The 56,455-nt window shown below is 68.0% G+C and carries 52 protein-coding genes and 4 pseudogenes (1 of these 56 cut by a window edge); 19 read left to right on the forward strand and 37 right to left on the reverse strand.

Features of this window, described 5'->3' with window-relative positions; all coding sequences use genetic code 11:
* The 4 genes and pseudogenes from STSP_RS23900 to infA all read left to right on the forward strand — a co-directional run.
* A pseudogene (locus STSP_RS23900) lies at positions 1-329 on the forward strand (hypothetical protein); the annotation flags it as partial.
* The gene (locus tag STSP_RS23905; protein ID WP_067281862.1) at positions 326-589 is read left to right on the forward strand and encodes a hypothetical protein; all 264 of its coding nucleotides are present in this window, start codon (positions 326-328) and stop codon (positions 587-589) included. The pseudogene STSP_RS23900 and the gene STSP_RS23905, both read left to right, overlap by 4 nt.
* Before the next feature lie 430 nt (positions 590-1,019).
* On the forward strand, positions 1,020-1,811 hold the full coding sequence (locus tag STSP_RS23910; RefSeq protein ID WP_067281865.1) for a GNAT family N-acetyltransferase: 792 nt from the start codon (positions 1,020-1,022) through the stop codon (positions 1,809-1,811).
* Positions 1,808-2,032, forward strand: a complete 225-nt coding sequence (infA, locus tag STSP_RS23915; protein WP_067281867.1) for a translation initiation factor IF-1 — start codon at positions 1,808-1,810, stop codon at positions 2,030-2,032. Before STSP_RS23910 ends, infA begins: the two co-directional genes overlap by 4 nt.
* Before the next feature lie 286 nt (positions 2,033-2,318).
* On the opposite strand, the gene STSP_RS23920 is transcribed toward infA, so the two are convergent.
* Positions 2,319-3,209, reverse strand: coding sequence for a hypothetical protein (locus STSP_RS23920; RefSeq protein WP_067281870.1), 891 nt, complete (start codon positions 3,207-3,209; stop codon positions 2,319-2,321).
* Between the two features lie 241 nt (positions 3,210-3,450).
* Here STSP_RS23920 and tap point away from each other — a divergent pair, with 241 nt between their 5' ends.
* Both tap and tpg read left to right on the forward strand, forming a co-directional pair.
* Complete coding sequence (tap, locus tag STSP_RS23925; protein WP_067281873.1) at positions 3,451-5,625, forward strand: telomere-associated protein Tap; 2,175 nt, start codon at positions 3,451-3,453, stop codon at positions 5,623-5,625.
* Positions 5,626-5,634: 9 nt separating this feature from the next.
* On the forward strand, positions 5,635-6,189 hold the full coding sequence (gene tpg / locus STSP_RS23930; protein WP_067281876.1) for a telomere-protecting terminal protein Tpg: 555 nt from the start codon (positions 5,635-5,637) through the stop codon (positions 6,187-6,189).
* A gap of 87 nt (positions 6,190-6,276) precedes the next feature.
* On the opposite strand, the gene STSP_RS39740 is transcribed toward tpg, so the two are convergent.
* Positions 6,277-6,423 (reverse strand): hypothetical protein, encoded by a 147-nt coding sequence (locus STSP_RS39740; RefSeq protein ID WP_198547426.1) that lies wholly within the window; start codon positions 6,421-6,423, stop codon positions 6,277-6,279.
* Between the two features lie 192 nt (positions 6,424-6,615).
* Between STSP_RS39740 and STSP_RS23935 the strand changes: the two genes are divergently transcribed.
* Together STSP_RS23935 and STSP_RS23940 are read left to right on the forward strand one after the other, a co-directional pair.
* Positions 6,616-7,635, forward strand: coding sequence for an immune inhibitor A (locus STSP_RS23935; protein ID WP_232789765.1), 1,020 nt, complete (start codon positions 6,616-6,618; stop codon positions 7,633-7,635).
* Between the two features lie 185 nt (positions 7,636-7,820).
* A complete protein-coding gene (locus STSP_RS23940; RefSeq protein WP_067281879.1) occupies positions 7,821-8,294 on the forward strand; it encodes a hypothetical protein in 474 nt (157 codons plus the stop codon).
* Between the two features lie 51 nt (positions 8,295-8,345).
* Here the strand turns inward: STSP_RS23940 and STSP_RS23945 are convergent.
* Both STSP_RS23945 and STSP_RS23950 read right to left on the reverse strand, forming a co-directional pair.
* Positions 8,346-8,857 (reverse strand): annotated as a pseudogene (locus STSP_RS23945) (hypothetical protein).
* Positions 8,858-9,068: 211 nt separating this feature from the next.
* The gene (locus STSP_RS23950) at positions 9,069-10,103 is read right to left on the reverse strand and encodes a hypothetical protein (RefSeq protein ID WP_232789766.1); all 1,035 of its coding nucleotides are present in this window, start codon (positions 10,101-10,103) and stop codon (positions 9,069-9,071) included.
* A gap of 180 nt (positions 10,104-10,283) precedes the next feature.
* Here STSP_RS23950 and STSP_RS23955 point away from each other — a divergent pair, with 180 nt between their 5' ends.
* The 4 genes and pseudogenes from STSP_RS23955 to STSP_RS23970 all read left to right on the forward strand — a co-directional run.
* Positions 10,284-10,547 (forward strand): helix-turn-helix transcriptional regulator, encoded by a 264-nt coding sequence (locus STSP_RS23955; RefSeq protein ID WP_067281883.1) that lies wholly within the window; start codon positions 10,284-10,286, stop codon positions 10,545-10,547.
* Between the two features lie 168 nt (positions 10,548-10,715).
* Positions 10,716-11,582 carry a DUF6083 domain-containing protein gene (locus tag STSP_RS23960; RefSeq protein ID WP_067281885.1) on the forward strand — a complete coding sequence of 289 codons (867 nt, stop codon included), beginning with the start codon at positions 10,716-10,718 and terminating at the stop codon, positions 11,580-11,582.
* On the forward strand, positions 11,579-12,061 hold the full coding sequence (locus STSP_RS23965; RefSeq protein WP_067281888.1) for a hypothetical protein: 483 nt from the start codon (positions 11,579-11,581) through the stop codon (positions 12,059-12,061). The genes STSP_RS23960 and STSP_RS23965 overlap by 4 nt, the downstream gene beginning before the upstream one ends.
* A pseudogene (locus tag STSP_RS23970) lies at positions 12,058-13,101 on the forward strand (UvrD-helicase domain-containing protein); the annotation flags it as partial. The gene STSP_RS23965 and the pseudogene STSP_RS23970, both read left to right, overlap by 4 nt.
* A gap of 113 nt (positions 13,102-13,214) precedes the next feature.
* Here STSP_RS23970 and STSP_RS23975 read toward each other — a convergent pair.
* The 6 genes from STSP_RS23975 to STSP_RS24000 all read right to left on the reverse strand — a co-directional run bounded on the left by STSP_RS23975 (position 13,215) and on the right by STSP_RS24000 (position 19,431).
* Positions 13,215-14,075, reverse strand: a complete 861-nt coding sequence (locus tag STSP_RS23975; RefSeq protein WP_067281890.1) for an alpha/beta fold hydrolase — start codon at positions 14,073-14,075, stop codon at positions 13,215-13,217.
* Between the two features lie 61 nt (positions 14,076-14,136).
* On the reverse strand, positions 14,137-15,309 hold the full coding sequence (locus STSP_RS23980; RefSeq protein ID WP_067281893.1) for a DUF5624 domain-containing protein: 1,173 nt from the start codon (positions 15,307-15,309) through the stop codon (positions 14,137-14,139).
* 48 nt (positions 15,310-15,357) lie between these two features.
* A complete protein-coding gene (locus STSP_RS23985; RefSeq protein ID WP_067281895.1) occupies positions 15,358-16,452 on the reverse strand; it encodes a hypothetical protein in 1,095 nt (364 codons plus the stop codon).
* Positions 16,453-16,548: 96 nt separating this feature from the next.
* Positions 16,549-17,901 (reverse strand): FAD-binding oxidoreductase, encoded by a 1,353-nt coding sequence (locus STSP_RS23990; protein WP_067281898.1) that lies wholly within the window; start codon positions 17,899-17,901, stop codon positions 16,549-16,551.
* A 48-nt stretch (positions 17,902-17,949) separates the two neighbouring features.
* Positions 17,950-18,702 (reverse strand): SDR family NAD(P)-dependent oxidoreductase, encoded by a 753-nt coding sequence (locus tag STSP_RS23995; RefSeq protein ID WP_067281901.1) that lies wholly within the window; start codon positions 18,700-18,702, stop codon positions 17,950-17,952.
* Between the two features lie 90 nt (positions 18,703-18,792).
* Positions 18,793-19,431, reverse strand: a complete 639-nt coding sequence (locus STSP_RS24000; protein WP_067281903.1) for an isochorismatase family protein — start codon at positions 19,429-19,431, stop codon at positions 18,793-18,795.
* A gap of 254 nt (positions 19,432-19,685) precedes the next feature.
* Here STSP_RS24000 and STSP_RS24005 point away from each other — a divergent pair, with 254 nt between their 5' ends.
* Complete coding sequence (locus tag STSP_RS24005) at positions 19,686-20,291, forward strand: TetR/AcrR family transcriptional regulator (protein ID WP_067281905.1); 606 nt, start codon at positions 19,686-19,688, stop codon at positions 20,289-20,291.
* Between the two features lie 118 nt (positions 20,292-20,409).
* Here STSP_RS24005 and STSP_RS37410 read toward each other — a convergent pair whose 3' ends face one another.
* Together STSP_RS37410 and STSP_RS24015 are read right to left on the reverse strand one after the other, a co-directional pair.
* Positions 20,410-20,865 carry an SsgA family sporulation/cell division regulator gene (locus tag STSP_RS37410; RefSeq protein ID WP_157902886.1) on the reverse strand — a complete coding sequence of 152 codons (456 nt, stop codon included), beginning with the start codon at positions 20,863-20,865 and terminating at the stop codon, positions 20,410-20,412.
* Between the two features lie 556 nt (positions 20,866-21,421).
* Positions 21,422-21,898, reverse strand: coding sequence for a MarR family winged helix-turn-helix transcriptional regulator (locus STSP_RS24015; RefSeq protein WP_067281908.1), 477 nt, complete (start codon positions 21,896-21,898; stop codon positions 21,422-21,424).
* 118 nt (positions 21,899-22,016) lie between these two features.
* On the opposite strand from STSP_RS24015, the gene STSP_RS24020 reads away from it, so the two are divergent.
* Positions 22,017-22,985, forward strand: a complete 969-nt coding sequence (locus STSP_RS24020; protein WP_067281909.1) for a hypothetical protein — start codon at positions 22,017-22,019, stop codon at positions 22,983-22,985.
* 26 nt (positions 22,986-23,011) lie between these two features.
* Here STSP_RS24020 and STSP_RS40380 read toward each other — a convergent pair.
* Positions 23,012-23,364 (reverse strand): annotated as a pseudogene (locus STSP_RS40380) (transposase); the annotation flags it as partial.
* Positions 23,365-23,482: 118 nt separating this feature from the next.
* Between STSP_RS40380 and STSP_RS24030 the strand changes: the two are divergent.
* Positions 23,483-24,118, forward strand: coding sequence for a GntR family transcriptional regulator (locus STSP_RS24030; protein ID WP_198547420.1), 636 nt, complete (start codon positions 23,483-23,485; stop codon positions 24,116-24,118).
* Positions 24,119-24,648: 530 nt separating this feature from the next.
* Here STSP_RS24030 and STSP_RS24035 read toward each other — a convergent pair.
* From STSP_RS24035 to pdhA, 21 genes are all read right to left on the reverse strand, one after another.
* Positions 24,649-26,283: a dipeptide ABC transporter ATP-binding protein gene (locus tag STSP_RS24035; protein ID WP_067281917.1), complete on the reverse strand. Its 1,635-nt coding sequence runs from the start codon at positions 26,281-26,283 to the stop codon at positions 24,649-24,651.
* The gene (locus STSP_RS24040; protein WP_067281919.1) at positions 26,280-27,170 is read right to left on the reverse strand and encodes an ABC transporter permease; all 891 of its coding nucleotides are present in this window, start codon (positions 27,168-27,170) and stop codon (positions 26,280-26,282) included. Before STSP_RS24040 ends, STSP_RS24035 begins: the two co-directional genes overlap by 4 nt.
* A 10-nt stretch (positions 27,171-27,180) precedes the next feature.
* Positions 27,181-28,134: an ABC transporter permease gene (locus STSP_RS24045; RefSeq protein WP_067281921.1), complete on the reverse strand. Its 954-nt coding sequence runs from the start codon at positions 28,132-28,134 to the stop codon at positions 27,181-27,183.
* A gap of 43 nt (positions 28,135-28,177) precedes the next feature.
* A complete protein-coding gene (locus STSP_RS24050) occupies positions 28,178-29,767 on the reverse strand; it encodes an ABC transporter substrate-binding protein (protein WP_067282038.1) in 1,590 nt (529 codons plus the stop codon).
* A 32-nt stretch (positions 29,768-29,799) separates the two neighbouring features.
* On the reverse strand, positions 29,800-31,551 hold the full coding sequence (locus tag STSP_RS24055; protein WP_067281924.1) for an FAD-dependent oxidoreductase: 1,752 nt from the start codon (positions 31,549-31,551) through the stop codon (positions 29,800-29,802).
* A 19-nt stretch (positions 31,552-31,570) separates the two neighbouring features.
* Positions 31,571-32,911, reverse strand: coding sequence for a RidA family protein (locus tag STSP_RS24060; protein ID WP_198547421.1), 1,341 nt, complete (start codon positions 32,909-32,911; stop codon positions 31,571-31,573).
* 59 nt (positions 32,912-32,970) lie between these two features.
* On the reverse strand, positions 32,971-33,594 hold the full coding sequence (locus STSP_RS24065) for an NADPH-dependent FMN reductase (RefSeq protein WP_067281934.1): 624 nt from the start codon (positions 33,592-33,594) through the stop codon (positions 32,971-32,973).
* A gap of 276 nt (positions 33,595-33,870) precedes the next feature.
* Positions 33,871-35,121, reverse strand: a complete 1,251-nt coding sequence (locus STSP_RS24070; protein ID WP_067281937.1) for an RICIN domain-containing protein — start codon at positions 35,119-35,121, stop codon at positions 33,871-33,873.
* 639 nt (positions 35,122-35,760) lie between these two features.
* On the reverse strand, positions 35,761-36,549 hold the full coding sequence (locus STSP_RS24075) for a TIM barrel protein (protein ID WP_157902887.1): 789 nt from the start codon (positions 36,547-36,549) through the stop codon (positions 35,761-35,763).
* 56 nt (positions 36,550-36,605) lie between these two features.
* Positions 36,606-38,213 (reverse strand): FAD-dependent monooxygenase, encoded by a 1,608-nt coding sequence (locus tag STSP_RS24080; protein WP_067281941.1) that lies wholly within the window; start codon positions 38,211-38,213, stop codon positions 36,606-36,608.
* Positions 38,210-39,118: a fumarylacetoacetate hydrolase family protein gene (locus STSP_RS24085; protein ID WP_067281944.1), complete on the reverse strand. Its 909-nt coding sequence runs from the start codon at positions 39,116-39,118 to the stop codon at positions 38,210-38,212. Before STSP_RS24085 ends, STSP_RS24080 begins: the two co-directional genes overlap by 4 nt.
* Entirely contained in the window at positions 39,115-40,851 is a 1,737-nt protein-coding gene (locus STSP_RS24090) for a dihydroxy-acid dehydratase (RefSeq protein ID WP_067281946.1), read from the reverse strand. Before STSP_RS24090 ends, STSP_RS24085 begins: the two co-directional genes overlap by 4 nt.
* Positions 40,851-41,801 carry an NAD(P)-dependent oxidoreductase gene (locus STSP_RS24095; RefSeq protein ID WP_067281948.1) on the reverse strand — a complete coding sequence of 317 codons (951 nt, stop codon included), beginning with the start codon at positions 41,799-41,801 and terminating at the stop codon, positions 40,851-40,853. The genes STSP_RS24090 and STSP_RS24095 overlap by 1 nt, the downstream gene beginning before the upstream one ends.
* Positions 41,798-42,529, reverse strand: a complete 732-nt coding sequence (locus STSP_RS24100) for an ABC transporter ATP-binding protein (protein ID WP_067281950.1) — start codon at positions 42,527-42,529, stop codon at positions 41,798-41,800. Before STSP_RS24100 ends, STSP_RS24095 begins: the two co-directional genes overlap by 4 nt.
* Positions 42,526-44,355, reverse strand: coding sequence for a branched-chain amino acid ABC transporter ATP-binding protein/permease (locus tag STSP_RS24105; RefSeq protein ID WP_067281953.1), 1,830 nt, complete (start codon positions 44,353-44,355; stop codon positions 42,526-42,528). Before STSP_RS24105 ends, STSP_RS24100 begins: the two co-directional genes overlap by 4 nt.
* The gene (locus tag STSP_RS24110; RefSeq protein WP_067281955.1) at positions 44,352-45,236 is read right to left on the reverse strand and encodes a branched-chain amino acid ABC transporter permease; all 885 of its coding nucleotides are present in this window, start codon (positions 45,234-45,236) and stop codon (positions 44,352-44,354) included. The genes STSP_RS24105 and STSP_RS24110 overlap by 4 nt, the downstream gene beginning before the upstream one ends.
* Before the next feature lie 48 nt (positions 45,237-45,284).
* Positions 45,285-46,505, reverse strand: a complete 1,221-nt coding sequence (locus STSP_RS24115; protein ID WP_078067453.1) for an amino acid ABC transporter substrate-binding protein — start codon at positions 46,503-46,505, stop codon at positions 45,285-45,287.
* A gap of 302 nt (positions 46,506-46,807) precedes the next feature.
* Positions 46,808-47,494, reverse strand: a complete 687-nt coding sequence (locus STSP_RS24120) for a GntR family transcriptional regulator (protein ID WP_078067454.1) — start codon at positions 47,492-47,494, stop codon at positions 46,808-46,810.
* Between the two features lie 471 nt (positions 47,495-47,965).
* Complete coding sequence (locus tag STSP_RS24125; RefSeq protein WP_067281961.1) at positions 47,966-49,327, reverse strand: dihydrolipoamide acetyltransferase family protein; 1,362 nt, start codon at positions 49,325-49,327, stop codon at positions 47,966-47,968.
* Positions 49,324-50,340 (reverse strand): alpha-ketoacid dehydrogenase subunit beta, encoded by a 1,017-nt coding sequence (locus STSP_RS24130; RefSeq protein ID WP_067281964.1) that lies wholly within the window; start codon positions 50,338-50,340, stop codon positions 49,324-49,326. The genes STSP_RS24125 and STSP_RS24130 overlap by 4 nt, the downstream gene beginning before the upstream one ends.
* 1 nt (position 50,341) lies before the next feature.
* Complete coding sequence (pdhA, locus tag STSP_RS24135; RefSeq protein WP_067281966.1) at positions 50,342-51,448, reverse strand: pyruvate dehydrogenase (acetyl-transferring) E1 component subunit alpha; 1,107 nt, start codon at positions 51,446-51,448, stop codon at positions 50,342-50,344.
* Positions 51,449-51,567: 119 nt separating this feature from the next.
* Between pdhA and STSP_RS24140 the strand changes: the two genes are divergently transcribed.
* Positions 51,568-52,065, forward strand: coding sequence for an Lrp/AsnC family transcriptional regulator (locus STSP_RS24140; RefSeq protein WP_067281969.1), 498 nt, complete (start codon positions 51,568-51,570; stop codon positions 52,063-52,065).
* Between the two features lie 718 nt (positions 52,066-52,783).
* On the opposite strand, the gene STSP_RS24145 is transcribed toward STSP_RS24140, so the two are convergent.
* Complete coding sequence (locus STSP_RS24145) at positions 52,784-53,374, reverse strand: VanZ family protein (RefSeq protein ID WP_157902888.1); 591 nt, start codon at positions 53,372-53,374, stop codon at positions 52,784-52,786.
* Here STSP_RS24145 and STSP_RS24150 point away from each other — a divergent pair.
* Positions 53,355-54,725, forward strand: coding sequence for a sensor histidine kinase (locus STSP_RS24150; protein WP_107441380.1), 1,371 nt, complete (start codon positions 53,355-53,357; stop codon positions 54,723-54,725). The genes STSP_RS24145 and STSP_RS24150 overlap by 20 nt on opposite strands.
* Positions 54,722-55,369, forward strand: a complete 648-nt coding sequence (locus STSP_RS24155; protein ID WP_067281976.1) for a response regulator — start codon at positions 54,722-54,724, stop codon at positions 55,367-55,369. The genes STSP_RS24150 and STSP_RS24155 overlap by 4 nt, the downstream gene beginning before the upstream one ends.
* Before the next feature lie 148 nt (positions 55,370-55,517).
* On the opposite strand, the gene STSP_RS39265 is transcribed toward STSP_RS24155, so the two are convergent.
* Both STSP_RS39265 and STSP_RS39270 read right to left on the reverse strand, forming a co-directional pair.
* Complete coding sequence (locus STSP_RS39265) at positions 55,518-55,724, reverse strand: hypothetical protein (protein ID WP_157902889.1); 207 nt, start codon at positions 55,722-55,724, stop codon at positions 55,518-55,520.
* Positions 55,715-55,927: a hypothetical protein gene (locus STSP_RS39270; protein WP_157902890.1), complete on the reverse strand. Its 213-nt coding sequence runs from the start codon at positions 55,925-55,927 to the stop codon at positions 55,715-55,717. Before STSP_RS39270 ends, STSP_RS39265 begins: the two co-directional genes overlap by 10 nt.
* Positions 55,928-56,362: 435 nt before the next feature.
* On the opposite strand from STSP_RS39270, the gene STSP_RS24160 reads away from it, so the two are divergent.
* Positions 56,363-56,455, forward strand: the start of a protein-coding gene (locus tag STSP_RS24160) for a helix-turn-helix transcriptional regulator (protein ID WP_232789767.1). 594 nt of this gene lie beyond the right edge of the window; 93 of the gene's 687 nt are visible here — the first part of the coding sequence; it begins with the start codon at positions 56,363-56,365; its stop codon lies beyond the right edge, outside the window.

Here is a 56,455-nt window from a genome sequence, read left to right on the forward strand (position 1 = left end):
AACGAGGTCACGCCACCCCGCTGACCAGCCACTTCAAGATGGCGGAGCTTCACTGTGTGCGGGGCATCCTGTATGTCGTGCACCGGGACATCGGCTGGCAACTCGTCCCGCTGGAGCTGGAGCTGGAGCTGGAGCTGGAGCTGGAGCTGGAGCTGGGGTTGGGGTCCGGGCAGAGCTGCTGGCGGCGCCTGGATCGCTGGCAGCGGGTCGGGGTCTTGGGGTGGTTGCGGCGGATTCTGCTCGCCGGGGTCAACGTGGCTGGCGAGTTCGAGTGGACCTGCGGGTGTGTGGATGGCTGCCACGTGCGCGCGAAGAGGGGGGTGCCGTGACCGGTCTGTCGCCGGTGGGCCGGCGGGAGACGGGCAGCATGCACCATCTGGTCTGCGACGGCTGGGGCACCCTGGGGCGGGTCGTCTCGACCGCCGCCGACGTCGACGACATCGCCCAGACCCTCGAGAACGACATCGCCCGGACCCTCGAGTTCGTCGACGGTGTCCCGCTCGTTGCCGGGCGGCCCGGCCGGTCCCCGGTGGCGGCCGGAGTGGCTCCTGGGCGGCATGGCGTACGACTCGAAGGCTGTGCGTGGTGAGCTGCGCCGCCGCATTCAGGCGGTGATCTCCCGCAAGGGGCTCCTGGAACATCCAGGGCCTGGGCAGGCTGCGCTGTCTGGTGGAGCGGAGCTTCGCTCTGCTCCACCCGTTGCAACGTCTTGCGGTCCGGTGGGAACGGCGTGTCGGACTCCGCGGCGTTTTCCTCTGGTTGGCTGGCGGCCTCATCTGTTGGAGACGTCTGAAGAAGACCGGATCGTGATCGCGTTACATGCTTGTGGGAATAAGGTTTTGAGTGAGGCGGCGCCGCGCTGCTAGTTTCGTGGTGGACCGTGAAGTCGTCGTTGGGAGGTGAGCCCCGTGAACGCAGTTACCCGTGGGTGCTCCCTCAACCCGTCACGGTCCGGCGGCTGACGTTTCGGTGTCGCCAGGAGCGCCTAAAGATCGAGGCGCTCCTGGAAGGAGACTCCGATGAACACGAAGCCTTTCACTTCTGGCCTGAGTGAGCACGCGGTGATGGTCACGCGTGTCGCGGACAGGCAATGGCATGCATGGGATGACGACCTGGTGGTCGGCCGCGGGTATGCGGAGCACCGGCCGGACGGGCGCTTGTTCGTCAGCATCGACGCCTGGCACGACGCCACCTTCGACCGGCTGGCCGAGGCGATGCTGGCGCAGCTGCCAGGGCCGCTGTACACGGTGGTCGACGAGGCCGACGTCGAGCTGACGGCCGGCTGGCGGCGGGCCGGTTTCACGATCCGGCGCCGCGAGTGGGAGTACGTCGTGCCGACCGACGCGCGGGTCACAGGGCTGGAAGGAGTCCTGCCGCCTTCGGGTGTGACGATCGTGCCCGCCGGTCAGGCGGACGAGGGTCTGCTGCGGGCGGTGGACCGCGCGATCCGTGACGAAGTCGAGGGATGTGTCGGGTGGCAGTCGATGCCCGCGGAGGTGATGTGCCGCGCCGAAGGCGACACCATCGTCGACCCGTCGAGGTACGCGGTGGCCGCGGCGCCGGAGGGCTACCTGGGTCTGATGAGGGTGGTGACGGTGAACCGGCCGCGTATCGGGCTGGTCGCGGTCCGCGCCGGCGAGCAGCGCCGCGGCATCGGGCGGGCGCTGCTGGCCCACGCGCTGGGGACGCTGCACCGCTGCGGGTTCGCCGCGGCCTGGACGGAAGTCCACGAGTCCGACCAGGCAGCCTCGGCGTTGTTCGAGGGCATCGGCGCCCGGCCGATGAGCAGCAATCTGGAGCTGGTGCGATGACGAAGAACAAGAACGTCATCGAAGTCGAGGGCAGGGTCGTCGAGTGCCTGCGCAGCGCCATGTTCACCGTGGAGCTCGACAACGGCCACCAGGTGCTCGCGCACGTCAGCGGGAAGATCCGCAAGAACTACATCAAGATCATGCTGGAAGACCGGGTGTTGGTGGAGCTTCCGCCGTATGACCTGACGCGTGGCCGGATCGTGTTCCGGTACCGGAACTAGCGGCGGTTGGCATCTTCCGCGGTAGCTGATCCTGGGGGCCCCGGTCACGGCGTTTGCGTGACCGGGGCCCCGATGATGGCTCAATGATGGCTCGCACGGCCGCGGCGGCCTCCCGCTCCGGCCGCCGCCGGCAGGTCTGGCCCGAGCCGAACCCCGGCTCCAGGGCAGTAGTTGGCAGGCGATGTGGTGGTGCAGCATGGACAGGATGCCCTCCCCGGCACAGCCGGTCCGGCACCGGCCGCGGGCAAAGGAGCCTTCTCGGGCCACGGCGGCAGCAGCGGCGCGATCAGCGGCCACAGGTCATCGTCCACCGCCTGCGGCCGGATGGTCGCACCATCCCGAACGGTCGCATTGTCACACCGGAAGACGGCGGAACAGGGCCGTTCAGCAAGATCGTGTTACGGGCTCGTAGCGCCAGCCGGGCGACAAGCGTCCGGTACAGATCCTTGACCTCCGCTTGTTTACGAGGCTGTGGCACAACCTCCGGCGGTGCAGAAGCCTTGTACCGGTACTGCGCCACAATAGGCACCACGCTCTGGCCGGGAAGATCAATCTCCAGCATCAGCTCCCGCGTCTCAGGGGCGAACGCGGACCGCCACACCCCTGTCCGCAAGCCCTCTGGATAGGCGATGTTCGCCAGCGCCCCGTCCACGCTCTCGACCATCGAGTCCACCCCGTCACGAGACAACGCTTCCTCCACCCGCAGCCGCGAAGCATGCAGCCCAGAGGAGCGAGAGGCGAGCACCGTCTGCAGCCGCTCCACCTGCGCAGCGACCTCAGCTGTCCGGTCGGCCGCTTGCTGACGCAACTGCTCACTCGCCTGCTGTTTGGCCAACCGGGCGGCCTCAGCCGCCCGCCGCGCCTGCAACCGCTTCTGCTGCTCCGCCTCCCGTTCCCTGGCCGCCTGTCGCTTCTCCAGATCCCGCACCACCTGTTCCGCCTGGCGGGCCTGCTCCTCCTGCAGCCGTCGGGCCTCTCGCTGCGCCCGCTCCCACTCCTGCGTCCGCTCCCTCTCCTGCTTGGCCTTCTCAAGATCACGCCGGCGCCGCTCCTGCTCGGCGGCACGCTCCAACCGGGCCTGCTCCTGCTCCTGCCGCTTGAGCTCAGCCGCCTTCGCCTTCTGCCCATCGCGGTACGCCTGCACCAACTGCGCCGTGAGTGACTTCTTCCGCGCCATGGCTCCCCCGGAGTTCGACCTGCCAGAACTGCCCAGCGCGGAATTGGAGCAATCAACGGGAGACGTTGTCATCAGCAAGCAGACTAAAAATCGAGCCCTGTGACTGGTTTCCCACCAGCGCCTGGCCGTGCCATTTCCCATCGGGGCGAAGGCATATTCGACCTCGATGAGACAGATGTCGACGCCGCAGGCTGTAAGAAATGGCGTGCGTTTAGAGTGCGATCCACTGTGCGTTTCGGCTATGGTGTGCCGTGAGGTGATCTTTGTGACTGATGGGCAAGAGCAGCTCTTCGCGGCGGTCGACGCCCTCTTGCAGGAAGCAGCCGCGCCGGATGCACTGCCCGCCCCGGATGAGCGCAAGCGACTGCGAGAGGCAGCCAGCCTGAGCCAGGACCAGGTAGCCAAAGCGCTGTCCGTGCGGCGGGAGACGGTGGCTGGCTGGGAGGCTGGCCGCACCGAACCACGGCCACCCAAACGCGCCGCCTATATCCGGCTCCTGGAAGGCCTCGCCGCCCTCCACCCCACGCCCACACAGTCCCCCTTTTCTACGCCAGTTGAGCCACAGGCGCCGACCCGCGTGGGCGCCGCGCCGCAGACGGCCGTGCCCGCGCCAGCGCCGACGCTCGCCGAGTCCGTCGCTCCACCTGCCCCCACTTCCAGCCGGCCTGCGCCACGCATACTGCTGACATCGCGCCGCCCGGCCGCACAGAAGGCAGCCAAGAAGCAGACTGCCGCGCCGCTCGCAGTCGACCCGCGGTTCATCAACGGTCCGCTCGCCGTTCTCGACGGCGACGGGAACGCATACTGCATCGGCGGCCTGGTGCTGGAGTGTCCGGCCAAGGACATTGCCGCACTCGTCACCTGGACCCTGGGCGAAGCGAAGCTGGGCGCGCCCCGGCTCAATCGCAACGGCAAGGACGCGGACCCGCTGATCGTCCTCACCGACACGGCTGCCGAACGGTTCGGTGTGCCCGCAGTGCTGGAGGACCGCCGGACTCTTCGGCTGCCCGAGGACCACAAGGTCGTACGGCAGATCATCAAGGCGAAATGGCAGCTCACGCGCCGTGGCTTCGGCCCATGGACGCGCATCTACCGCCCAGCACAGGGCGGACAGCGACACTGCGTCCAGCTCGCAACCCTGCCCTGGGGCGCGCTCGATACCCGCGCCTGGGGGAGTGCCGACCAACTGCCACCAGCCGAACTGGCCCAGCTTCTCGGAAACTACGCCACCCGCGTCATCACTCCACGCGGTTCAACAGCCGTCACGGGCCTGGAGCTGATGACGGCGCTGCGCCCGCCCACCCGCGCGGTGAAGGACCCAGCGACCGGCACCTGGGCATCAGGACCCAACCCCGGCTCGCTCACCACCGCGGTGGACCCCGCCCCGCCCGAAGCTCCTGACGAGCATCCCGTGGTCGCCGCCCTGCATCCGCGCGGACACCAGCGCACGCCGGCCGAAGTCCTCGACGAAGAAGCCTACGAGTGGATCCGCGACCCGGAACTGCTCACCGACGACGAATGCGCCAAGGCATACGCGGTGGGCATCGACGTCAACATGGCGTTCGCCGCAGCCGCGAACCGACTGACCGTCGGCCTCGGAGCGCCGGTCCACCGGAAGGCCCCCGCCTTCGACAAAGGCCTTCCTGGTAGTTGGCTGGTCGACCTGTCCCACATCGACTTCGACGCGCGCTTGCCCAACCCGTTCACCCCACACGGCGCCCGCCCCCAGGGCCCGGCCTGGTATGCGACCCCCACGGTCGCCTACGCCGTCGAACTCGGCCACACCGTCACGCCGATCGAGGCGTATGTACGTCCCGAGTCCGGCCCGTACCTGGACGGCTGGTACACCCGGCTGCGAGACGCCTACATGACCACCATGGAGGAGCTCGGCGTCACTGCCGGCATGCCGGAGGCAGAATTCCTAGCCGCGATGGAACGCCACAAGCAGGCCGACCCCACCCAGAACGCCGTGCTCTCAGCGATCAAGGCCACCGTCAAAGGCGGGATCGGCAAGCTGCGAGAGCGCCCCCAGGGCGCCGGATACCGGCCCGGCCAGCGCTGGCCCGCCCTAGAACGGCCGACCTGGCGGCCGGACATTCGTGCCGCCGTCATCTCCGCCGCCCGCATCAACATGCACCGCAAGATGCTCAAACTTGCAGAGCAGGCCGGGCTGTTCCCGATCGCGGTCCTGTCCGACTGCGCCGTCTACCTGTCCGACGGCCCCAGCCCGCTCGACTTTCTGCCCCGCACCCCCGACGGCAAGCCGCTGCCCGGCGCCTTCCGCCTCGGCGTCAGCCCCGGCATGGTCAAACACGAGGGCACCCAGTCCCTGATGTGGGCTGTGCAGATGCTCGATCAAGGACACAACCCCGCCCGGCACATCAAGGGCACTGACACCACCGCGGCCGAAGAATAGGAGACTGGCATGGGCGTCTTCGGTGACAGCCTCGACAAAGCCACCGCCAGCACCTTCACCCGCCCGCTACCCAAATCTGCCCGGTCTCAGATGAGGTTCCTCGTCAAGGCAGCCAAGGGCACCAAGGCCGCTGCCGAGCGGCTCGGCATCTCTCAACGCACCGTCGAGCGCTACCTCAAGGGCCAGATCAAGCAGCCCCGCAAAGAGCTCGCCGCCCGCCTTGCTACGGAAGTCCGCAAGGACTGGCAGCCCCGAGTGCGTGAGCGGGCCAAAAGGAGGGCCGCCACGACCGGCGGCATCGTCATCGAAACCCGCGCACGCTTCGGCTTCACCGCAGCCCCCGGCACCACCGACGACGCCCGCATCCGCCTGATTACCCAGCACCTGCCGCCCGCCTACGCGGCCCGCCTCTTCGAAGCCCAAGCCGCAGGCGCGTCCGATCGGCAACTCCAGGACATCGCCGCGGAAGGCCTCCAGGAGATCTACTTCAAAGACCATGGCCGCCGCGCCGAAGGCCTGACAGTGGAATTCACGGACATCGACTACGTCGAGCTCGACTTCTAGGAAGTCAGTCTTCAAAGATCACCGGCTGGTGGATGTGACTGAGCGCCTCAGTTGGCGAGTGAGCGCTTGAGTTGGCGGGGCAGGCGCTCACGTCTGCGCCGCGCGGAAGCGCATGCCGGTGAGGGCCTCGCCGCGCAGGCCGGCGAGAACTACGGTGCTGGGGTGACTGATCTTGAAGTAGTGGCACGTGGGCTGGCTGGCGGCGAACGCTCTTTTGAACAGCTGAGCTGCCATCCGCGGCTTCCGCTGGTGGCCTGCTCGGACTCCGAGCGTCCGGCAGTTCACATCTGGGACAGCGGCGCGGGGCAGCTACGCGAACTCGGCTCCGTGGGCCTCACGTCGAACGCCTATGGAGACGCCTTTGGGTGGGAGCGGGCAGAGCGGACGCCCGCTGTGGCGTGGCATCCGCACCAGCCACTGCTTGTCGTGGCAGGGGAAGACGGACTACGGCAATGGACTCCTGCTGGGGTCTCCGAACCGGAAGGCGCTCCGGCCACGGCCTCCTACCGCAGTCTGGCTTTCAGCCCGGACGGGCAGACCCTGTGGGGTTCACCGTCGTTTCGCGACGAAGGCGGCGGGTGGGAGAGCTCGGACGTCCTTGACCTTGCCTCCGGAACCATCGGTGCCGGACCCCCGTGGGACACAGGAGTCGCGGAGCATCCCGGTGGCGGACTTGTCGCCACGCTCACCAGCGACCAGGGGGCAACGCACTGCCTTTTCGCGCGCGTCGATCAGGGGACCGCGCCTGCCGTGATGCGGCCGCTCCGCCGGGCGCTGATCCTGGACTGTGACGGCTACGAGACTCCGCTCTTCAGCGCAGACGGACGTCATATGGCGATCCGTGGCAACGCGTACGACAACTCGGTGGAGGTTTTCGAGTTTCCTTCGTTGCACCGGGTTCTGGCCACAACCCTCTGCGACCCCAGCCCTGGTTATCCGTACCCGCAGGAGTGGCTTGACCAGATGGAAGCCTGGTCGCGTCACAACATCGCCTTCGGACCGCGACCGGGCGTGCTGTGGATCGCAACGCCCGCGGGGGCGCTGGTCGAGGTGGACCTCGAAACCCGGCAAGCGGTCGAGCACGATGTGCTGACCGGGTCCCGCTTGTCCGCGCTGGCCGCCACGGCGACCGGCGAGCTTCTCGTTGCCGGCAGTGGGGGAGAGCTGGTGCTCTTGTCCGTGCTGACCGGCTCCACGCTCTCCGGCTCCACGCAGACCCGCACCACAAGCAGGGACGTCTCGAGGGCTGCAGCCATAGCGTTCTTGGAGGCCACCGCCGAGATTCCGGACGACGGCGACGACCTGGAGACGCACCTTGTCCTGACCGACGGAACCCGCACATGGGAAGCAGACGATCTGGCAACGGTGACCGCGGCCAGCGCAACAGATCCAACCTGGCTTCAACTTCAAGCCGCCATCAACAAGGCACAGGTCCAGAGCGAATAAGCCGTGGAACGCGATGCACTGGCTGCGTAGGTGAGACCGGAGAGCGCTTGTAGGCGGTTTCGGAGAGCGGTCTGGTTCTCTAACCCTGTGGAATGTTGCTGAGAACTGGCAGCAGGCAGTTGCGTCGGAACCTGAGTGACGTCAAGCAAATGTTGACCGTAGGCTCTCGGCGAAAGGCAGGTGCAGTGGACATCACGGTGCAGTGGATCAAGACGTCCTGGACGAAGCAGTCTCGGGGCGGGGAGGCCGCTGCCCGCAGGAACGCGGCGCCGGTCGGCTTCTCGTTGCCTCAGGTGCCCTCTGGGTTTGCCCACTTCGTCCAGATGTCCGAGCGTGACGGCTTCGAGCCACGTTCGAGCCAGAAAGACCTTCGCGAGATCGGTGTCAGCCTGCGGGACGAAGGTGATCGGCTCCGAGTGCTCGCTCGTGTGGAGCCGCTCTTCGGGTTGCCGCCTCGGCCGCGCAGGCCGCCGGCAGTTCGACTGCTTCCCGGGCAGTGGGTCCGCTGGCAGTTGAACTACCGGTTCACCAGCGCCCTGGGAATCCGCGGTTGGTCGTACTGGCTCGACACGTTCAACATCGCTTATGGCCCCGTCGACCGGGAGGTCTTCCTGTCAGAGCCGACCGTGATCGTCGATGAGTGCGGGCCAGTTCGATAGAGCAGGCGGACTGCGCTCGGACGGCTGCTCCTCCTTGGCCTGTGCGGCCGTCTACTCGGCCGCGTTGGGGGCGGTGTAGTAGACGGATGCGCCCTGCTTGGTGCGCTGGGCCTGGTTCTTTGCCACGAGTCCCTCGAGCGTGGTGCGCACGACGGTGGGCTTGATGCCACGCTGCGGGTGGGCCGTGGCGAGTGTGGTGGCGACTTCGGCTGCGGAGCGCGGTTCGCTCTGTTCGGTGAGGTGGCGGCGGATGAGCTCCACTAGCGTGGGCTGGGACGCCTTCGCGTCCGCCGCCTTGTTCGCGGGCTTCTTGGCGGCCGACTTCTTGGTTGCCGTGCGGCCCTGTGTGTCGGCGGCGTTCTTGGCTCGTGTCTGCTTGCTGGTGTCGGGCTCACGAGAGGTCTTCTTGCGGGGAGCGGGCACAGAGCGGCCAGCTGCTCCTGCAGTGCGGCGATATCCGCACTGATGCGTTCCCGCTCCTTGATGTTGCGTTCGAGGTCGCTGGTTACCTGGGTGGCGTACTGCGACGTCAATCCGGTGGTGGCCGTCGTGCTCTCCGACATGGTGTTGGCCTTTCTCGTTTCCTGGCCTGGTGTGCCAGATCTCTTGGCGCATTCGCAGGCGCCGAGCGCCATGCGCATGTGTTCTCGGGCTGGCTTTTGGGCAGCGGCGGTAACTGCTGTAAGTGGCCCGGCATAGAGATAGTACGGATGAGTGGTGTCTGTTGTTTCTCTCGGGTGATGCCTTTCGCTCACCCCGAGCTTCAGAACGCCTTTACGTTAGTGCTGCCCGTGGGCCTACTGCAGCGTGGGTTGGAGTGTCCTCGTGGGGGAGCTGCCACAGGATTTCGTCGGTGTCTCGACGGTGCTGCCAAGCGGCCAGGACGCGGGTGGTCGTGAGCCGGTCGAGCAACTCTGCGGTCTGGTGGGGGGAGTGCCCGCACAAACGGGCGAGGTCCTCCATGTCGGCGTGGTGGTGGACCTCGGCGGAGGCGTATGCGGCCAGCACCAGTGCGGTCAGTTGCACTGCGGGTGGTGCGGTGTGCGGCAGGAGCAGCGGCGCGGGGCGCAAAGCCCAATGGGCGGCGCGGCGGCGTGCACTGCGACCGGGAGACTGGTCCAGGACCGCCTCATCCAGCAGTTGCACCTCTACGGGCGCCGACCTGAGGTCGGGCAGCGTAAGCCAGTTGGTGTGGGCCAGTTCCTGCCACAGTTCTTGGCGTCCGTACAGGCGCATGCCGCGCAGCAGACCCGAGGGCAGCCAGACACACCCGCGGGCGTTGACGCGTAGGGCGCATTGCAAGGCGAGCAGCCAGGCAGCGGGGGAGGTGAAGCGGGGGAGTGCGGCGGCGAGGTAGGTGAGCATTTCCCGCACGCGGGTGCGCTCGCGTGGCCCGTGCGGTGGCTCCCCGGCTTTGCGGGGGGAGTGATGCGCACGGGTGGTGCCAAGCGGCGTGTCGGGCACGACGGCGGTGTGGCTGGTGGCGGCGGCGCAGGCGGCGCAAGCATCGGCCAGGCGCCACATGCGGCCGTTGCGGTCACGGGTCAGGGCCAGGAGGACTGGGCCGGAGCAGCCGCGGTGACGCGGATGCCAGTGGCACTCCCGGACCCGGCACTGGCAGATGCGCAGGTGCCGGGGCAGCGCGTCCGCGCGGGCATGCCCGGCCAAATGCGTCAGGGCGGCCGAGCGCGCCGACGCGGCTTCCAGGGGCCGGGCCTGCGGCGGGCAATGGGGACAGGCCAGCAGCGGGCCGCCCGATTGCGGGCGCAGTTCCACGGTCCACACGCGCCGCACCGTGGTATGCGTCATAGGCAGCCTCATTGGGCTCGTCGTCCTCCCAACTGGGGTGCGTCGCCTCCGTTGCTGACCACTGCACGGGCGGGACGCACGGTCGTGCAGAGCTCTGCACACTAAATGTCACTCCTCCCTTAGCAAATAGTGCAGAGGTCTGCACTGACAGGGCAGGGTCCTGCACCGTGCGATGGTCGGGTGACGATCTTCCCGCCCGACCCCAATCTCACCGCGCTGCGTGTCGAGCTCGCGCGGCTGAGGGTCGAGCGCGGATGGACCTTCGATGAACTCGCCAGCCGCAGCGGTCTGGCCCGGCGCACCCTCATCGACCTCGAACACGGCCGCACCACCGGCAGCATCACGACTTGGCACGCCCTTGCCCATGCCCTCGGCGTCCCGATCGAGCACCCACTCGCCACCCTCTGCGACGGCCACACCCCGCCCCAATCGAAAGGCGCCTGACCCGCGGCCGCACCCGCCGTGCGCTGAACGCAAATCACCCGAACGGCGAGTCGCTATAGAACGTACAATCGTTGATCCGTCCATGCGTTCGCTGCTGTTGCGTCGTTAGCGGGACACCAACCTCGCGAACCCTGCTTCTGTGACGTGCCACCTGGCACGGTCCCCGCCATGAGCCCCCAAACGCCATCCGCTGCCTGCCGCTGGGACGGCGCCCCACGCACCACGCATCCCCGCCGGCCACTGCGGGTGGCTGCCACCAGTCCCAGCCGCCTGCTGCGCGCAGGTCAGAGCAGCCGCTGCCGTCGATGCGGCAACCGCATCGACTGGTATCAGCGCGCCGACCAGCGGCCCATCGCCCTTCACCCGACGGAACTGCCCGCCGTCCAGGTCCCTGCCTCCTGCCGCTGGCACCTGAGCTGCGGCATCGCCCACCCTCACGGCGACGGCAGCGCCTGGTGCCGTATCCCGCACACGGTGCTTTGCCCCGGCCGCACCCCAACCGCCCGGATCAGTTTGTGCATTGAGGCGGCACGCCGACAGCTCGCCGTCCACTCTCGCCGCCTGATCGACACCGGCGCCTTCACCCCCGCCACGCCCCCTCCTGTTAGCGAACCGGCCGCCGGCAGCGGCCGCCTCACACGTCCGGTCGTGCAGATGCTGCTGGGCCGCTACATCGCCGAACAACCCATCGAGGACATCCGCTGCGTGACTCAGACCCGCCACCGCCACCGCTGCCCCAAGCCCGTCCATGCGCCTGACAGGCCAGGCGGGCGGTGGATGCTGCTACCGGCCTGCCGCCCACAGCGCGGCCAACTAACCCTGCCGGACGGGCTTATGGCCGTCTACGACCTCGGTCACCAGCCGTACGCGGAACAGCTGCGCTGGCGCACCCAGCGCTGTCCCGCCCACGCCGCTGTCCCTGGAGCCCCTGACCTCGCCCTGGCCGGATGGCAGGTCTTCGACCCCCTCCTGCACTCCGAATACATCAAAACCGACCTCCCGGTCACCCCGTCAGGCCGCCGCACGGAGGCATGACGATGCCCCACCACGCCCTCGAGATCACTTTGACAAGGCCCCCTCACCCCCGACGACCCCGTCACGCCACCAACCGGCAGCCCCTGGCGCCCAACCACGACGCCACCCGCCTCATGGCCCTCCTGCCCGCCAAAACGCCCGGCCGGGCCGCACATCGTCTGCGCCAGCGTCTCGACACCCGGCTGCCCATCGACGTGATCACCACCCACTACCCGGACGCCAGCGGTCAGATCCTGCTCAACGTCGCCTTCTCGCCCACCACGCACGCCACCCTTCGCCACGCCGCCGACAGCGCGGGGCAATCCCTGGAACTCTTCGTGAAACTGGCACTGCACCGGGCCCTGGCCCAGCACGCCAGCGACGAGGCCGACCGCCTCGACCAAGCCGTGCACCACCTGCTCACGGGTACGACACCCGCACACCTCCTGGCGGCCGTCGGACACGCACTGACCCGCACCCCCGGAGCTGCGCCGTGCTGACCCCGACCGACGAACAGAGCGCCGCAGCCGACGCCTTCCGCACCGGTGACCACCTGGCGCTGCAGGCCGGCGCGGGAACTGGCAAGACCACCACCCTCGCCCTGCTCGCCCGCACCACGAAACGCCGCGGCCGTTACCTCGCCTACAACCGGGCCATCGCCCAGGACGCCACCGCCCGCTTCCCCGCGAATGTCCTGTGCAAGACCGCCCACGCCCTCGCCTACGCCGCCGTCGGCCACCAATACACCCGCCGCCTGAACGCACCCCGCCGACCCGCCTGGCAAACCGGCCAGGCCCTCGGCATCACCAAAGCCCTCCGCATCGGCGAACGCGACCTATCGCAAAGGACCCTCTCCAACGCCATGCTGCGCACGGTGACCCGCTTCTGCCACACCGCCGACCCGGCCATCACCCGCCACCACGTGCCCCGCCTGCGCGGCCTCGAGGACAAAAAGCTGTACGCCGAACTCGCCGCCCACATCGTGCCCTTCGCCCGCAAAGCCTGGACGGACCTGCAAAACCCTGAGGACGGCGCAGTCCGCTTCGACCACGACCACTACCTGAAAATCTGGGCCCTTACCCAACCGAAGATCGACGCCGACTTCCTCCTCCTGGACGAGGCCCAGGACACCAACCCCGTCGTCGAACAGATCTTCCTCGCCCAGCGCAGCCATGCCCAACTGGTCATGGTCGGCGACTCCGCCCAGGCCATCTACCACTGGCGCGGCGCCAAAGACGTCATGACCGGCTTCGACGGCACCCAGCTCGCCCTCTCGCAGTCCTTCCGCTTTGGCCCCCACCTCGCCGACGAGGCCAACCGCTGGCTTTGCATCGCCCACGCCCCCATCCGCCTCACTGGCAGTACCACAGTGCCCACCGAACTCGGCCCCGTAAGCCGGCCCGACGCGGTGCTGTGCCGCACCAATGTCGGCGCCATGGCCCAGGCCATGGACCTGCTGGCCGCCGGACACCAGGTGGGGCTCGTCGGGGGAGGAGACAGCCTGCGCGCTCTAGCCCTGGCCGCCCGCGACCTGAAAGACGCCGGGTTGGCATCGGTGCACAGCTGCGCCGCTGTGTGGCCACTTCCGCTCGTGGCAGGAGTCCTCGGCCCGACCGGCCCGGTCGGCCTGTGGTCTGGGGGATGGTTGCGTGATCAGTGATCGGGGGTGGGTCGGTCGTTGATGAAGGAGTGCAGCAGGGTGTTGACGAGGTCGGGACGGGTGGCGAAGGCGAAGTGGTCGGTGCCGGGGAGTTCGGCCAGACGGGCCTGGGGGATGGTCTGGCGGAGGTGCAGGGAGACGCTCGAGGGGACTTCCTGGCCGATCGTGCTGCTCATCACCAGGGTGGGGACGGTGATGGCGGGCAGCAGGTGGCGGTCGTCGTCGAGTGAGATGTTGTCGAAGAAGCCGAGCAGGGTCTCCACGCCCGCGTTGTAGCTCATCTCGCTGAACCAGGAGCCGAGCTCCGTGGCGCGGGCGGTGTCGACGTCGGCGAAGACCAGGTCTGGGTCGAGGACCGCGTCGGTGATTCCTTCGATGCCGCCCTCGCGGGCGGCGTCGGTGAAGTGGGCGATGCCGGCGTCGTCGAAACCGTGTGGCCAGTCGTCGCTGCGGCGGAACTTGGGGGAGCCGTTGAGGACGGCGAGCTTGCCTAGCAGCTGAGGGTGCTGAGCGGCGAACCGTAGTGCGACGTGCCCTGCGGACGCGAAGCCGACCACTGTGGGGCTGTCCAGGCGGAGGTGGGTGATGAGGGCAGCGAGGTCGGCGGTGTACAGCGCGGTGACGCTGCCCACGTTCGGAGGCAGTTTGTCGGAGGCGCCGTAGCCGCGCAGGTCGAGGAAGACGTTGCGGGCGTGGGGGTCGAAGAACTCCTTCTGGGCGGCCCAGGAGCGGGAGTCCAGGGGCAGGCCGTGCACCCATACGATGGGCCGGCTGCCCGTGCCTGTCTCGTAGTAGGCGATCCGGCCGCCGTCCACGTCGAGGTGGCGGGCCTGGTCGAAGGTCAGCGGAGGCATGCGTCGTGCTCCTGGCATCGGGCGGAAGGTGCCGCGGCGCGGCACCTTCGGCTGGTGGTGATTACAGACCGGTCGGGTAGGTGACGTTGTCCAGGCCGGGCACGGTCACCTTGGCCGGGTCGTTGTCGGCGGCGACGAGCTGGCTGACGGCGAAGTCGGTGACGGAGCCGGACAGCAGCTGCCTGGGGTCCTCCAGCACCATGCGCAGGCGGGTGGTCATGGCGCGCCAGTCGTCGGGGCCGTGGATGACGGGCATCTCGCTGATCTCGGTGACGGACGGGTCGGTGATGTCGGGGACGGCGAGGCGGCCTGGGGCGTAGCGAGGCAGGTGGGGGAACATCAGATCGCCCAGTTCGACGGTGGCGCGGGTGTTGGACCAGATCTGGCGCAGTGGCTGCTCCAGGGCTGCCACCTTCGACAGGTCTGCGTCGAGCGGGGTGGTGAAGGTGGGGGCGTGGGGCGCCATGTAGAGGCGTTCGAGAGGGAGCTGGTAGCCGGAGGCGCCCAGGAGCATCGTGGCGACGCTGGAGGTGTTCCAGGTGACACCGGCGGTGGGACGCCCCTGCTTGCCGGCGATGACCACCATGGCCCGGCTCCAGTCGATCTCCTGCTCACCAAACCAGTGGATGATCCGGCGGGAGATGTCCAGCCCGGTGAGGAAGAACGTGGCGATCATCATGTGGTTGACGGTTCCGTGGCCTTCGGCGCTGCCCTTGTCCAGGTACTCGGTGCGCAGGGCGGCGGCGTTGAAACGGCTTTCGTCCTTGAGGGCCGCGCTGAGGAAGCGGTCGGTGACGGCGAAGGTGTAGTCGGCCATGTCGGCGATGGCCTGCTCGCGGCCGCGGTAGGTCTCGACGGCGATGGTGTCGCGCCACAGCTCGGCGCTGTTGGCCTCCCGGCTGCGCCGCACCTGGGTCAGCAGCCGTTCGGCGTCGGCGCGCCAGCCGGGGGCGGCGTACTTCTCCCGCAGCTGCACCAGGGTGGCGAGGGCGGGGCCGAGGTGGGACACGCCGGCGAGTTCCTTGAAGCCCTGGGTGGAGAAGCGGAAGCCCTCGACCGTGGGCGGTTTGCCACCGCCGGGGTAGAGCGCGAAGTCGGTGCCGGTGGCGACGATCAGCGGTGCGTCGGCCGTGTCGGCGGCGGCGGTACGGGTGAGGTGGGCGCCGATGCTGGTGGGGCCGGCCGTGTAGGTGGTGAACAGGTCGACGAGCTCGGGGCTTTCGTTGGCGGCCATGGGTGTTCCTTGTCGTGGAGCAAAAGGAGCGGAGGGGGGGCGGGGGTTTTAGAGGGCGAAGCGGTAGAGGATGGTGCGGGCGGCGAAGCGCACGTCGGCGGTGAGGCTGTGGGAAACCGCGATGAGCAGGCCCTCCTCGTCGTCGTCGATGACGGCGACGTCGGTGGCGCCCGTGGTGGGGAAGGTCTCTGTCTGCACCAGCTGCCCGTCGCGCCACTGGTAGATCTCCGAGTCGAGGTCGGTGGTCGGGTCGGCCGGAGTGCCCAGGACGAAGTTCACGCGCACGACGTACACGGTCCCGTCCGCAGCCGGTACGACGGCGAACTCGCGCGCTCCCAGCCCGGGCAGCGTCTGATGGACGACGAAGCGGGAGCCGTCCCAGCGCAGCAGCTGCGACTCGCTCTGCAGCCGGGCCACCAGCAGGAAGAAGTCGCCGCCTGCGGTGAAGTGCACGAACGCGCGGCCGTGCCGGTCGGCTAGCTCCTGGTGCGGCTGGAACCTCTCTCCGTCGAAGCGGTAGAGCACCGACGGACCGACGTGCTCCGCGTGCGCCAGGAAGTGCTGGCCGTCGACGGTGAAGGCATGCCAGTTGTATGCCCACTTCGAGTCGATGTCCTGGAAGTGGACGAAGCGTTCACCGTCCCAGACGAATATCCGGGAGGGCAGGTTGTCGTCCTCCTGCCCGGGGATGACCACCCCCTGGGCCAGGGCCAGGAAGTGACGGTTCTCGATCGTGAAGTGCTTCCACTGTTTGGCGGCGAAGCTGTCGAAGGACTGGAACTCGACGAAGGAGCTGCCGTCCCATTCCAGGACACGCGAGGTGGCGGCGAACTGATAAGGGCCCTTACCGGTGCGGATGCTGGCCACGGCGAGGAAGGCGCGGTCGCCGATGCGGAAGAACTCCGCGTCCTCGCCGCCCGGCAACGACACGCGCTGGAACGGCTCGTACCCCTGCTTGCCGCGCTTGAGCAGCAGCAGGTCGGTGTCGCTGTCTCCCCCGTTCATGTCCACTGGGGTGTCTGGCACGTCGTAGGCGAGCTGGGGAATGGCGAGCAGATGCAGGCCGTCCAGGTCGAAGGGCTCCACGCCCCGGGCGCCCGAGGTGGGGATGGACTGGAACTCGGTGAGGTGTGTGCTGGGCATGGTTGTCGGGCCTCTCCGCAGGAAGTACGGGTGGTGGGTGCGTTGACCGGGCGGGGTCCGTGTCGACGTGTCGCCCCGGGGCTGCCGTGATGCGGGTCAGCCGGGAAGGTCCGCCGAGGGCAGGGCGAAGTTGTTGTCGAAGACGTGGTCGGGGTCGTAGCGCGACTTGAGGACCATGAGCCGGTCGAGCACCGCTCCGGGGAAGGCGTCCTGCAGCTGTCGTGGTCCGGTGCCCGTTTCGAAGCTCAGGTAGAGCCCCTTGAGGTGTGGGTGAAGCTGTTCCCAGTGCCGGTCGAGGTTCTTGCGTCCCGCCGGCAGGGTGGCGGCCATCAGCGAGAAGTTCTGCGTGCGGTGCGCGTAGGCCGTCGAGGTCGAGGGCGTGTCGTTGACCGCTCCGCCGACGGACCGCAGCTGCACCATGGGCGCCCTTGCGGCCACCAGCAGCGATGCGATGGCCGCGGCGGCGGGCTCGGTGAGGTGTTCCAGCAGCCCGGACCGCGACACCGCAAGCGGCTGCTGCGCGTGCTGCGCCGCGTGCGTGGCCGGCAGCAGTTGGTGGTACGGAGTGACGAAGGCCTGGTTTTGCAGCACGGGCCCGGAGGCCACAACGGGTGCGAGCGCCTCGCGCGCCGCCTCCCGGTCCGCCCCCGCGTGCACGGTCATCGCCTGGGCGACGGGCTTTCCACCGGGGCCCGCCATGAGCGTCAGGAAGCTGGTGACCGTTCGGGGCGCCGCCTCCACGGCAGCCCCCCACCGGGTCAGGAACGCCGCTGTGTCCCCGGCGTCGAAAACGGTGACTGCGGCGATCACGTCGCCCACCGGCTTCGCCTGGAACTCGAACGCCGTCGCGACCCCGAAGTTGGCTCCCGCGCCGCGCACCGCCCAGAACAGATCCGGGTCGTGATCGGCGTCGGTCCGCACGGGGGAGCCGTCCGCTAGGACCAGTTCGGCGGCGCGCATGTGATCGATGGTGAGGCCGTGCAGCCGGGACATGAGGCCGATACCGCCGGTGGTGGCCAGCCCGCCGACTCCGACGTCTCCGGTGTCTCCGGAGGACAGGGCCAGACCGTGGGGCGCGAGCTGGGCGGCGACGTCTCCCCAGCGTGCTCCCGCTTCCACACGTACCAGCCCGGATCGGGCGTCGAGCACTTTCACGGCGTTGAGTGCGGAGAGGTCGACGACGATGCCGCCGTCGTTGGTGGAGCGGCCGCTGATGCCGTGGCCGCCGCTGCGCACGGTGAGGGGAAGCTGTGCGGTGCGGGCGTGGGCCAGGGCGGCTGCGATGTCCTCGTGATCGCGGACGCGTATCACGGCGGCCGGTGATCCGGTGCGGGTGTAGGTGTGCCGCACGTTGTCGTAGTCGCCATCGCCCGGCCGGATCGCGGCTGCGGCGAGACTGTCGGGCAGGGGAAGCCGAGAGGCCGGCGGTGAGCTGTCGATGGTGCGCATGGATGCCTCCGCGGTCTCCGTAGGGGGACGGGGATCCGCACATGTCCTTTACTGGGGCGGGGTGGTCCGGACGCCGTGGGCGCGGGTGATCAGGTACTGCAGCGGGGCGTCGGCGTACGGGCCGCTGTGGGCGACGAGCCGGCCCGCGTGCCTGCCGAGGTCCTCGGCGCTGAACCAACCGGGGTTGTCCGCGCCGATCGCGGCCCGCGGGCGGGTACGGATGGGGCCGATGATGAGCTCGTACACACGCGGGCCCCTACCGCCCAGTTCCGCCTCCAGTGAGCGCACCAGCGACTTCTTCGCCGCGTTCGTGGCTCCCACGAGGGCAGCGAACGGATAAGGGATGTCCGCGCTGAAACCGCTCAGATGCACCAGCGCCCCGTCTGGGGACAGCAGGGGGGTGAGCGCGCGCAGCGCGTGGAAATGGCTCGTCAGGTTCGACGCGATCATTTCCTCCCACTCACGGTCGGAGATGTCGAGGATGCCGGTGCGCTCCGGGCTGCCCCAGTCGCCGATCGAGACGACGGCGCCGTCCAGCGCGCCGTAGGGCGACAACTGTGCGCGCACCTTCTCGCTGTCGGCGTCGCCGACGTTGACCGTCCGGGTGATCAGGGTGCCGGGCCCGGCTTCCTTGACGTGGTCGGCGAGGCCGGCCAGTCGTTCCTCGCTGCGGCCGGTGGCCACGACGGTGGCTCCCTGGCGAAGCAGCGCGAGGGTCATCCCCTCGCCGATGCCACCGGTCGCGCCCGCCACCAGAACGGTCCGCCCGGACAGCAGCCGGTCCTCCTGTATCTCGCTCATGGGCGATCTCCTCTCTGCGTGGCGGGCCGCGACCCGCTATGGGATGGGTGTGATGACTGGCCGGTACTCGCCGTGCTCGCGTCGACAGCCTCAGGCGGCGGCGCGCTTGCCCAGTTCGACGGCGTTGCCGAAGGAGCGGGCGCTCATGGCCATGGCCGGCACGTTCTCCTGCATCAGGCGCATGCGGTGCGGGGCGTCGTGGAACTTGGGGTCGAGCTGGAACTCGGCGGCCAGGGAGAACCAGGTCACCGGGACCGCACCGGCCTGGACCATGCGCTGCACCGCCGCGTTGTGGGCCTCGAGCGAGGGGCTGGCGGAGGCGTCGACCGCCACGTGCACGCGGTAGCCCTCACGCAGCCCGCCCAGCACCGTCTGCAGCACGCACCCGTCGGTGGCGATGCCGCCGATCACCAGGTTCTGCCGGCCCTCCGCCCGGACCGCCTGGGCGAACGACTCGTCCAGGAAGGAGTTGAAGTCGACGGCGCGCTCGATAACCGGCTGGTCACCGAGAGCCTCCAGCAGCTCCGGGTACAGCGGGCCGGACGGCTTGCTGGACTGGCCGTTGGTCACCACCAGGCCGCTTCCGTACCACTTCGCGGTCTTCGCCAGGCCCACGACGTTGTTGATGTGCTCCGCGAGGTCGTGGGAGCGCAGCAGGTTCGCGAAACCGACGGCGTAGTCGACGAGGACGACGGTGGTGTTGGCCGGGGTGAGGGGCTCAGGTGCCATGACTGGCCTTCTTTCTCTTGTGGTGAACGGCAGCGACGGTTCGGCCGCCGAGCAGACCGAGCGAGCCGACTCGTTGGTGACCGCTTGGTCATTAGTGAAGGTAGTCCCTCGGGCTTCTAATGTCCAGGCGGTCACTTAAATAAGTTCGCCGGCTCGGAGTAAATGGGAATCAATCGGTGCAAACAGTAAGAAATTGTTCGCACGTCTAATGACCGGTGGGTCATCATGTTAGTAACCTTGTGTATACTTACGGGATGGACACGTCACCCACGAACCTCGCCGACCAGGACGCCGCTCCGGCCAAGAAGCGCAGGCGGGACCCGGAAGCAAGCAGGGCCGCGATCCTCGAAGCCGCCCGGGCCGCCTTCGCCGAGCGCGGCTACGCCAAGACGACCGTCCGCGACGTCGCGCGCCGGGCCGGAGTGACCCACGGCCTGGTCCTGCGGCACTTCACATCCAAGGAACAGTTGTTCCTCGCCGCGGTCCCCAGCCCCCGCACCCTCATGGCGGAAGTGGCCGGCGACACCAAGACCTTGCCGACGCGCATCGCCCGGTCCTACGTCCGGCGCATGGCCGAGAGCGGAGGCAGCGACCCCTTCGTGGCCATGTTGCGTGCGGTGGCCTCTGAGGAGGAGACCGCCAAACGGTTGTTCACCGCGATGCAGCAGGACAGCCTGGAGATGTACCGGCAGGTGATTCCCGGCCCCGAACTGGAGGAGCGTGTGGCGTCTGTGGGCGCCTATCTCATCGGGGTGACGTTCTCCCGGTACGTCTTCAGGAGCGGACCGCTGGCCGAGATGTCGGACGAACAGCTCGTGCGGCACCTCATCCCCAACCTGCGCAGCATTCTGCTGGACTGATGATGGGCTACCGCCTGAGCACCTTCGCCGCCAGAGCGTCTTCGGTGTCCGGCTCCGGTCGGCCCTTGCTGCCCTGTCGCCTCGGCGAGGGGAGATCGAAGGGCCGTCGACGTTGCGGTCAGTGGTCCTCGAGTGGGTTGGCCACCAGCGCGTCCCAGTCGAGACCGGTGAGTTCCTCGCCGGGCGGGATCAGGTCGTAGGTCTCGAAAAGCCAGTCCTCCACCGGGTGCAGGTCCAGTTCGAACAGCACCCGCATGCCGCAGCGCTCCAGGCGCAGGCGCAGCATCGGCCGCCCTTTGCTGATCCTCGGCCAGATCCGCACGTCTCCGGTCCCCGTCGGCGCCAGCAGGCCGTCGTGGAGAAGGTCACGGCCGATCTTCCAGGTGACGGGAGGCCCGATTTTCGGGCGGAAGGTGACCGAGACGATAAGAGGATCATTGGGATCGAAATGGAACTCGGCTGGGAGCGGGATCCGTTGGGAGTCCCAAACGATCCGGAAGATCTGCAGTGACAGAGGGGCCACCCCATTCGGATTCGGCCCGGGGGGCCAGGGACCAGGCAGGTTCTCCATCATGAGTTCGACTCTCTGGTGCGATTTCTTGTACGGGGCCCGTACGCGGTCGCGTGGAGGGGCAGGGCACGGCTGGCCCTGGCCATAAGTGCGGACGTATATGGAGATATCTGCACGATTGTCCATGCTGATTCGGACGTAGGGCATGGCTGGCTCCGGTTACATCGGTGTGTGACCGACCAGCGCCCGCACATCGGGTGGTCGGCACGCCTGAGTTTCCGGTGCCCGAGGCCGCGAGACATCTGTCAAATGACAGCGGTCGGCGTCACAGGTGGGCGGGAATGGCTGCTGAGAGGCGGTACGGGAGACTCCGGCCGCACGGGCCACTCAGGCGCTCGTCACCCTGCCCCGCGTGTGCCACTCCTCATCAAGAAGCCCCCGTCCGTCCCTTGCCTGCGCGCCGGTCCGCGCTTGCCTTTGCCGCTACTCACACGTGTCGTTACCACGTGTGAGTAGCTGTGTCAGCGCTTTTTCGAGACGCCTCTCGCCGCATCGGCGCGGTCGCGGTTTCGCATGCGCACGACTCTGTCAATCAGGAAGCGCCAAGGGCGCCCCGACTCTACTGCCGCGCGGACTGGGCGGTGTGTCCGTCCGCCGGGGTGGCGGAAGCAAGCAGGGCCGCCAGCGTGCCGCGCTGGGTGTCGCCGAGCGGGGCGAGGAAGAAGGCGCGCACCGCCTCTGCGTGGACGTGGAGCGCACGGCGGGCGGCCTCGGCTCCCGCGGGAGTGAGGCGGATGGTCATGTACCGCCCGCTGCCCGCACTTTCCCGGCTGAGTAGTGCGCGTTTGTCCATGCGGCTGAGCTGGTGGGAGAGCCGGGAGGCTGTCCAGGAGAGCGAATCGCCCAGAGTCTGCTGCCCGAGACTGTGCCCGGGGGCTTCCCAGAGCCGCACGAGGATCTCGAACTCGGGTACGGACAGGCCGCTTTGCTCGGTCAGGGCGCGCGCGACAGAGGCGGTGACATGCTCGCTCCAGGCCAGGAAACCGCGCCAGAGGTCGCGCTCGTGCGGGCTGAGGCAGCTGTCGGGGTGGCCCATGGCACCACTGTCTCCTATGCGACTTGACGTGTCAAATCGGTGCGCTTACGGTAGCGACTTGACGTATCAACTCAGGGTCTCGGCGCATCGGGGCCTTCTCGATCAGCAGGAGACAGACATGTCTGGATCCCCGGGCCGTCCCACGGGCAAGAGCTTCGCCGCAGTCCTGTGGTTCCCCGTCTTCTTCGCCGCCGCCTTCGCCGTCATGTTCCTCGGGGCCTTCGCCAGCCCCGCTCCGCATGACATGAAACTCGGCGTGACCGGCACAGGCGCCCAGGTCACGGCGGTCGAGAAGGCCGTACGACAGGTGGCCGGAAACGGTGTCGAGATCCGGCGGCTGCCCGACCGGCAGGAAGCCGAGCACCTGGTCCGCCAGGGCGAGCTCGCCGGCGCCTACGTCGCGGGAGACCCGCAGGACCCCGAACTGCTCCTCGCCTCGGCCTCCAGCGCAATCCGGGCCGACTACCTGAAGGAGGTCATCGGCCGGGAAGCCGCCCAGCAGGTCAGCGGCGCCCCGGCAACGAGCGTGGACCTGGTACCCGCAGCGAGAGGCGACGTCAGCGGAGTCGGTCTGTTCTTCTACGCCATGCCGCTGCTGCTGGTCGGAATGATCACGTCCATCGTGCTGCTCCAGGCGGTCACGTGGACAGCCGGCAAGAAGGCCGCAGCGATCGCCGCCACAGGCGCGTTCGCGTCGGTATCCGTCTACGCGGTGGCGGTATCGATGGACGTCGTGCCCGCCAAGCCCGTCCTGATCGTCCACGCCTTCCTGCTGACTCAGGCGATCGGCTGGCTGACCACGGCAGTCGCCCTGCTGGCCAAGCACCACTTCATGCCGGTGGCCATGACCTTCGTGCTCATCCTCGGCATCCCCACGGCGGGCGGCAGTGTGCCGCCGGACATGCTCCCGGCCGCCCTGGGGGCGCTGCACCAGATGCTGCCCTTCGGCCAGTTCATCGACCTGGTGCGGTCATCCGCGTATTTCGGCGGACACGACACCGTCCGGCCGTTGATCACCCTGCTGGGCTGGATCGCCGCAGCGGCCACCTTGTTCACCTTCGCCGCGCGCCGGCGTGCGTCAACTTAACGGTTGATCTTCGTTGTCGAGGTGGGTCACGTGGAGACAGGGGTGACCCGGCCTTCGAAGGCGATCTGCAAGGCGTTCAGCGGCGCCGTCCAGCGGATGGTCCAGCCGCGGCTGCCCTTTGCCAGTCGGGTCGAGGTGCATCGGCGTCATGTAGACGCACTTGAGCGCCACGGTCTCGTTCGGAAAGCGGCCTCGGGCGCGGACGGCTTTGCGGATACGGGCGTTGACGCGATCGCGTACGCGCTGCAGATCACCCTGCGGATCTCGACGTCGAAGGAGAGGAAGGGCACCAACTCGGCCCATAGGCGGTGCAGACGGGCTTGAGGACTTTGGCGACCTTGTCCTCTTCCTGCCGCGCCACATACCGAAAGCTGGGTCTCTCTCTCTGAGTGTCATGCCCAGCTCCCACTACCCCCTCTGTGATGGACAGTCACGCTGATACATGCTTCACATGTCTTAAGAGTTTCTGTGACATATTTGCACCAAGGAGGCGTGCAGTGTCGCTCACAGATGGCGTGTATGAACGGCTCAAAGACCAGATCTTGCGGGTGGAGAGGCCACCTGGCGTGGTGATGTACGAGGCGGATCTTGCGGCGGAGTTCGGCGTCAGCAAGACGCCGGTGCGCGAAGCGCTCCGCCTCCTCGCCTACACCGGTTGGGTGATCGTTCTGCCCCGCAAGGGCTACCTCGTGCGTCCCGTGGAGCTGAGCGATGTGCGGGACATTTTCGCGATCCGCCGCATGTTCGAGCCTGCGCTGGCCGCCGAGGCAGCCAAGGTCGCCACACCCGAACAGCTCGACCGACTCGAGCGCCTGGTCTCCCAGCAGGTGGACGCAGGTACAGATCTGGAGGCGGCGCTGGGCGCAGCACGCCTGTTCCATCTCGCCCTCGCCGACGTCACCGGAAGCGCACGTACCCGAAGGATCCTGGAAGACCTCATCGACGAGGTACGCCGACTGCACTACCTGCTCCCCAACGTCGAGGACCACATCACCTCCGAGGAGGAGCTTGAAGCGCACCGGCACGTCATCGATGCCCTACGCGCCCGCGACTGCGAGGCTGTCCAAGAACTCATGCACTCGCATCTCAGCGAAGTCGCGCGGACGTTGGTCAACGGCTTCGCGGGGGTCTAAAGGGGACGCCCCCCGTGGTGGTGCGGTCGTCCGGAGTGCCGTCTGGGTCTCGCCTTCCTGCCGCTCCAGCTTGGGGCTGACGCGCCTTTGGCCGTGCTGGCGTGAACAGGTGCAGGTGAGCCAGGCCCCCGCGGCGGAAGGCAGGACCGATGGTTTCCGTGAGCTGGGCGAAGGAACGGGGAGGCCCGCAGCGAGGATCCGGCAGGGCCGGGGCCACAGGTCCGCGCCATGTCCGCAGGCCGGCTCCACACGGACGGACAACCACGACAGTGCGCGCGGGCACCGCCACGCTGTTCGCCGCTCGGGCGCACGAGGAGAACAGGTTGTCGAACCGGACCGCAGCTCCCTCCAGCGGCCGGCGCAGGCGGAAACGGCCGGACAGTCACCACCACCTGCTGCCCATCCACCTACCGCCAGGCTCAGCCCGAAGTCAACACATCACCGCTAGGACGGGCTGAGCCGATCTCGCATGCAGGAACTCGCCCGGAGGGGTTGAGCAACATCGTCTGTGTGATCCTGACCGGCGGCGGTCAGGCTGAGAAGACGCCTCTTCCGGGGATCGCATCCAGCAGTTGTCGGGTGTAGGCCGATTGGGGTGCGGAGAAGATCTCTTCGGTGGTTCCGAGCTCGAGGATTCTGCCGTTGCGCATCACTGCCACCCGGTCCGATATCTGCCCGACGACGGCGAGGTCGTGGGAGATGAACAGGTAGCTCAGCCCGAGCTCGGCCTGGAGACCCGTCAAGAGGTCGAGAATCTGCGCCTGGACTGTGACATCGAGTGCCGAGACCGGCTCGTCGCACACAAGAAGCTCGGGCTGGAGTGCCAGGGCACGGGCGATTGCCACCCGTTGTCGTTGCCCACCGGAGAGCTCTCGGGCCCGCCGCTGCAACACCGATCTCGGCAGGGCGACCTGGTCGACGAGATCGGCTGCGCGGGCTCTGCGCAGCGGTGCGGTGCCGACGCCGAAGGCCCACATGGGTTCCTCAACGATGGCTTCCACCGTCATGCGCGGGTCCAGGGACGCGTCTGGATTCTGATGCACGAGCTGGATTCGTTTGCGCATCTGCCGCAGTGCCTCCCCCTTGGTGCGTGCGAGGTCAATCCCCCCGAGAGTCAGGTCGCCTGCCGTGGCAGACGTCAATCGAGTGATGAGCCGTGCGGTGGTCGATTTCCCCGATCCGGACTCGCCCACGATCGCGAACGTTTCGCCCTTCCCGATGGTGAAACTCACGTCGTCGACTGCGCGGAATCGTGACCGCCGTCGGCCGCTGCGCCCGGGGTGGCGGTATTCCTTGACCAGGCGATGTGCCACGAGCAGTGGGGTGGCCTCGCGTGGTTCTGGCCGGCCTCGCGCCATGGCGGTGCCCAGCGTGGGAATGCTGGCGATGAGCCGCTGCGTGTACGAGTGTGCCGGGGAGCGTAGAACTGTCTGCGGTGTGCCGTGCTCGACGATCCGGCCCGTGGACATGACGACGACGCGTCGAGCTCGGTCCGCTGCAACGCCGAGGTCGTGGGTGACGAGCAGTACCGCTGTGCCCATGTCGCGAGTGAGCTGGTCGAGGCTGTCCAAGATCTGGGCCTGAACGGTCACATCGAGGGCGCTGGTCGGCTCGTCCGCGATGACGAGCGCGGGCCGGCAGGCAAGTGCTGCCGCGATGAGGACGCGTTGACGCATGCCGCCGGACAGTTCGTGCGGGTACTGCTTGGCACGGACAGCGGGATCCGGCAGTCCCGCGGCCTCCAGCAGGTCGACGGCGCGACTGCGGGCCGCGCGTTGGGACGTGGCATCGTGGATACGCAGCACCTCAGCGACCTGGTCACCCACGCGCTTCGTCGGGTCGAGCGACAGGGAAGGGTCCTGCGGGACGAAGCCGATCACCCGCCCGCGGATGTCACACAGCCGCGCTTGGGACAGCGTGCTCATCTCGACGCCGTCGACGCGAATCGATCCGGTCATTCTGCTGCCTGGCGGAAGCAGGCCGACCACCGCATGTGCCGTACTGCTCTTGCCCGATCCTGACTCGCCGACCAGAGCGACTACCTCCCCCGGCATGATGTCGAGGTCGACGCCGCGCACTGCAGTGATGGGACTGTCGATGCCGTGGTAGGTGACGGTCAGGTCGCGCACGCGCAGTACTGGCTCGCGGTTGGGCGGGCGGGTCATTGCTCGCTCCTTACGGGGCGCTCGAGGATGCGTGCGAAGCGGTTGGCGGCAAGGACGACAACCACCACGATGGCGCCCGGAAGGGTGGTCATCCAGCCAGCCGTGGCGAGGTAGTTGCGGCCCTCGGAGATGATGTTTCCCCACTCGGGCGTGGGTGGCGCGGCACCGAAGCCGAGAAAGCTCAGCGCCGAGACGGACAGGATCGCGGTGCCGAACTCCAAGGCGGCGAGCACGACGACCGGTCCGAGAGCATTGGGCAGGACGTGGCGGGCCAATACGGCCCACCGGCGGACACCGCAGACGACAGCCGCCTCCACATACTGCGCCGTGGTGACTCTCAGTACCTCCGCCCGCATCACCCTTGCGAATGTCGTGACGCCGGCCAGTCCCACGGCGACGGCGACGTTCACGGTTCCGAACCCGAGTGCCGTGACGATCGCGAGCGAGAGGACCATACCCGGAACGGCGATGGCGACATCGACCATCCGCATCAGCACGTCGTCGACCCAGCCGCGGAGATAGCCGGCGAGCAAGCCGATCAGCGAGCCGGCGGTGGAGGCTACGAGCACGGCGATGAGTGCGGCCTGCAGGGAGAGGGCGGAGCCGTGGACCACGCGCGAGTAGATGTCCCGGCCCAGGTTGTCGGTGCCGAACCAGTGCTCTTCGCCCGGCGGTTGGAGCTTTTCGGTGGGCACACCGGCGACCGGGTCATGGGTTGCGAACATCTCGGGCAAGAAGGCCCAGCCCAGGATCATGACGAGTACGACCGTCGCGAGTGCCGTCGACGCTCTGCGAACCGGCTTGGGGAACCGGTAGGGTCGTGGGGCCCCGGGGGCTGGGTCGGCTGACGGGGTGGCGTCCTGTGCCGCGGTGGTCAACTTCGACATGCTGCCCTCCTCATTGCGCTGCCGCGCGTGTTCGCACCCGGGGATCGATGAGTGGGTAGATCAGGTCGACCAGCAAGGTGACTGTCACCGTGGTCACCGCTGCCAGCATCACGACTCCCTGCACCATCGGGATGTCCTGGTTGCTCACCGCCTGTACCGTGAGCCGGCCGATTCCGGATCGGCCGAAGATGGTCTCGGCGATGGCCGCGCCGCCGACGAGGTTGCCGACCAGCAGGCCGACCAGCGTCATCGTGGGCAAGGTGGCGTTGCGGATGGCGTGACCGTAGAAGATGCGTGCGCGACTGGCGCCCTTCGCACGCACGACGTCGATGTATGGCTCGGCGAGCGTCACTCGTAGGCTTGCGGCGAAGACCTGCGCGAGGATGGCGCCGGTGGGTACGGCCATCGTGAGCGCGGGAAGGACGAGGCTTGCGAAGCCTTCGTTCCCGGTTGCGGGCAGCAGCCCCCATCCGAACGACACCTGCTGGATGAGCAGAATACCGAGCCAGAAACTGGGGACCGCGATTCCGAGCGGTGGCAGCGCGGTCAGGGCCGAGCGGACGACCCGCTTGCGTGGGTAGATGGACAGCATGCCCACCGTGAACCCGAGCGTGACGGCGAGGACCAGGGCGAGTCCTCCAAGGGCCAGTGTGTGCGGCAGTTCGGTCGCGATCCGCTCCGCGACCCTTGCACCGGTGAGGATCGACTGGCCGAAATCGCCCCGCAGCGCGTCCCCGAGCATGGTGAGGTACTGCACGATGACAGGCTGGTCGAACCCGTACTCGGCGCGGAGCGCGGCGATCTGGGCTGGATCGATTCCCGTGGTTTCGCCACCGCTCGCGGTCCCCAACATGATCGCCACTGGGTCGCTGGGAAGCATGAAGAGAACAGTGAAGGTCAGGGTGTAGGCGGCCCACACGACGAACACAGCCTGCAGCACTCGCTGCAAGAGATACCAGATCACGTCGGTTCGCTCCCCTCCATCTGATCCGGCCCGTATCGTCGGCTCACGACGACAACCAGGTCTCCGTGAAGATGTGTGTGCTGGACATGTCGTAGATCAGTCCGTTCACCCGCGTGGAGGCGGCGTGGACCTGAACGCCCTCGTAGAGGGGGATCGTGTAGGCCTGTTCGATGAGGTAGCGCTGCGCCTTGTGAACGAGGGTGGTGCGGGCCTGCGGGTCGGACTCGGCAGCTTGCGCCTCGAGGATGTCGTCAAGCTTGCTCGGCGCCACGCCGTACGGGTTGATGTCGCGGCTGGAGTACATGGCGCGGAGAATGTCGGGGTCGGGGCGGGACTGCTGTGAGAACGACAGGGCGAATCGACCGTTGTCTTCGGCTTCTCGGTATTCCGCCGAGGTCAGCTGCCGGATCGACAGGTCGATCCCGATGCGGCGCAGCTGCTGTTGCGCCAGCTCGGCAACCGGCGCCATGCCACGGAGGATGATGTCCAGTTCGAGGCGCTGCCCGGCACGTTCGCGGATCCCGTCGGGGCCGCGTACCCATCCGGCCTTGTCCAGCAGTGCGTTCGCGCTGTCGGGGTCGAACCGCAGCGCGGCGCTCAGGTCGAGGTACTCGGGCTGCGTGTGAGACAGCACACTGGTTGCGACAGGATGCCGGGGGGTGAATACCGTGTCGACGATCTGTTTGCGGTTGATTCCGATCAGCATCGCGCGGCGGACGGCCTTCTCACGCAGGATGGGGTGGTCGTGGTTGATGTGGAAAGTGGACACGACACCGGCTTGGACGTGTGAGGCGAGGTAGGTGTCGCCGGTCTCGAACCGGGCCTCGTCCTGGGGGGCGACGTCGATGATGTCGACCTGGCCGGAGGTGAGGGATCCTGACCGGACTCCGGCCTCAGCGATGACCTGGTATTCGATGCGGTCAAGGTAGGCCGCCCCGCGATTGGCGCGCGCGGCCGACCCCCAGGTGTGGCCTTTTCGCCGCACGAGTGTCGCCCCCCGGTCGGGGACGTAGGACTTCAGTACGAACGGGCCGGTGCCGATCAGCTCGCCCTGGCATCGCTGCTGGGGCGACTTCTCCAGGGTCGCAGGCCCAAGGATCGCCAAGGCGCGCGAGGAGCTTGCCTGCAGGAACCCGATATTGGGCTGGTTGAAGCGCACGGTGAGCTTCTTGTCGTTATGCACCGTCGTGCCGGAGTAGCCGGCGAGCGCGGTCGCAGCGGCCGGAAGCTGTGCCCCCAGTTCGGAGGCGACATCGAAGTTGCGTTTGACCACGTCGGCGTCGAAGCGAGTGCCGTCGCTGAAGGTCACGTCTGTGCGGAGGGTGAAGGTGAACGCCGTCGCGTTCTTGTTCACCGTCCACGACGTAGCGAGCCATGGCACGATCTTGCCGGTGTCCGGGTCTTGGTCGGTCAGAGAGTCGGCGATGTTGCGAGTGATGCTGGGGACGAAACTCGGCACCGCCGGGTCGAGGCAGCCGGGGTCGAGGTCGAGCGCGATGCGGAGGGAACCGCCGCGCTGGGGACCGCCCGCAGGCGGACGCTCGCCTGTGGCATTCGACGACTGCGGGGGAGGGGCGGCCCAGCAGCCGCTCGCCAAGACTGCCACGCTGGTGAGCACTGCGATGCGCGCCATGATCCGCGCCTCGGAGCGATGTCGTCGTCCGTTCACGCCTTCCTCCTGATTGGACTAGGTGCCTGTCTTGAGTGCTTGCCGAGCAGGCGACGCACAGCATCGGCCAGCGCGACGGTGGGATCGGGTTCGCCCTTGACCGATCGGAAGCCGACGTGGCCGTCGGGGCGTACGAGCACTGCGCCGCTGGTCTCGATGCCATAGAGATCCGTGAAGCGGGGTTGATCGTTGCGCTCGAACCATTGCCCGCCGGGGCCGATGGCGTGCCCGTCGATCAGCACGCCGGTGGCTCGGGTGACCGCACGCGCGGCGGCACTCCACTCCTGGCGGTCTCCGCGGTGGAGCAGGACGAAGCCGTCGTAGAACAGGTCGATCGTCGAGATCTCGCTGCCGTCGGCTGCCCTGAGCCAAAGATGCGGCGCACGCGCACCCGGTTGTCCGGTCATCCGGTACTCGCTGATCGTCGACAACTCGGGCTCGGTTCCATCGTCGATGACAGCGCGCGAAGCGTAGATCGTGCCGAACTGCTGGCCGTGGGAGTAGAACTGCTCTCGTTGCCGCGGGATCGCGGCAGCGATCCGGTCGCGTACTGCCTGTCCGGCCGGGCCCGGGTCCTCGATCTGGGCGATGCTGGTGGCGTCGGGCAGCAGCCAGCCGGTTTCCTCCATCCGCTTGGTGTTGAGCAGGCACTGTTCCCCGTTGAACAGCGCCACGGGCTTGCGTTCCTCCTGGTAGCTGTCCAGCAGAGACTTATCGGCGAGGCCCTGCAGCACGAGTTGGAGTTTCCAGACCAGGTTGACGCTGTCCTGTACACCGGAGTTCATCCCGAACCCGCCATGCGGGGGGAAGCGGTGGGCCGAGTCACCGGCGAGGAGGACGCGACCGGCGCGCCAGCTGTCGCTGACGGCCTGGTCGTGTTTCCAGTGGAGGATGCTGACGATGTCGACCTCGATGTCGGGATCGCCTATTCCCTGACGCACGATCTCGACGCATCGCTCGGCGGTGTAGGTGGCCGGATCCTCGCCCGGTGCCGCCTCGAAGTTGTAGGTCCACTCGTTCTGCCGGCGGCGCCAGCCGAACGCCCCCTGGGTTTCCGGGTTGATCACCCAGAAGAGGCCGTAGCGCCGGCCGCCGCGGTGCCGCTCGAGATCGGCCCGGAACCGGACGTTGATCGAGTTGCCGAATGCCGGCTCGCCCTGCTCCCCGATCCCCAGCGTCCGGCGGGTCGGGCTGCGCACGCCGTCGCATGCCACGACGTAGCGTGCTTTGACGGTGCCGATGCGGGTGTCCGCTCCGGGGTCGTCGAGCGCCACCAGCACGCTCACGTCGTCTTGCTCGACGACGGTGGCACGCAAGCCGAATCGGACCGTCACGGCGGGGTGGTTGTGTACCTCGGCCAGCAGAATGGGCTCGTAGAGGTCCTGCCCGCAGCCACAGGCAAACTCGGGTGAGTGACGTGCGAAGCGCACGCGGTCCTCCGCAGAGGCACCGAAGGAGATCCTGCCGATCTCGGTCCCGGACAGGCGCGTCATCCAGCCGAACCCCGTCGGGCCGCTCGCGGAGGGCGGCAAGACGCCGCGACCGGCCTCTCGAATGGCGTCGGCTACCCCCCACTGCCGGAATATCTCCATGGTCCGGGCGTGGATCCCGCCTGCCTTGGGATGGTGCGACAACGTGTCGCGGCGCTCCACAAGGAGGGTGGCGACACCCCGCCGACCGAGTTGCAGCGCCGTGGCCAGGCCGACCGGGCCGGCACCGATCACGACGACGTCGTATGTCTCCTGCATCGTTGCTGCCCTGTCCTTGTCAGTCGTGGTCCGAGTTGGTCGCCGGCACCCAGGCGATTGCTCCGGCCATCACGATCGCGTGGGGTGCGAGAAGTGATGGGGCGCCGCCCATCCCCATCACGGCCAGCGCAGGGGGTCGTTCCGGGAAGGCCTCCCGCCAGCAATCGAGGAACTCCGGCAGATGCTCCAGGTCACTGAGAAATGCCTGGACCTTGCACACGTGTCTGAGCGAGGTACCGGCCGCCGCGCAGACGACAGCGAGTTCGTCGAGCACCTGCCGGACCTGGTCGCGTGCGGGCGCGCGGTTGAACCTTGACCGTGCGGGGTCGGGTCGCATTCGAGGCGGCACACGCCCGGAAGCATCGATGGGCATGCGTGTCGATATGAACAGCAGCTCGCCTGCGCGAACGCCATCTGGCGCGTGCCCGTGTGGGGGGAGGGTCCCCTCGGTCCGGACCGGTTCGATCTTGGCGTCACGCGTCAGGCAGGTCGCCCCCACCTCGACACGGCCTCCCTTGATCACCAATCGTGCGCCGGTGGCCAGATTCCGCGCGGGCGGCCGGTGGGGAAACCAACGGCGCCACACCCGCTCAAAGCCTGCAAAGTCGCTGGCGTGAGCAAGTGTCACGTCCGCGTGGACGCACCGGTCCAGGCTCGTTCCCGCGGACTCGGCTGCTCTGGCCAGGCGCTGGAGGGTGTACTCCGTCTGTGCCTCGATTTCGGACCCGAGCCAGATGTAGGGGTTGGGGCGGGCCTGTGGTGCGAGGAAGCTCGGCTCTCCCATCGACACTGAGGACATCCAGTCGCCCTGGAAGTCGCTCGGGCCGGCCGACAGCGTGACCCAGTCGCCGGCGCCCACCGTGCTGACGAAGGGCAGGACTCGCTCTGAGTCTCCTTCGGCGTACCCCTGTTTGACGACGCCGGGCTGTGGCTGGACCGCTACCACCTCGACCGCGAACAAGGCGTCGGCTACCGGCAATTGCCGTACCCCGATCCCGGTGGAGGTTCGCACACCGTCCAGCACCTGTGACGCCGCCCGGACGTAGCCGTCGGCCGGATGAAACCGCGGCCAGACTCCGTCGCTGAGCACGTCCAGCTTCGCGTCGTAGCGGGCAGGCGCCCATTGGTAGATGCGGACGACGTCGGTGCCGACGTTGCATCCTGCCGCGGCGAGCGTCTCGCGCAGATGGCCGAGCAGGACCTCGGATTGCAGCTCCAGCGGGTCAGATCCAGGCACGGCATCGGAATCGACGACCGCAGCGGGATGCAGCCGATGGTCCGCGTCCATCGGGAGCATCGAGCCGGTGAACACCAACCCCCCAGCGGCGACCGCCGCGCTGCTGCCCGGCAGCACCGGCACCTCCGAAGGCACGATGACGCGGCGGGTGCCACATCCCGGCGTCTCACCCCTCCCCGAGGTCACCTGGCACCTCCCTGTCCCTGCAGGTAATGCAAGGTGTCGAGCCATGCCCGACCCGCGTGCTCGCCGAGGCCTGCATCGGCGGCGCGGGCAAGCGAAGCAAGGAGCACCTTGATCAGGCCCTCGGTCATCGGGTCGGCATAGCGGATGTCGCCGGCCTCCGTCGTACTGATCCGCGTATCGACGAACTGGACGCAGACCTCGGGCGCGGGAACCACGAACCCACCGAGGTCCCGCAGGATCCGTGCCAGGTCCGCCATTCCCCTGAATCCGCCCCGACCCCGGGTCGCGACGATCACGGCGGACGTCGCACCGCGCAGGACCGCCCGCGAAATCGGATGCGAGAGCCAGTCGATCGCATTCTTCACAACCCCGGGAACCGAGTGGTTGAACTCCGGTATGACCCAGACCAGACCATCGGCCGACTGGACTGCCGCACGCAGCCGCGCCACCTCGTCGGGTGGCGTCGAGGTGTCCAGGTCCTCGTTGTAGGGCGGGAGGGAGGAGAGACCGTCGTAGTTCTCAATCTTCATCCCTTCCGGGGCCAGCTGAGGCAGGCTGTTCAAGATCAGGCTGTTGTACGAGCCGGCCCGCAATGAGCCGGAGATGCCGAGAACCCTCATCACCGTCGCACCTCCTCGTGGAAAGCCCCACGTCGCGTCGTCGTTCCGGTCACGGTCGACTCACCTGGCGAGGGCTTGATTACCTTGCCGAAGTCCTGGATCAGGCATGTGGAGCCGGTGATCGTCTCCGCGCTCCTGCCCACCTGACGGGGCTCACCGTGAGGACACCACTGCAAGCCCGGCGTGTGCGGGGCGGGGGCCTTGTCTTTCGTCACCAACCCCAGCCCCGGACGAGCACCGGTCGGGATCCCATGTGGCCTGGTCATCTGCCAGGCCTCAGGAGAGCCCGCGCGCTGGAGCGCAGGTCGTGAACGTCATCGGACGGCGGAACCACGGCTCCCCGGGAGAACGGTCACCGGCCTCGAACGCCTCCCCGTGGACCGTCAGACACTTGGTCGGGTCCAGCGCCGGCCGAATGCGTCCATCGGTGCCGAAGATCATGTCCTGCTTCGGCTCCGAGGAGCAATCGTTGACGACCATCGGAGAGTCCTCGCGCACGATGCCGTCGCGGTAGAAGCTCACCTCCAGGCATGCGCCGAGCCGGGTAAACCGGATCTCGCCTGCTGCGATGCCGTTCCTCGAGATGGCTTGATCCAGCAGTGCCGCATCCTCGTTCGGTATCCCGGTCTTGCACGTGTGGGCTTCCAGCGCCCATAGGGCCTCGCGGTGCTGATGGATGTCGAGTGTGGCCGGGTAGCCGGGGATGTCGACGCAGTAGTGCCTTGGCTCCCCGAGCTCGGCCGCCAGTTGGATGAGAACCTCGTCGCCGCCTGAGTCCCCTGGCATGGGAGCGACCGCCCATTCCTGCTGCTCCGCACTGGGTGCCTGGCGGTCTTCGGCCGGCCGGTAGGGCCTCGCCTCGACCGGAACCCGCCACGTCTCCCAGAGCTGACGCGGCGACGAATCGTCACACGTGCTGAACGTCAGGGGACGCCGGTACCAGTGCTCGCCCGAGGCACGGTCTCCCGCTTCCAGCGCCCGGGTTCCGATCGTCAGACACTTGTCGGGAGCATTGCGGGGCCGGATCCTTCCATCGTCCCCGAACATGATGTCTTGACTGGCCGCATCCGAACAGTCGTTGACGACCATGGGGGCGTCCTCTCGGAGGAAGCCGTTGCCCAGGAACGTGACGTCCACACAGGCGGCAGTCCTCGAGAAGCGAATCTCTCCGTCGGCCAGGCCGCTACGGGAAATCACCTGGTCGAGAATGGCCGCGTCTTGGTTCGGAACGCCGACCTTGCATGTATGCGCTTCAAGCGCCCATTGCGCCTCGCGATGGTTCGCGATGTCTCGAGACGACGGATAGCCGGGGATGTCAACGCAATAGTGACGTGGTTCTCCGAGTTTGGCCTTCAAGCGCAAGAGCACCTCATCCGACGGGCCCCGGCTGCTTTGCACTGAGGTGGCTGCGGTTCGATCCGAGACAACGCCGTCCCTACTGCTCCGGTCAGGCGTGACAGCGCCGGCAGCGTACGCCTGCGAACCAAGCACGAGGACGGCGGCACCAATGAGCCAGAACCTGAACATCGAGACTCCTTCTCTTGGGTGAGGTCGGGTTCGGCGGCGAACCGAGCAACGGATCCCACCTGCTGATGGACGCAGCCTTTAGTGCTCGTCTCACGTGGTTGCCTGCACGGCATGATGTGCGCCTGTGGCCGTCGAGCTGCCGCAGCGGCTGGTTCCTGACGGTCTATGGGAGTTGGTCGCGCCTACAGCCGGCTCACCGCCCGATACGAGCGAAGAGAATCTCACTGCCTTGCCTTCCTGACTCGCAGCCGCCCTGATCTGCTACAAGAAGCCCGCGAAGATCACCCACGTGAGAAAAGCTGATGCAGGAGCTGACCGAGCATGGACGGCGTATCCGTACTGGCCCCGACACAATCGGCAAATACTCCTGCCTGCGGGTGATTGAAACGCTGTCAGACGGCTGAGAGATGCGCAAGATGTACCCCTGATATTTCAGGAGAGTTGCTAGCTGAGGCGCTATAGAGAGGTTCTGGATGGCGCGTCAACTGCTCGGTCAGATCAGCCGATCGCTTTCGAACGGCCATTGGTTACGCTGACTTGCCGCCGCATAGCAAACGGTGTTCATGCTTCGGGGGTAAGCCCCGCGTTGAGGTGAAAGACGCATTCTTCTGGCAGACAGAAGCTCGCGGCTGCGTCTGGTCACGCCGACGGGCGGGGCAGCGGATGCGCGCCGGCGAAGCGGCACGCGTCCGACAGTTCCTCAAGGCCACGCGTCAGCTGGAACTCCAAGCCCACGCAGCCTCCATAGCCCGCCTCCACCAAGGAATGGATGATCGCCGGGAAGTCGAGCATGCCCGTGCCCGGGCAACCGCGGCCGGGCACGTCGGCAAACTGCACATGCAGGATCTGCTTTCCGTAGCGTGCGATGACGTCGCAGGGGTCCTGCCGGGAACGGGCGACGTGGTAGAGGTCCAGCAGGATGCCCACGTTGTCCGCTCCCTCCTTTCGCGCCCGGCCCACCACAACGGATGCTGCTGCTACGTCAGGCAGAAGGTAGCCGGGGTTGTCCTCGGTGTTGAGGGGCTCCACCAGCACCGAAACACCTGACGCACGAGCTCGCTGCGACGCATACAGCAGGTTGCGGTACGCCGCCTCGTGCTGTGCCGCCTCGGTCTGGTGGGCACGGCGGTTGCCGTAGGGAAGGTTGAGCAGTGTGCACCCCACCTCCGAGGCGAAGTCGACGGCCGTGTCGATGGACTGCCTGCAGCGCGCCACTTGCCCGGCGTCGCTCAGGATGCCCCGGTCGCCGGCCGCGAAGTCACCCGCGTCGATGTTGAGGCACACAAGCCGGGTGCCCGACCGCTGCAGCGCAGCGCGCAGCCGGCTGACCTCATCAGCGGAAGCCTCAGGTGAAGCGAAGGGCCACCACATCTCCACACGTCGGAATCCAGCTTCTCGCGCCACGGCAAGCCGCTCCTGCTCCGGCACCCGAGCCAGGGCCAGTGAGAGATTCAGCGCGTAGCCGTCGGCCGGCTGCCCAGGTGTCACTCCCGAGCCCCGCACAGCGTCAGCCGCACCGCTTCGAGCATCTGCTCCTCCACGTCCCTGCCCTCGCTCGCGCTGCCGATGAAGGAGACATGACCATCCGGCCGGATCAGCATGGCATCCGCCTCTGCCAGTCCGTAGAGACGGTCGAAGTCTGCCGCGTCGCAGTGAAGATCACCCTCCGGCAGGCACACGGTGTGCAGGGACACCCCGTACGCGGAGCCGGCGGCGTGCGCTGCCTTGGCCCAGCCCTGCCCGTTGGGGCCGTGCAGCAGGGTCAGTCGGCCGTCGAAGAGGTCCAACGTCGATGTCCGACGGCCCTGAGCATCGCTCAGCCACAGGTGCGGTGCCCGGCGGCCCACCGCGGCGACGAAGGGGTCCGTGGAGGGCTCCCCGCTGCCGGCGTCGAGCGCACCCTGGGTGTAACGGAAGGCCAGGTCCCGTTCGATCGCGGCCACGTGGGCGCGCTGGCGGGCCATGACGTCTCCGGCCGGTTTCCCGGCCGTCATGCGATCCCATACCTCACGGAAGCGGGCCGCGTTGGTGGTGCTCCACTGCGCGTTGGACACAGCGATGGGCCGGCGCTCCGTCTCGTAGCTGTTCAGGAGCGCATCCCCGGCAGCACCAGCGCGGACCAGCGACAGCTTCCATACCAGGTTGTGCACGTCCTGCACTCCGGTGTTGAGCCCGAACCCACCGGTGGGCGGAAAGACGTGCGCCGCGTCACCCGCCAGGAAGACCCGCCCGACGCGGTAGCGGTCGGCGACCTTCGCCTCCACCGTGTACGTGGCAGCGCTGACGACATCCGCCTCGCACGCGACACCGACCGCGGTGTGGATCAGTGCCTTCGCCTGTTCCTCGGACAGAATTCCCGGATGGTTGCTGTCCGGGCCCGGCATCCGGAAGGTGAGCCAGCGCTTCTTGCCGTCGACCGGTGCGACCGTGACGAACCCGCCGGACGGATCGGCGGTCAGGAACTGGATGGCGGAGCGCTCCTGAACGAGGTGGGAGATGTCACCGTGCCAGTACGCGCTCTGCCAGTAGCCCAGCATTTGCCCCGTCATCTGCACGCCGAGAGCAGCGCGGGTGGCGCTGGCGGCGCCGTCGGCCGCGATGACGTAGTCGGCGACGATGGTGTCCGCGCGGCCGCTGTCCTGGTCGACCACGGTCGCGGTCACCTGGGAGGGGGCCTGGGCCAGTTGTTCCAGACGCAGCCCGAAGCGCGCGTCGATGCCAGGTGTGGCACTGACGCGTGCCCGCAGCAGCCGCTCCAGATCGTCCTGCGGGACACGGCAGGATCCCGTCGGACTCAGCGCGGTCTCTTCCGGCCCAGCGGGGGTGCGGCCGTACTCCTCGCCGCTGAGGGAGTTGCAGTAGATGAACCCGTAGGCGGGGTCCGGCGGCGCCATGGCGCGGATCTCCTGCTCCAGTCCCCATGAGCGGAACAGCTCCATCGCGCGGTTGCGCACGCCGCGCGCCTTGGGATGGTTGTAGGGCGTGGGGAACTGCTCCACGAGGGTGCAGGCGACGCCGTAGCGCGCGGCGAGCAGGGCAGCGCTCAGACCCACGGGCCCGCCGCCGATCACCAGGAGTTCGGTGCGCTTCATCGGACCACCTCGTCGATGACGGGCGTCTCCATGACGCCGAGGCCGGTGATCTCCATACGGACGACGTCGCCTTCGAACAGGAACAGCGGGGGATCCTGGAACGCGCCGCAGCCGGTCGTCGTGCCGGTGAAGATGATGTCGCCCGGCGAGAGCTCCAGGACCTTGCTGAAGTCCTCGATCAGTCCGGGAATATCGACGATCATCTCCGAGCTCCAGCCGTCCTGGCGCAGCTCGTCGTTGATCCAGCACCGCAGGCGCAGGTTGTGCGGGTCGGGGATCTCGTCCTTGGTGGCAAGCCAGGGGCCGAACGGCGCCCCGGTCGGGATGCCCTTCGCCCGGGTGATCTGCGAGTAGAGAGGGCTCAGTTCGATGTCCTTGAACGCCATGTCGCGTGCTGTGACGTCGTTGCCGATCATGTAGCCGGCGACATGGTCGAAGGCGCGCCCCCGGGGAATGTGGTGTCCGCCGCGCCCGATCACGACGGCGATCTCGGTCTCGTAGTCGAGCTGCTGCGACCGGGCCGGCCGCACGAGGGCGTCGTGCGGGCCGATGACGGTGTTGGACGGCTTGAAAATGATCAGCGGCTCGGACGGGGACGGCGCGTCCTTCATGCCGACGGCCTCATCGACGTGCGACTGGTAGTTCCCTCCCGCCACGATGATCTTCTCGGGGTGGGGAATGGGAGCGCCCAGACGGGTCGCGGAGACGGGCACCGTCTCGACGTCGCCGCGCAACTGCTCCTCGATCAGCGGCTGCAGATAGTCGAGCAAGGCGAGGATGCTGTTGATGTCCAGAGCGGGCAGCCCCGCACGCATCAGCACCGGCGCCAGCGGCACGATGTGCTCATCGTCCAGCAGCACACCGGGCTGTTCGCTGCGCGCAGGTCCGAAACTGACGATCCTCATGAACGGTCTCCTTGGCACGTGAGAGGCGAAGAGATGACAGGCGCACCGGGGCCTGCGGACAGAAAGTCGAAGTCGCAGCCTTCAGGGCTTTGTTGAATGTGCCGGTGGTACAGCGATGCGTAACCGCGCGCAGGGCGCGGGGGAGGGCTTGTCGGAGTACGCCGCTTGAGTTCGGCCGAATCGACGTCCAGGTCGAGGCGGCCTGTCTCGGTGTCCACAACGATCAGATCGCCGTCGCGGACCAGGGCCAAAGGCCCGCCCACGGCGGATTCGGGAGCGACGTGAAGGACCACTGCGCCGGTGGCGGTGCCGCTCATCCGCGCATCGGAGATACGCACCATGTCGGTGACGCCCTGGCGCAGCAGCCGTTTGGGAATCGGCAACTGGCCGACCTCCGGCATACCGGGGCCGCCCACGGGACCGGCGCCGCGCAGGACGAGGACGGAGTCCGCGGTGATGTCCAGACCGGGATCGTCGATCCGCGCGTTCAGGTCGGCGACGCCGTCGAACACCACAGCACGTCCGCGATGGCGCCACAGCCGCGGATCGGCCGCGGACCGCTTGATGACCGCCCCGTCGGGAGCGAGCGTGCCTTTCAGCATCACCAGCCCGCCCGAGGGGAAAACCGGGTCTGCCGCACTGCGCAGGGCGGGACTGGCCCGTCTTTCGAAGCGGTCGAGAACACGAGCCCAGGGCTCGCCGGTGCCGGCCAGAGCGTCGCCGTGGATCAGATGCCGCAGCTCGGTCATGACCGCACGCAGCCCGCCGGCGTCCTCCAGGTCCTCCAGCAGACGAGGCCCTGATGGCCGCACATCGGCGAGGACCGGGGTGGTGCGGCTCCACTCGTCCATGGTTTCCGGCCCGATACGCAGGTTCGCGCGGCCGGCGATGGCCTCGAGATGAATGACGGCATTGGTCGATCCGCTCACTGCGCACAGCACCCGGAAGGCGTTCTCCAGTGACCGGGCACAGACGTATGCGCTGGGCGGTTGTCCCGAGCGGGTGAGCTCGACCGCTCTCCTGCCGGTTTCCTCCGCCATGGCCTTGCGGGCGGCTCCGGCCGCGGGCAGCAGACTGGAGCCCGGCAGGCTCATCCCCAGCGTCTCGGCGAGCATGGCCATGGTGACTGCGGTGCCCAGCACGTTGCACGTGCCGATGCCGGGGACCAGTCTGCCTTCCAGCGATTCCCATGCGGCATCGTCCAGCTCACCGGCGCGCCGCCGGTCCGACAACGCCCACAGATCGTCGATGGTCAGCGGGGCCTCCTCCCACCGTGCGGTTGCCCGCGGGCCGGCCGTCAGGGCGATGGCGGGCTTCCCGGCGCTCAACGCGCCCATGAGCTGCGCGGGCAGGGTCTTGTCGCAGCCGCCCAGCAGGACCACCCCGTCGATGGGCGATGCCGTGACCATTTCCTCGACGTCCATCGCCATGAGGTTGCGCAGGTAGAGGGTGCTGGGACGGATGAACGGCTCGGCCAGGGAGATGGTGGGGAACTCCAGTGGGAACCCCCCGGCCGCCGTCACTCCGCGCTTGACGAACTCCGCAAGATCCCGCAGACCGCTGTTGCAGGGGTTCAGCTCGCTCCATGCACTGCAGATCCCGATGACGGGCCGGCGGCGCACCGTCGCCGAGGAGTGCCCGGCGCCGCGCATGAACGCGCGATGAATGAACCCGTCCCGGTCACCTGAGGAAAAGGCCTCACCATCGGTCGGTTTCGTTCCGTTCTGGGACATCAGGGCGACTCCTTGCAGGCTGCGCCGGCAGACAGCGGCTGGCCGGGGCCTTCCGTGCCGGTACTGCCGTGCCGGTCATACGCCCGGGCGAGCTGGGCGATGTCGTGGTACGCCGCGCCGCTTTGGAGAAGGGAGTCGAACAGGCGCTGCGCGGATGCGAAGACCGGCAGGTCCAGCTCCAGGGCACGCGCCGCATCCGCCACCAGGTCTTGCACGGCGTGGAGTCCGCCGACGGTGGATCCGGACGGTGCATCGGATGGTGTCAGGGCCGCAGGCAGGCAATAGTCCAGCATGGTGCTGGCCGCCCAGCCGGACATCAGCACTGCCTTGCTCTGCTCGGCGGGCAGCGCGAACCGGTCGATGAGCGCGGCTGCCTCGGCGGCGGCCGCGACGTGGATGCTGACCAGCAGCTGGTTGACGAGTTTCAGTTCGAGCCCGGCCCCGACCGGCCCCACATGAACGATCTGGGAGCAGTACGTCCCCACCAGCGGGCGCACGAGGTCCAGGTGGTCCGCCTGCCCGCCGGCGATTGCGGTCAGCGTTCCCTCGTCGGCACGTCGTGGTCCTCCTGTGACGGGGATGTCGAGGAGTTCCGCACCGCAGGCCGAGAGGCGGGCGGCCGCAGCGCGTGCCAGCCGGGGGGCGTGCGTGCCGTGCTCGATCAGGATCTGACCCTCGCGGATTGCGGTCAGCAGCCCGTCGTCGCCGAAGTAGACAGCGTGGAAGGCGGCTTCGTCGAGCAGGCAGCCGATGACGATGTCGGCATGGGCGGCGAGCTGGCGCGGGGTCGTGGCAAGCGCTGCACCCGCCTCGAGCAGGGAGGAGACCTTCTTGGGAGTGCGTGCGTGCACGGTCAGGGGGTAGCCGGCGGCCAGCAGGCGATGGGCCATGGGCCGTCCCATGACGCCTGCGCCGGCGAAACCGATGCGGGGTTTGCTGGTCCCGGTCACGGCTGCGTCTCCCGCGTCGTCCCGCCGAAGAACAAAGCTCCCATGTCGGGATCGGCAAGCAGTTCGGCGGCCCCGCTGGTATGCAGGACCCGTCCGCCTTCCAGCACGACGCCGTTGTCGGCCATGGACAGTCCGAAGCGCACGTTCTGCTCGACGATGAGCACGGTGACGCCCTGCTGGTTGAGCGCCTTCACCGAGCTGGCGAGCTGCCGGCACGCCTTGGGGTCCAGCCCCAGCGACGGCTCGTCCAGCAACACCACGCCGGGGTTGAGCATCAAAGCCCGGGCGAACTCCACCGTGCGGCGCTGTCCGCCTGAGAGGGACGCGGCCCGGTCGTTGGCACGCTCGGCTATCAGAGGAAAGATCTGAGCGATCTCCTCGTAGCGGGCGCGGTTGCGCTCGCGCTGACGCCGGTTGACATAGGCGCCCAGTTGGACGTTCTCCCGAACGGTAAGGGTGGGGAACAGGCCGTGGTGCTGGGGCACCTGGACGACACCGAGCCGCAGGATGGCGGCCGGGGTGAGTCCACCGATGTCCTGACTGCCGAGGAGTATCTGGCCTTTGCGCGGCCGCAACAGCCCGCTGCAGGTCTTGAGCACCGTCGACTTCCCGGCTCCGTTGGGTCCGACGATGCAGGTGATGCTGCCCTCGGCCACGGCGAAGTCGACGCCGCGCAGGATGTCACCGGCGCGGCCGTAACCGGCGACCAGACCCTTGAAAGTGATCATGAAGTGGCTCCGGATGTTGCACCGTGGGCGGAATGGCCGCCGAGATAGGCGTCCAGGACCGCCGGGTTGCGTTCGATCTGCCCGGGCGCGCCGCTGGCCAGGACCCTGCCCTGCGCCAGGACATGGATGCGGTCGCACAACGACAGCACCATGGGCATGTTGTGTTCGACGATGAGCACGGTCATGCCGCAGCCGTTCAGCTGCCGGATGATGGCGCTCAGGCGTTCCACCAGAGCGGGACTGATACCAGCCGCGGGCTCGTCCAGAAGCAGCAGCTGCGGCTCGAGCATCAGCGCCTGGGCGAGCTCGACGAGCTTTTGCTGCCCGTAGGAGAGCTGTCCTGCCGGATGGTCGGCATACGCGCCCATCCCGACGAAGTCCAGCCACTCGCGGGCTCGTTTGGCCTCGCTGCCGCTGATGGCGCTGGCGCGCAGGCGGCCCAGAGAGAACGCGTCACTGGCAACCGCCAGGTTTTCCAGCGTCGTCAGGTGGGGGAAGACACGCGTGGCCTGGTAGGTGCGGGCGAGCCCCGCGTGGGCGCGCTGCCACCGGGCCAGAGTGTGAACCATCCGTCCGGACAGCTGAATGGTGCCGGCATCCTGCCGCAGACTGCCGTCCAGGAGATTGAAGACGGTGGTCTTCCCGGATCCGTTCGGGCCGATCAATCCGGTGATGGAACCGCGTTCGACGGTGAACGAGCAGTCCTGGACCGCGTGCACACCGCCGAAGGACTTGCGCAGGCCGTCCACCGTGACGAGCGGCCGGGCCAAGGCGCCGTCGCCGGCAGAGGGACGAAGCCGCTCGCTCACGGATGCGGGCAGAGTGGCGGGAAGGTCCGGCAGCCGGCGCCCCGCGGTTGCCTGCGGTTCACCTCCGCGGATCCGGCGCCACCACTTCGCGCCTTCCACCAGCACGCCCTTGGGGAAGAACAGGACGACGGCGGCCAGCAGAGCACCGTAGATCACCAGACGCCATGCGCCCGCGTCGGGGCCGCTGAGCTGCTGGTTGGTCAGCTGTGTCAGCGGTTCCAGGAGGAAGGCGCCGAGGACGGGGCCCCACAGGGTGCCCACGCCGCCGAGGTGAGCGGCCAGCACGATCTGCATGGCGATGACGATGTCGAACATGGCCGCAGGCTCCAGGAAGGAGACGTAGTAGCCGTAGATCCCTCCGGCGATCCCGATCGGGAAGGCGCTGGCCGCGAAGGCCAGCATCTTGTAGCGGTCTGCCCGCACGCCGACGCCTTCGGCCTTCGACTCGTCGTCGTGGATCGCCAGCAGGCCGATGCCAAGCTTGGAGCGGCGTATGGCCCACGAGCCCCACACCGTCACAGCGAGCAGGACGAGCAAGGAGTAGTAGAACGGCCAGTTGTGGACGTCCCGGTCCCAGGTGGGCAGAGGCAGCGGAAGGCCGTGGTTGCCTCCGGTCAGCCCCGTCCAGTTGGAAGCCAGCAGACCGGTCAGTTCCAGGAAGGCGAAGCTGACGATGACGAAGGCGATGCCCCGTGTGCGGCGGCCGGTGAGGGCCAGGACCACGGCGAAGAAGGCGGCGACGACGCCGCCCACGGGAGCGGCGAGGAAGGGAGAGATGTCCAGGTGGATGGCCAGGAGCGCGGAGGTGTAGGCACCGATGCCCAAGAAGGCGCTCTGGCCCAGCGAGATGTAGCCGGTGTACCCAGAGATGATGTTCCATCCCGAGGCCATGATGGCCATCAGGAACGCCATGATGGCCATGTTCTGGTAGTAGGCGTTGTCCGAGAGAACCGGGAACAGCAGCAGGAGGGCCGCCGCAGCGCCGATGACGCTGCGCCGTACGTGCGTGGTGGTCATGCGCGGCTCATGTCCTCTCGCAGGCGGATGCCCATCAGGCCCTGCGGGCGGGCCAGCAGCACCAGGATGATCACGAGGTACGGGACGGCGGTGGCCCAGTCGGGCGCTATGTAGGCCGCCGTGAGCGACTCCGCCAGAGCGATGAGGACTGCTCCGAGGACGCTGCCGGGCAGACTGCCCATCCCGCCGAGCACGATGATGCTGAGCATGAGTCCGATCCAGTGGTCGGTGGAGCTCGGCGTGAACGGGTAGAGAACGCTGAGCAGTGCACCGCCGGCGCCTGCGGCTGCGACACCGAGCGCGAAGGCGGCGGCCCGCACTTTGCGCACCTCGATGCCGATCAGCCGGGCACCGTCCGAGCTCGACGCGGCGGCCTGCACCGACTGTCCGAGCCAGGTGTACCGCAGCAGCGCGTACAGCCCTGCCAGGATGGCCACCGCCACCAGGCAGGCGTAGAGCTGCGCCTGGGGAAAGTGCAGACTGCCCAGGGTGAATGACCTGTTGGCGTACGCCGGTGTCACCGCATGCTGGTCGTTGCCCCACAGCAGGGCCATGATCCCCTTGGTGATGAGGGCCAGGCCGAAGGTGGTGACCAGAGCCATGGCCGGATCGGTTGTGCGGGCACGCTCGATGAACAGGTAGTACGTCGCCCATCCGACGACGTACATCGACGGTGCGGTGACGAGCACCAGCAGCAGGGGATCGAGATCGACGGCCTTCCACAGGGAGTAGGTGAGGTAGGCGCTCAGTATGAGCATGGCGCCTTGCGCGAGGTTGACCACCTTCATGACCCCGAAGACCAGGTTCATGCCGGAGGCCACCAGCGAATAGACGCCGCCGACCAGCACGCCGAACACCAGAGTCTGAACCAGCTCAGTCACAGCATCCCCTTCGGTTGCGAGATGCGTTCGTCCGCTGTGGATGCCGGCTCACGACGACCACTCCGGCTTGGGGTTGACGAACTGCCGGGTGGTCTTCTGCTCGGCGGGAGCGACGATCTCGAAGGCGCCGTTCTGCCACTGCGCCAGCAGCAGGTCGCCGTCCGGCACGCCGCGTTTGTCCCAGCGCAGCGGTCCCACGATGGTGCTGACGGTATGGGTGTGCAGCCAGTCAGCCAGCTTGTCCTGGTCGAGGCTGCCGACAGCGGTCACGGCCGCCTCCAGCACCTGGCCCGCGGTGTAGGCGTTGGCGGAGTCCTCCGTGGGCGGCGTGCCGAACTTGTTCGTGTACGCCCGGACGAACTCGGCGTTACCCGCATGGTTTGCTTCGGGACTCCAGGCCACCGAGGTGAGGATGCCCTCGGTATTGCGGGCACCCACGGCCTTGGGGTAGGTCTCGACCAGACTGGGGCTGTTCGTCTGGAACAGCAGGGAAGGGCTGAACTGCTGTTTCTGGAAAGCCTTGACCAAGCCGGCGCCGTCGGCGCCGACAGCGCCGTGGACCACCAGATCCGGCTTTGTGCTCGCGATGCCGTTTGCGATCGTGTCGAAGTTCACCGTCTCCGGTGCGTACTTCTCGCTGTAGACGGTCTTCACGCCGAGTTCGGAGAGCTGTTCACGGAAGGCAGCGATGGCGACGTCGGTGTTGGGATCGTCCTGCGTGGGGTACGCCGCCGTCTTCGGACGGTCCTTCTCCGGCAGTGACGTGATCCAGGAGACGAACTGCTCCGGCATGTCGACGGACGTGCTGGGCTGCGCGAAAAACAGGTAGTCGAAGCCGCGCTCGAAGATCTCCGTTGCCCCGCCGGACGGCTCGACGTAGAGCATCTTGTTCCGCTCGGCGACCGCGGACGCTGGAAGGTTGAGCTTTGAGGAGAAGGTCCCGAGCAGCAGATCCACACGGTCCTGGCCGATCAGCCGGTTGTAGTTGGTGATGACGGTGTTCTGGTCGAAACCGTCGTCGAGGACCTTCAGTTCGACCATCCGCTTGAGCAGACCCCCCTTCTTGTTCAGCTGGGCGAGCCAGAGCTTGTAGCCCTGATAAGCGGGCTTGGAGGAGTCGGCGACCGGTCCGGACAGCGGCAGAGAGGCGCCGATCAGGACCGTGTCGTTGCCCGCGCCTGTTCCTGTTCCGCACGCACTTGCGGCGACAAGCGCGGCCACCGCTCCGAAGAGTGCCGTGCGTCGCCCGCCGCGGCTGTACCTGAGCATGACTCACCTCAAGTCGGTGATCGTGATTGCGAGTGAAGAGGACCGAGCCCCAACACCTCCGCTGCCGGCCCTTTTCGGCGTGGTGGCGATGTTGTTCCTGCCCCCTGTGGCGGGTGCAGGCGGTTCGGGCACGCGTGTCCGGATACGCAGGGATCAACTGCCGCCGCTGCGGTGACAGCGGCCCCAGTCGGCTGTGTGGCATGCCCCACAGCAGTTCATATTCAATGTATACATTGAAGGCAATCGGGGGGACAAGGCGTCGGCGCGAGGATTCTGCGCGCGTGATTCAGGTGCTGTGCAGGTCAGTCGCCTGATGCGAGATTGCGGCTGTAGGTGATCGAGGCCTCGCGGGCGTGGTCGGCCGCCGCACATGCGGCGGCCTCCGGATCGCCCTCGCTGATGGCTCGCACGATCATCGCGTGATGCACGGCGTTCAGCCGGGTGCGCCGGCTGATGTTGCTGCGGCTGACGATGGAGAAGCGCGCCCAGATGCGCTCAAGAGCATCCTCCAGCAGCGGATTGCCCGAGAGGCGGGCCAGCATCATGTGGAAGTCGAGGTTGGCTTTCCAGGTTCCTTCCACGTCCCCGGCAGCCCCGCGCTCCTCGACATGGCGGCCGGCTGCCTCGAACTGCCGCATCTGTGCGGGAGAAAGGTGCCCATCGCGCTGAGCGGTGGCCGCCAGCCGGGCAGCCAGTGCTTCCAGGGCTCCTTGGAGATCGGTCGCGTGACGCATGTCCTCTTCGGACAGGGAGCTGACGACCACGCCGCGCCCCGTGGAGGCGACGAGGCCGTCGCTCTGCAGACGGCGCAGTGCCTCACGTACCGGGGTGCGGCTCATGCCCAGGTCCTCGCAGATGCCAAGCTCGGTGAGCCTGTCTCCGGGGTTGTAGCGGCCGGCGATGAGCCGCTCGCGGAGCCTGCGGTAGGCGAGCTCGGCCTGGTTATGCATCCCGGGGCGCTCGTGGGGGCGGTCTGTGGGCGACGCCATACGTTATGTATACATTGAGTGCAGGATGTGCGGCAACAGGCGCTCGGCGCCACGACCGCCCTACCGTACCTCTTTGGCTCGCGCGAGGAACGGCCGCGCTCGGCGACCATCCTGTCCTGCCAGGGCCTGTCCCGGGCAACCGTATGCACCAGCGCTGCCGTCCGGCGCCGCGGGAAGGCCCGGGCCATGATCGGCGCTTGGGCTTGCGAGACGATGCCCGGCCCCGGACACCGTCCACGCGGCCCGGGGGGGCACAGGGCGGCCACGGCCCTGACGGACAGGCCGACACCCGTCCGGGCCTTGCGGCACATGCGCCCAGCGGATGACCAGCGAGCGGTGCATCCGCTGCGCACAAGGCAAGGCCGTCAAGCAAGCTCTGGGGCCCTGCCCCCTGGGCCACCGGCCGTCTCCCACGTCTTGCCGGTCCTCAACTGCCAGTCCGGGTACTTCTCGACGAGCCGCGCGCCTCTCCTAGACATCGGCCAGCAGGGTCGCCGGGCGCTCGATGCAGTCGGCGATGTAGCGAAGGAAGCCTCCTGCAACTCCGCCGTCGCACACCCGGTGGTCGAAACTCAGCGACAGCTGGGTGACCTTGCGCAGGACCAGCGCGCCGTCAGCGGCCCAGGGCTTGTCGATGATGCGGCCGACGCCGAGGATGCCGGCCTCGGGGTGGTTGATGACGGGGGTGGAGCCGTCCACCCCGAAGACGCCGTAATTGTTGAGGGTGAACGTTCCGCCGGTGAGCGCCTCGGGCGGCAGCTGGCCGGAGCGGGCCAGAGCGGTCAGACGGGCCAGCTCCGCGGCGATCTGAGTAGTGGTCATGCGGTGTGCGTCACGCACGACGGGAACCACCAGACCCCGCTCGGTCTGCGCGGCGAAGCCCAGGTTGACATGGGAGTACCGCACGATCTCGTTGCGGTCGGTGTCCACCGTGGAGTTCAGCTCGGGGAAGCGCCGCAGGCCCGCGACGCAGATACGGGCCAGCACGGCCAGCAGCCCGATGCGAGCGTCCGGGCGAGCCGCCTGGAAGGCGTTCTTCGCCTCCAGCAGGCCGGTGGCGTCCACGTCTACCCAGGTGGTGGCGTCGGGTATCTCCGTACGGCTGCGGGAGAGCTTCTCGGCCACCGCGCGGCGCAGCCCGCGCAGCGGTATGCGCTCGGCGGAGCCCGTCTCCGGCCGGACGGGAGCGGCTGGTGCGGACACCGTGCCCGCCGCGGCGATAACCCGCTCCACGTCCCGGCGCTGGATGATGCCGTGTGGTCCGCTGGGCGAGAGCGCGGCGAGGTCCACGCCGTGCTCGCGGGCCAGTCTGCGCACCAAGGGCGAGATCACGCGCGGGGCCGTCCTTGCCCGGCTCGCCGGCTCGGCGCTCCCGGAGGCGGGCGGTGCCGGGGCAGCGGTGCGATGAGTGCTCGCGGGAGCCCGCTTCGCGCCGGTACGGCGCCGCCGACGCGAGGCGGGGGCGTGGCCGGTGCCGTAGCCGATCAGGACGTTGCCGGAGCCGGCCCTCTCCTCCTCGCGGTAGCGGGCCGCCGCCGGGCCCTCGGCGACAGGCCCCGCGGGGGGCACCGGAGCGGTCTGCGGCGTGCCGACGGAGATGAGCGGGCGGCCCACCTCGACCGAGGTTCCGGCATCGGTGTGCAGTTTCAGCACCGTGCCCGCGTAGGGCACCGGCACCTCCACGGTGGCCTTGGCCGTCTCCACCTCCACGACGATCTGATCGATCTCGACGGTGTCGCCAACGGCGACCTTCCACTCGATGATCTCGGCCTCGGTGAGTCCCTCGCCGAGGTCGGGGAGGCGGAACAGCCGCTCAGTCGGCTCGCTGGTCATGACGCCTCCTGGGCCAGGTGCAGAACGTCGGGCTCGTCGTCGAACTGGAGGCGGTCGACCGCGTCGAGGACGCGGTCGACCCCGGGCAGGTGGGCGTGCTCCAGCTTGGGCGGGGGATAGGGGATGTCGAATCCCGTGACCCTCAGTACGGGTGCGGCCAGCGAGTGGAAGCAGCGCTCCTGCACCCGGGCGGCGATCTCCGCCGCGACCCCGGCGAATCCCTGGGCCTCCTGGATCACCACACAGCGGCCGGTCCGGCGCACCGAGTCGGTCACAGTCGCGTCGTCGAAGGGGACCAGCGTCCGCAGGTCGACGACCTCCAGCGCGATGCCGTCCTGCGCCGCGACCTCGGCCGCCTGGAGCGCCACCGGCACGCTGGGGCCGTAGGCGACCAAGGTCGCGTCGCGTCCCTCGCGCCGCGCCACCGCCTGCCCGAATGGCCGCGCCCCGCGGGCGTCGAGGGCGGCTTCCTCTTTCGACCAGTACAGCCGCTTGGGCTCCATGAAGACCACCGGGTCGGGGTCGGCGATTGCGTCGCGCAGCAGCCAGTAGGCGTCCTCGACCGTCGCCGGGGTGACGACCTTCAGACCGGGTGTGTGCGCGTAGTACGCCTCGCTGGAGTCGCAGTGGTGCTCAACTCCCCCGATGCCGCCCGCGTAGGGGATGCGGATCACCAGCGGCAGGGACAGGCGTCCGCGCGTCCGGTTGCGCAGCTTGGCGACGTGCGAGGCGATCTGCTCGAACGCCGGGTAGGCGAAGGCGTCGAACTGCATCTCGACCACGGGGCGGAAGCCGCCCATCGCCATGCCGACGGCCAGACCGACGATGCCGGACTCGGCGAGCGGGGTGTCGAAACACCGCTCCTCACCGAACTCCTTGGTCAGCCCGTCGGTGATCCGGAAGACGCCTCCCAGGGGGCCGACGTCCTCACCGAAGACCAGCACTCGCTCGTCCTCGCGCAGCGCGTCGCGCAGCGCCGTGTTCAGAGCCTGCGCCATTGTGACCGCGGTCATGTCAGTCCTCCTGGGCGTGCAGCTCGGATGCCAGCAGCGCGCGCTGCTCGCGTAGTTGGGGGGTGGGCTCGGCGAAGACGTGGTCGAACAGCTCGAAGGGATCTGCCTCCGTCTCGGCGTTCATCCCGGCGCGCACCTGCGCGGCGAACGCTTCGGCGGCCGTCCGCGCGGCCTCCACGTCCTCGTCGCCGATGACGCCCCGTCCCCGCAGATAGGTTTCCAACCGTGCCACCGGGTCGGCCGACTCCCACTTCTCCACCTCCGCGGCCTGGCGGTAGCGGGTCGCGTCGTCGGCGTTGGTGTGTGCATCCATCCGGTAGGTGTGTGCCTCCACCAGGAACGGCCCTTGGCCCGACCGGACGTGCTCCACCGCCGCGGTCAGCACGGACAGCATGGCGACCAGGTCGTTGCCGTCCACCTGCTCCGAGCGCACGCCGTACCCGATGCCCTTGTACGCCAGGGCCGGTGCGACGGTCTGCTTGGCCAGGGGCACGGAGATGGCGTACTGGTTGTTCTGCACGAGGAACACCACCGGCGCCCGCAGGACGGCGGCGGAGTTGAGCGCCTCGTGGAAGTCGCCCTCACTGGTCCCGCCGTCCCCGATGAACGCCATCGCGATGCTGTCCTCACCCTTGCGGCGAAGGGCTTCGGCCATGCCGACGGCGTGGATCGTCTGGGTGGCCAGTGGGGTGCACTGCGGGGCCACCCGGGTGGCCGCCGGGTCGTACCCGCAGTGCCACCCGCCCTGCAGAAGGGTCAGCACCTCGACGGGGTCGATGCCCCGGGAGACCAGCGCCACCGAGTCGCGGTAGGTCGGGAAGAGCCAATCGTCCTCGCGTAGCGCGAGGACACCGGCGATCTGGCAGGCTTCCTGCCCGCGGCTGGAGGGGTAGACGGCGAGCCGGCCCTGCTTCGTCAGAGCCGTCGCCTGGGTGTCGAACCGGCGCCCCAGAATCATCCGGCGATATGCCTCCCGCAGCAGCTCGTCCGAGGGAGCGGTGTAGGCGCCGGGCGACTTGACGGCGGTGCCGTTCTCTGCGGCGAAGCGCACAGGGACCAGGGAGGGAAGGAGGCTGTCAACCGCTTGGCGGAGAGCCTTCACGGACATGGCGACGCTCGCTTTCTTTGGACGCTTTGCAGTGAGATATTCGACGTGGTAGCCCATCTGTTCAACGCTTCGGATGACTGGGCGACGGATTGTCGAGAACACTGGACCGGGAGGGCAATATGTCAAGCGACGAGAGGCCGAAGTGTGAGGCTCCCGGACGTTTGGCCGCCCATCTGGACGCGATCGACCGCGCGATCATCGCGGAACTGCAGCGCGATGCCCGGATCTCCGTCCGGGCGCTCGCCGAGCGGACCCACATCTCGCGGGCCAGCGCGTACACACGGATCGGGCGACTGGTGGACGAAGGCATGCTCGCGGCCTTCACCGTCCGCCTGAACCCGCAGAAGGTCGGACTCGGCACGACCGCCTACGTCTCGGCCACCATCGAGCAGAACGCCTGGCGCGCCGTTTCCGAGAAGCTGCGGGAAATCCCTTACATCGAGCACTTCGCGCTCGTGGGCGGGGACTACGACGTCCTCGTTCTGGTCCGGGCGCCGGACAACTCTGCGCTGCGCCATGTGGTCCTGGAGCAGGTGCAGGACATCCCCGGGGTTCGGGCCACCCGCACGTGGCTGGTCTTCGAGGAGGCTCAGGGGCGCGGTGTCCCGTGGAAGTGAGCTAAGGGCACGGCCTCGTGCCGTGTCCTTCAGCGGCGCTGCCGGACCGGCCCGGACCCGTGGGGAGGCAGGCACGGAAGACTACGCGGGCGGGATGGGAGAAACCGACGAAACGGGTCTCTGCAGGTGACGGAAGTCACCGCAGGGGCCCGTCTCTCGTTTCCATGATCGTTGTGAGGCATCACACAGCCTTGGCTGCCGGACGGAGAAATCTCGCTCGAGTAAGGGCCCGGCTAGGTCTCGTATGCCCGAACCCACAGCAGGAGTGCAAGCAGTGACCGTGCACGCCATCGAGGTCGCAGTGCGGCCAGCGGCAGGAAGCTGGCCGACGGGATTCATTCCGCGCTTGCGACAGAAGCACGTTGGTGGACAACAGCCGAGTTGCGTTCCGCGCACGTGAAGGTTGAGCCCCTTCAACTACTCGACTTCATGGACGGGTACTGGGAGGGGACGCTCCCGGACGCGGAGGTCTCGGCGGACTGACTAGAACTGGACTTCCAGGGGCCCGTCGGGACTCCGCCATGATGCGGGCGAGGGCAGGGCACCGAGGGTTACCGGCTGGTGCTGCACAGAAGACCGCCCGCGCGCGCCAGTTCCCACCCGAGGCGAGCGCCGACGAAACACGGTGAGAGCCGTCAGGCTGTCAGTCATTGACCACCAGCGCCTAGGAACAGTGCCCTGGCCTGCTGAACACCGGGTCGTGACCGATGTGGCTGGGTCAGGCTGATGGGACGGACGTGACCTGCGCGTGCGCCGAGGACCCGGGCAGGGCGATGGCACGCAGGAAGGATCCGGAAGCGCGCCTGTTGAGCGTGGCGCGTACCACGGCGTAGCCGATCATTCCTCCCAGCGTGTTGGCGAGGACGTCGTTGATGTCACAGGACCGGCCGTTGTTGAAGATCACGTAACACAGCAGCTGTGTGACTTCGATGCACAGGCTCACCAGAGCGCTCACCGCGGTCGCGCGCCGCACCCTGTTCACCTGTGAGATCAGCGGGAGCAGCACCCCGAGCGGGAAGAACATGATCACGTTTGGTATGGCAGTCGTGTCGAGGGTGATCAGCGGTATGAAGTTGATCTGGCTGTACCAGGGTGCCTGGTTCGCGTACTTCCCCCAGGTCACGGTGAGGGGAAAGACGGTGATCGACAGTACCGCCGCGGCGTAGACGCTCGCCGTGATCCTCAGGACCGCCTGCCGACCCGTCCAGCCCGGCTGGGACAGGCGGACGCGCAGCATGGTCACCACGGCGAAGACCGCCAGTACAGGACACATTGCATAGACAGCGGGGATGACGACATTCACATTCACGCCAAGCTCCTACGGCGTTCGGCAGCGGATCTCCGATCACCTTCCGTTGGCGGGGTTCCTGCGCGGATCCGGCGAAAGGCAGATCTTGGCCGGCACGGCTACGACTTTCGGCAGAGAGAAAGACACCACCCGCTCGCATACGCTGCATGGCATGCGCTTTCGTCACCCAAGGTCCCGCCGTGGCTCCCGCCTCGTCGGCACCCTGCTGTGGGTGGCCGCGGTCTGCACCGCTGTGGCTGCCATCCTGCTCGACGTGAGGGCCGGCACCTTTCGCCAACCTGACACGGGAACCGCGCTGACGGTCTCGGCTTCGGTGGTGGCCGCCGCGCTCCTGGGTGTGCCCGCGCTCGCCGCTCGGGATGCCAGGCCGGGAGCGCTCGCCTGCGCGAGCGGAGTCGCGGCCGCCGCTTCGCTGGCCTGCACCGTGGCGATCCATCTCAGAGCCGGTGACGCGCAGGCGTCGTCCGCCTACGGTGCCTTCGAAGCAGTCGCGCTTCTGATCGTTCTGGCCGTTACCGTGCGACGGGGCGCCCCGGTGTCCGCAGCCGTGGTCACGGCGGCGCTGTGTGCCGCGATCATCGCGCGTCCCTTGGCGGTGCGCGTCCAGGAAAACAGCGTGATCGTGGCGTTCTTGCTGACGCTCGTCGCCGTGACGGTGACAGGGCTGAGTCTGGCCACGCGGCTGGTGATGGCCGACCGATGGCAACGGGAACATCGGATCCGCCTGGAGCAGAGGATCGCCCTGGCCAGAGAGCTGCACGACTTCGTGGCCCACCATGTGACCGGGATCGTCGTCCAGGCACAGGGCATCCAGGCGGTCGCCACCAAACGCCCGGACATGGTCGCGCCGGCGCTGCAACGCATCGAGCAGACCGGCGCGGAGGCACTGGTCTCGCTGCGTCGCATGGTCGGCGGGCTGCGCGCCGAGGACATCGACGCTCCCCTGGCCGCACCGGAAGGGATCAGTGGTCTGCGCGACCTGGTCGCCGACTTCAGTCTGCGCGACGTGTCCGCGCACCTCACCGAGGCCGGTCCCACCGACACACTGCCGTCGGACGTGGCCGCCGTCGCACACCGCGTCACGATGGAATCGCTCACCAATATCCGCAAACACGCCCACGGCTGCCGCCGCGTCCACGTCCGCGTGCAGGTGCTGCCGGAGCAAGCCGTCGTTGAGGTCAGCAACGACGGAACGGTGCGCCAGACCTCCTCCCCGGGCTACGGGCTCAAGGGACTGGAGGAACGGGTCACACGGCTCGGAGGAACGCTCCGGGCCGGTGCCACCGAGGACGGAGGCTGGCTGGTCCGCGCCTGCCTGCCGCTCACTCCGGCCGGGACGGACACGCCGTGATCCGTGTACTGATCGCCGACGACCAGGCCATCGTGCGCACCGGCATCGCCATGATCCTCACGGCCGAGAACGACATCGAGGTAGTCGCCGAGGCCGAGGACGGGGTACAGGCCGTGGAACAGGCCGCACGGCACCGGCCCGACGTCGTCCTGATGGACGTCCGCATGCCGCGCCTGGACGGGCTGGACGCCCTGCGTGCGCTGACCCGCCCCACCGCGGACCACACCCCGAAGGTGGTCATGGTCACCACCTTCGACGACGAGGAGTACGTCACCACGGCGCTGCAGTCGGGCGCCTGCGGCTTCATCCTCAAGGACTCCGGCCCGCGGCTGCTGGCTGAGGCGGTGCGAGCCGCGGCAGAGGGAGACTCCCTCATCAGTCCGTCGATCACGGTCCGTCTGCTGCGGCGGTTGATGGCACCCGGTACGCGACGATCACCGGACACGGTCCTGTCCCTGCGGGAGGTGGACGTGGTCAGGCTCGTGGCACAGGGACTCACCAATGCCGAGATAGCTCAAGCCCTTTACATCACGGTCGGGACGGTCAAGACACACTTGGGCAACATCCAGAGCAAGCTCGCCGCCCGCAACCGGGTGGAGATCGCCGCTTGGGCCTGGCGGGTCGGCCTGGCCCATCAGGACTGACGCCTGGCCGGCGGATCCCGATGGATTCAGCTGAGATTCGCTCGAAGTGTCGGTCGGCATGGCTGAAGGCAAGCCCCTGCGTGAAGGACTGCGCTACCTCGCCGAACTCGACTTCAGGGTTCAGCGGTCGGGAGGCTGACCGCCACTGTCAGGGGCACGGATATTCAGCGGTACGCGGCCCGGAAAGAGGACTGTCTCCGCTCAGTCTCGCCTCAGTTCGAGTAGTGGCAGCATCAGCGGCGGACGTGTGCCAGTTGGTGACGATCGGCTTGTCGACGACGAACGAGCCGACGTTCAGGGACACCGGGTTCGGGTCGCCGTTGGAGACGGAGACGATGAGGCTGTTCAGCTCCATGCCCCCCTCCTGGGTGGTGGTCTTCCGGGCTTGGCCTTGACCAGGTAGTAGCCGCCGGCCTCGGACTCTGAACTCACGCTCCAGGAGATGTCGTTGGTACCGCAGCTCTGTCCGTAGCCGCTCTTGTCCCCACCCTCGCCGCCGCTGGGCGCCGTCGGGCTTGCCAGGCCGGATGCCGCCGAGGAGCCCGAGGTGGCGGTCACGTCGGGCGACGCGCCAGCAGACGCCGACGACTTGTCACCGCCCTGACACGCATTACGGGTTTCCCTTCAGGGTGACGGGTGCGGGGCGCCAGGTGCTCGGTGCCGCGCGTTGACGATGACCGTCACGGCCGCTCCTGGGCGCCCGTTCGGTGCTGTCTTGCGTCCATGACGCCGCTGTCACGCGCCTGTGACACAGCTCCGGCGGGCCGTGGGACGAAGCCGGGCCACGTCCGGCGGGAGCGTGAACCGGTCGCCCGTTCGCCTCGACCCGGCCGAGCCCACGTGTCGGGTCGCTCTCGCGACCTCACCGAAGCCGCAGGTGAAAGCGACTCACGCGTCCCGCGGCGAGGTGTGGTGGACAGCATCCGGAAGGCGCTACTAGACTTCTTGTCTAGAAATAGAAATGAAGTGGAAGCCCGCGCTGAAAGGAGCGTCATGGACCACCTCGCAGCCCGTGCGGAGGCGCACGAGCGCAAGGGCGCCGCTACCGTCGCCTCGATCGACGCGGACGAGCACCTCATCCGTGAG

The sequence above is a fragment of the Streptomyces jeddahensis genome (assembly GCF_001642995.1).
GTDB classification, from domain to species: domain Bacteria; phylum Actinomycetota; class Actinomycetes; order Streptomycetales; family Streptomycetaceae; genus Streptomyces; species Streptomyces jeddahensis.

Bases quoted from the DNA above. Each gene is read 5' to 3' on its own strand.
- STSP_RS23910 (WP_067281865.1), top strand. From the start codon at position 1,020: ATGAACACGAAGCCTTTCACTTCTGGCCTGAGTGAGCACGCGGTGATG.
- infA (WP_067281867.1), top strand. From the start codon at position 1,808: ATGACGAAGAACAAGAACGTCATCGAAGTCGAGGGCAGGGTCGTCGAG.
- STSP_RS23920 (WP_067281870.1), bottom strand. From the start codon at position 3,209: ATGGCGCGGAAGAAGTCACTCACGGCGCAGTTGGTGCAGGCGTACCGC.
- tap (WP_067281873.1), top strand. From the start codon at position 3,451: ATGGTGTGCCGTGAGGTGATCTTTGTGACTGATGGGCAAGAGCAGCTC.
- tpg (WP_067281876.1), top strand. From the start codon at position 5,635: ATGGGCGTCTTCGGTGACAGCCTCGACAAAGCCACCGCCAGCACCTTC.
- STSP_RS39740 (WP_198547426.1), bottom strand. From the start codon at position 6,423: ATGGCAGCTCAGCTGTTCAAAAGAGCGTTCGCCGCCAGCCAGCCCACG.
- STSP_RS23950 (WP_232789766.1), bottom strand. From the start codon at position 10,103: ATGACGCATACCACGGTGCGGCGCGTGTGGACCGTGGAACTGCGCCCG.
- STSP_RS23960 (WP_067281885.1), top strand. From the start codon at position 10,716: ATGAGCCCCCAAACGCCATCCGCTGCCTGCCGCTGGGACGGCGCCCCA.
- STSP_RS23965 (WP_067281888.1), top strand. From the start codon at position 11,579: ATGACGATGCCCCACCACGCCCTCGAGATCACTTTGACAAGGCCCCCT.
- STSP_RS23975 (WP_067281890.1), bottom strand. From the start codon at position 14,075: ATGCCTCCGCTGACCTTCGACCAGGCCCGCCACCTCGACGTGGACGGC.
- STSP_RS23980 (WP_067281893.1), bottom strand. From the start codon at position 15,309: ATGGCCGCCAACGAAAGCCCCGAGCTCGTCGACCTGTTCACCACCTAC.
- STSP_RS23985 (WP_067281895.1), bottom strand. From the start codon at position 16,452: ATGCCCAGCACACACCTCACCGAGTTCCAGTCCATCCCCACCTCGGGC.
- STSP_RS23990 (WP_067281898.1), bottom strand. From the start codon at position 17,901: ATGCGCACCATCGACAGCTCACCGCCGGCCTCTCGGCTTCCCCTGCCC.
- STSP_RS23995 (WP_067281901.1), bottom strand. From the start codon at position 18,702: ATGAGCGAGATACAGGAGGACCGGCTGCTGTCCGGGCGGACCGTTCTG.
- STSP_RS24000 (WP_067281903.1), bottom strand. From the start codon at position 19,431: ATGGCACCTGAGCCCCTCACCCCGGCCAACACCACCGTCGTCCTCGTC.
- STSP_RS24005 (WP_067281905.1), top strand. From the start codon at position 19,686: ATGGACACGTCACCCACGAACCTCGCCGACCAGGACGCCGCTCCGGCC.
- STSP_RS37410 (WP_157902886.1), bottom strand. From the start codon at position 20,865: ATGATGGAGAACCTGCCTGGTCCCTGGCCCCCCGGGCCGAATCCGAAT.
- STSP_RS24015 (WP_067281908.1), bottom strand. From the start codon at position 21,898: ATGGGCCACCCCGACAGCTGCCTCAGCCCGCACGAGCGCGACCTCTGG.
- STSP_RS24020 (WP_067281909.1), top strand. From the start codon at position 22,017: ATGTCTGGATCCCCGGGCCGTCCCACGGGCAAGAGCTTCGCCGCAGTC.
- STSP_RS24035 (WP_067281917.1), bottom strand. From the start codon at position 26,283: ATGACCCGCCCGCCCAACCGCGAGCCAGTACTGCGCGTGCGCGACCTG.
- STSP_RS24040 (WP_067281919.1), bottom strand. From the start codon at position 27,170: ATGTCGAAGTTGACCACCGCGGCACAGGACGCCACCCCGTCAGCCGAC.
- STSP_RS24050 (WP_067282038.1), bottom strand. From the start codon at position 29,767: ATGGCGCGCATCGCAGTGCTCACCAGCGTGGCAGTCTTGGCGAGCGGC.
- STSP_RS24055 (WP_067281924.1), bottom strand. From the start codon at position 31,551: ATGCAGGAGACATACGACGTCGTCGTGATCGGTGCCGGCCCGGTCGGC.
- STSP_RS24065 (WP_067281934.1), bottom strand. From the start codon at position 33,594: ATGAGGGTTCTCGGCATCTCCGGCTCATTGCGGGCCGGCTCGTACAAC.
- STSP_RS24070 (WP_067281937.1), bottom strand. From the start codon at position 35,121: ATGTTCAGGTTCTGGCTCATTGGTGCCGCCGTCCTCGTGCTTGGTTCG.
- STSP_RS24080 (WP_067281941.1), bottom strand. From the start codon at position 38,213: ATGAAGCGCACCGAACTCCTGGTGATCGGCGGCGGGCCCGTGGGTCTG.
- STSP_RS24085 (WP_067281944.1), bottom strand. From the start codon at position 39,118: ATGAGGATCGTCAGTTTCGGACCTGCGCGCAGCGAACAGCCCGGTGTG.
- STSP_RS24090 (WP_067281946.1), bottom strand. From the start codon at position 40,851: ATGTCCCAGAACGGAACGAAACCGACCGATGGTGAGGCCTTTTCCTCA.
- STSP_RS24100 (WP_067281950.1), bottom strand. From the start codon at position 42,529: ATGATCACTTTCAAGGGTCTGGTCGCCGGTTACGGCCGCGCCGGTGAC.
- STSP_RS24105 (WP_067281953.1), bottom strand. From the start codon at position 44,355: ATGACCACCACGCACGTACGGCGCAGCGTCATCGGCGCTGCGGCGGCC.
- STSP_RS24115 (WP_078067453.1), bottom strand. From the start codon at position 46,505: ATGCTCAGGTACAGCCGCGGCGGGCGACGCACGGCACTCTTCGGAGCG.
- STSP_RS24120 (WP_078067454.1), bottom strand. From the start codon at position 47,494: ATGGCGTCGCCCACAGACCGCCCCCACGAGCGCCCCGGGATGCATAAC.
- STSP_RS24125 (WP_067281961.1), bottom strand. From the start codon at position 49,327: ATGACCAGCGAGCCGACTGAGCGGCTGTTCCGCCTCCCCGACCTCGGC.
- STSP_RS24130 (WP_067281964.1), bottom strand. From the start codon at position 50,340: ATGACCGCGGTCACAATGGCGCAGGCTCTGAACACGGCGCTGCGCGAC.
- pdhA (WP_067281966.1), bottom strand. From the start codon at position 51,448: ATGTCCGTGAAGGCTCTCCGCCAAGCGGTTGACAGCCTCCTTCCCTCC.
- STSP_RS24140 (WP_067281969.1), top strand. From the start codon at position 51,568: ATGTCAAGCGACGAGAGGCCGAAGTGTGAGGCTCCCGGACGTTTGGCC.
- STSP_RS24150 (WP_107441380.1), top strand. From the start codon at position 53,355: ATGACGACATTCACATTCACGCCAAGCTCCTACGGCGTTCGGCAGCGG.
- STSP_RS39265 (WP_157902889.1), bottom strand. From the start codon at position 55,724: ATGGAGCTGAACAGCCTCATCGTCTCCGTCTCCAACGGCGACCCGAAC.